The 55,709-nt window shown below is 72.5% G+C and carries 58 protein-coding genes and 3 tRNA genes (2 of these 61 running past the window's edge); 31 read left to right on the forward strand and 30 right to left on the reverse strand.

What is annotated here, in order from left to right; genetic code table 11:
- From SJY14_RS01925 to SJY14_RS01945, 5 genes are all read right to left on the reverse strand, one after another.
- Positions 1–32 carry the start of a hypothetical protein gene (locus SJY14_RS01925; RefSeq protein WP_396599626.1) on the reverse strand. It extends 487 nt beyond the left edge of the window, so 32 of the gene's 519 nt are visible here — the first part of the coding sequence; it begins with the start codon at positions 30–32; its stop codon lies beyond the left edge, outside the window.
- Positions 19–501 carry a hypothetical protein gene (locus SJY14_RS01930; RefSeq protein WP_396599627.1) on the reverse strand — a complete coding sequence of 161 codons (483 nt, stop codon included), beginning with the start codon at positions 499–501 and terminating at the stop codon, positions 19–21. Before SJY14_RS01930 ends, SJY14_RS01925 begins: the two co-directional genes overlap by 14 nt.
- Positions 498–776 carry a hypothetical protein gene (locus tag SJY14_RS01935; RefSeq protein ID WP_396599628.1) on the reverse strand — a complete coding sequence of 93 codons (279 nt, stop codon included), beginning with the start codon at positions 774–776 and terminating at the stop codon, positions 498–500. Before SJY14_RS01935 ends, SJY14_RS01930 begins: the two co-directional genes overlap by 4 nt.
- Positions 777–970: 194 nt before the next feature.
- A complete protein-coding gene (locus SJY14_RS01940) occupies positions 971–1,627 on the reverse strand; it encodes a T6SS immunity protein Tdi1 domain-containing protein (RefSeq protein WP_396599629.1) in 657 nt (218 codons plus the stop codon).
- Positions 1,628–1,685: 58 nt separating this feature from the next.
- Positions 1,686–1,826 carry a polymorphic toxin type 15 domain-containing protein gene (locus tag SJY14_RS01945; RefSeq protein WP_396599630.1) on the reverse strand — a complete coding sequence of 47 codons (141 nt, stop codon included), beginning with the start codon at positions 1,824–1,826 and terminating at the stop codon, positions 1,686–1,688.
- 140 nt (positions 1,827–1,966) lie between these two features.
- On the opposite strand from SJY14_RS01945, the gene SJY14_RS01950 reads away from it, so the two are divergent.
- Positions 1,967–2,332 carry a hypothetical protein gene (locus SJY14_RS01950; protein ID WP_396599631.1) on the forward strand — a complete coding sequence of 122 codons (366 nt, stop codon included), beginning with the start codon at positions 1,967–1,969 and terminating at the stop codon, positions 2,330–2,332.
- A 57-nt stretch (positions 2,333–2,389) separates the two neighbouring features.
- Here SJY14_RS01950 and SJY14_RS01955 read toward each other — a convergent pair whose 3' ends face one another.
- Entirely contained in the window at positions 2,390–3,073 is a 684-nt protein-coding gene (locus SJY14_RS01955) for an SOS response-associated peptidase (RefSeq protein ID WP_396599632.1), read from the reverse strand.
- Positions 3,074–3,167: 94 nt separating this feature from the next.
- Between SJY14_RS01955 and SJY14_RS01960 the strand changes: the two genes are divergently transcribed.
- The 3 genes from SJY14_RS01960 to crcB are packed head-to-tail and all read left to right on the forward strand — an operon-like array spanning position 3,168 to position 4,511.
- Entirely contained in the window at positions 3,168–3,686 is a 519-nt protein-coding gene (locus tag SJY14_RS01960; RefSeq protein WP_396599633.1) for a universal stress protein, read from the forward strand.
- A gap of 13 nt (positions 3,687–3,699) precedes the next feature.
- Complete coding sequence (locus SJY14_RS01965; protein ID WP_396599634.1) at positions 3,700–4,137, forward strand: fluoride efflux transporter FluC; 438 nt, start codon at positions 3,700–3,702, stop codon at positions 4,135–4,137.
- The gene (gene crcB / locus SJY14_RS01970; protein ID WP_396599635.1) at positions 4,134–4,511 is read left to right on the forward strand and encodes a fluoride efflux transporter CrcB; all 378 of its coding nucleotides are present in this window, start codon (positions 4,134–4,136) and stop codon (positions 4,509–4,511) included. The genes SJY14_RS01965 and crcB overlap by 4 nt, the downstream gene beginning before the upstream one ends.
- A 140-nt stretch (positions 4,512–4,651) precedes the next feature.
- On the opposite strand, the gene SJY14_RS01975 is transcribed toward crcB, so the two are convergent.
- Positions 4,652–5,566 carry a cation diffusion facilitator family transporter gene (locus SJY14_RS01975; RefSeq protein WP_396599636.1) on the reverse strand — a complete coding sequence of 305 codons (915 nt, stop codon included), beginning with the start codon at positions 5,564–5,566 and terminating at the stop codon, positions 4,652–4,654.
- A gap of 272 nt (positions 5,567–5,838) precedes the next feature.
- Between SJY14_RS01975 and SJY14_RS01980 the strand changes: the two genes are divergently transcribed.
- On the forward strand, positions 5,839–6,747 hold the full coding sequence (locus SJY14_RS01980) for an SDR family oxidoreductase (protein ID WP_396599637.1): 909 nt from the start codon (positions 5,839–5,841) through the stop codon (positions 6,745–6,747).
- A 52-nt stretch (positions 6,748–6,799) separates the two neighbouring features.
- On the opposite strand, the gene SJY14_RS01985 is transcribed toward SJY14_RS01980, so the two are convergent.
- The 4 genes from SJY14_RS01985 to nucS form a co-directional block, all read right to left on the reverse strand.
- A complete protein-coding gene (locus SJY14_RS01985) occupies positions 6,800–8,101 on the reverse strand; it encodes a CynX/NimT family MFS transporter (protein ID WP_396599638.1) in 1,302 nt (433 codons plus the stop codon).
- Entirely contained in the window at positions 8,098–8,775 is a 678-nt protein-coding gene (locus SJY14_RS01990) for an HAD hydrolase-like protein (RefSeq protein ID WP_071257414.1), read from the reverse strand. Before SJY14_RS01990 ends, SJY14_RS01985 begins: the two co-directional genes overlap by 4 nt.
- Before the next feature lie 23 nt (positions 8,776–8,798).
- The gene (locus SJY14_RS01995; RefSeq protein WP_177174837.1) at positions 8,799–8,975 is read right to left on the reverse strand and encodes a hypothetical protein; all 177 of its coding nucleotides are present in this window, start codon (positions 8,973–8,975) and stop codon (positions 8,799–8,801) included.
- Positions 8,976–9,056: 81 nt separating this feature from the next.
- A complete protein-coding gene (nucS, locus tag SJY14_RS02000; protein ID WP_043595239.1) occupies positions 9,057–9,752 on the reverse strand; it encodes an endonuclease NucS in 696 nt (231 codons plus the stop codon).
- A 123-nt stretch (positions 9,753–9,875) separates the two neighbouring features.
- Here nucS and SJY14_RS02005 point away from each other — a divergent pair, with 123 nt between their 5' ends.
- Both SJY14_RS02005 and SJY14_RS02010 read left to right on the forward strand, forming a co-directional pair.
- Positions 9,876–10,550, forward strand: a complete 675-nt coding sequence (locus SJY14_RS02005; protein WP_396599639.1) for a hypothetical protein — start codon at positions 9,876–9,878, stop codon at positions 10,548–10,550.
- 64 nt (positions 10,551–10,614) lie between these two features.
- Complete coding sequence (locus SJY14_RS02010; protein WP_396599640.1) at positions 10,615–11,694, forward strand: LacI family DNA-binding transcriptional regulator; 1,080 nt, start codon at positions 10,615–10,617, stop codon at positions 11,692–11,694.
- A gap of 36 nt (positions 11,695–11,730) precedes the next feature.
- Here the strand turns inward: SJY14_RS02010 and SJY14_RS02015 are convergent, their stop codons facing one another.
- Positions 11,731–13,062, reverse strand: a complete 1,332-nt coding sequence (locus tag SJY14_RS02015; protein ID WP_396600241.1) for an MATE family efflux transporter — start codon at positions 13,060–13,062, stop codon at positions 11,731–11,733.
- A complete protein-coding gene (locus tag SJY14_RS02020) occupies positions 13,059–14,324 on the reverse strand; it encodes a uracil-xanthine permease family protein (protein ID WP_071257409.1) in 1,266 nt (421 codons plus the stop codon). Before SJY14_RS02020 ends, SJY14_RS02015 begins: the two co-directional genes overlap by 4 nt.
- A gap of 119 nt (positions 14,325–14,443) precedes the next feature.
- On the opposite strand from SJY14_RS02020, the gene SJY14_RS02025 reads away from it, so the two are divergent.
- Together SJY14_RS02025 and SJY14_RS02030 are read left to right on the forward strand one after the other, a co-directional pair.
- Positions 14,444–16,408 carry a M13 family metallopeptidase gene (locus tag SJY14_RS02025; RefSeq protein ID WP_396599641.1) on the forward strand — a complete coding sequence of 655 codons (1,965 nt, stop codon included), beginning with the start codon at positions 14,444–14,446 and terminating at the stop codon, positions 16,406–16,408.
- The gene (locus SJY14_RS02030; protein WP_396599642.1) at positions 16,402–17,319 is read left to right on the forward strand and encodes a serine hydrolase; all 918 of its coding nucleotides are present in this window, start codon (positions 16,402–16,404) and stop codon (positions 17,317–17,319) included. Before SJY14_RS02025 ends, SJY14_RS02030 begins: the two co-directional genes overlap by 7 nt.
- Positions 17,320–17,410: 91 nt before the next feature.
- On the opposite strand, the gene SJY14_RS02035 is transcribed toward SJY14_RS02030, so the two are convergent.
- Together SJY14_RS02035 and SJY14_RS02040 are read right to left on the reverse strand one after the other, a co-directional pair.
- Positions 17,411–17,818 carry an NUDIX domain-containing protein gene (locus SJY14_RS02035; RefSeq protein WP_054147455.1) on the reverse strand — a complete coding sequence of 136 codons (408 nt, stop codon included), beginning with the start codon at positions 17,816–17,818 and terminating at the stop codon, positions 17,411–17,413.
- A gap of 48 nt (positions 17,819–17,866) precedes the next feature.
- Positions 17,867–19,153 (reverse strand): glutamyl-tRNA reductase, encoded by a 1,287-nt coding sequence (locus SJY14_RS02040; protein ID WP_071257405.1) that lies wholly within the window; start codon positions 19,151–19,153, stop codon positions 17,867–17,869.
- A gap of 153 nt (positions 19,154–19,306) precedes the next feature.
- On the opposite strand from SJY14_RS02040, the gene SJY14_RS02045 reads away from it, so the two are divergent.
- From SJY14_RS02045 to hemL, 12 genes are all read left to right on the forward strand, one after another.
- Positions 19,307–20,320 (forward strand): NADP-dependent oxidoreductase, encoded by a 1,014-nt coding sequence (locus tag SJY14_RS02045; RefSeq protein WP_396599643.1) that lies wholly within the window; start codon positions 19,307–19,309, stop codon positions 20,318–20,320.
- Positions 20,321–20,441: 121 nt separating this feature from the next.
- Entirely contained in the window at positions 20,442–21,509 is a 1,068-nt protein-coding gene (gene hemE / locus SJY14_RS02050) for a uroporphyrinogen decarboxylase (protein ID WP_396599644.1), read from the forward strand.
- Entirely contained in the window at positions 21,506–22,870 is a 1,365-nt protein-coding gene (locus SJY14_RS02055) for a protoporphyrinogen/coproporphyrinogen oxidase (RefSeq protein WP_396599645.1), read from the forward strand. Before hemE ends, SJY14_RS02055 begins: the two co-directional genes overlap by 4 nt.
- A 117-nt stretch (positions 22,871–22,987) precedes the next feature.
- Entirely contained in the window at positions 22,988–23,236 is a 249-nt protein-coding gene (locus SJY14_RS02060; RefSeq protein WP_071257584.1) for a hypothetical protein, read from the forward strand.
- Positions 23,233–23,682, forward strand: coding sequence for a phage holin family protein (locus SJY14_RS02065; protein WP_071257399.1), 450 nt, complete (start codon positions 23,233–23,235; stop codon positions 23,680–23,682). The genes SJY14_RS02060 and SJY14_RS02065 overlap by 4 nt, the downstream gene beginning before the upstream one ends.
- A gap of 45 nt (positions 23,683–23,727) precedes the next feature.
- Complete coding sequence (locus SJY14_RS02070) at positions 23,728–23,955, forward strand: DUF3618 domain-containing protein (RefSeq protein WP_071257396.1); 228 nt, start codon at positions 23,728–23,730, stop codon at positions 23,953–23,955.
- 111 nt (positions 23,956–24,066) lie between these two features.
- Positions 24,067–24,840, forward strand: a complete 774-nt coding sequence (hemQ, locus tag SJY14_RS02075; protein WP_143048739.1) for a hydrogen peroxide-dependent heme synthase — start codon at positions 24,067–24,069, stop codon at positions 24,838–24,840.
- Positions 24,837–26,060 (forward strand): ferrochelatase, encoded by a 1,224-nt coding sequence (locus SJY14_RS02080; RefSeq protein ID WP_396599646.1) that lies wholly within the window; start codon positions 24,837–24,839, stop codon positions 26,058–26,060. Before hemQ ends, SJY14_RS02080 begins: the two co-directional genes overlap by 4 nt.
- A gap of 4 nt (positions 26,061–26,064) precedes the next feature.
- Positions 26,065–27,051 carry a hydroxymethylbilane synthase gene (gene hemC, locus SJY14_RS02085; protein WP_071257393.1) on the forward strand — a complete coding sequence of 329 codons (987 nt, stop codon included), beginning with the start codon at positions 26,065–26,067 and terminating at the stop codon, positions 27,049–27,051.
- Positions 27,048–27,839 carry a uroporphyrinogen-III synthase gene (locus SJY14_RS02090; RefSeq protein ID WP_071257391.1) on the forward strand — a complete coding sequence of 264 codons (792 nt, stop codon included), beginning with the start codon at positions 27,048–27,050 and terminating at the stop codon, positions 27,837–27,839. The genes hemC and SJY14_RS02090 overlap by 4 nt, the downstream gene beginning before the upstream one ends.
- Complete coding sequence (gene hemB, locus SJY14_RS02095) at positions 27,839–28,828, forward strand: porphobilinogen synthase (protein WP_055975645.1); 990 nt, start codon at positions 27,839–27,841, stop codon at positions 28,826–28,828. The genes SJY14_RS02090 and hemB overlap by 1 nt, the downstream gene beginning before the upstream one ends.
- On the forward strand, positions 28,828–30,171 hold the full coding sequence (hemL, locus tag SJY14_RS02100; RefSeq protein ID WP_396599647.1) for a glutamate-1-semialdehyde 2,1-aminomutase: 1,344 nt from the start codon (positions 28,828–28,830) through the stop codon (positions 30,169–30,171). Before hemB ends, hemL begins: the two co-directional genes overlap by 1 nt.
- A 308-nt stretch (positions 30,172–30,479) precedes the next feature.
- On the opposite strand, the gene SJY14_RS02105 is transcribed toward hemL, so the two are convergent.
- The 6 genes from SJY14_RS02105 to SJY14_RS02130 all read right to left on the reverse strand — a co-directional run bounded on the left by SJY14_RS02105 (position 30,480) and on the right by SJY14_RS02130 (position 36,290).
- Positions 30,480–31,295, reverse strand: coding sequence for an ABC transporter ATP-binding protein (locus SJY14_RS02105; protein ID WP_396599648.1), 816 nt, complete (start codon positions 31,293–31,295; stop codon positions 30,480–30,482).
- Positions 31,292–31,981, reverse strand: a complete 690-nt coding sequence (locus SJY14_RS02110) for a GntR family transcriptional regulator (protein WP_396599649.1) — start codon at positions 31,979–31,981, stop codon at positions 31,292–31,294. The genes SJY14_RS02105 and SJY14_RS02110 overlap by 4 nt, the downstream gene beginning before the upstream one ends.
- A 150-nt stretch (positions 31,982–32,131) precedes the next feature.
- Positions 32,132–33,112 (reverse strand): MDR family oxidoreductase, encoded by a 981-nt coding sequence (locus SJY14_RS02115; RefSeq protein WP_071256008.1) that lies wholly within the window; start codon positions 33,110–33,112, stop codon positions 32,132–32,134.
- A 44-nt stretch (positions 33,113–33,156) separates the two neighbouring features.
- Positions 33,157–34,554: an SPFH domain-containing protein gene (locus SJY14_RS02120; protein WP_055975635.1), complete on the reverse strand. Its 1,398-nt coding sequence runs from the start codon at positions 34,552–34,554 to the stop codon at positions 33,157–33,159.
- A gap of 11 nt (positions 34,555–34,565) precedes the next feature.
- Complete coding sequence (locus tag SJY14_RS02125) at positions 34,566–35,075, reverse strand: NfeD family protein (protein ID WP_396599650.1); 510 nt, start codon at positions 35,073–35,075, stop codon at positions 34,566–34,568.
- Between the two features lie 189 nt (positions 35,076–35,264).
- A complete protein-coding gene (locus tag SJY14_RS02130) occupies positions 35,265–36,290 on the reverse strand; it encodes a 6-phosphofructokinase (protein WP_056260133.1) in 1,026 nt (341 codons plus the stop codon).
- 143 nt (positions 36,291–36,433) lie between these two features.
- On the opposite strand from SJY14_RS02130, the gene SJY14_RS02135 reads away from it, so the two are divergent.
- A complete protein-coding gene (locus SJY14_RS02135; protein WP_396599651.1) occupies positions 36,434–37,117 on the forward strand; it encodes a hypothetical protein in 684 nt (227 codons plus the stop codon).
- Between the two features lie 99 nt (positions 37,118–37,216).
- On the opposite strand, the gene SJY14_RS02140 is transcribed toward SJY14_RS02135, so the two are convergent.
- Positions 37,217–37,702, reverse strand: coding sequence for a pyridoxamine 5'-phosphate oxidase family protein (locus tag SJY14_RS02140; RefSeq protein WP_396599652.1), 486 nt, complete (start codon positions 37,700–37,702; stop codon positions 37,217–37,219).
- Positions 37,703–37,761: 59 nt separating this feature from the next.
- Positions 37,762–38,670 carry a rhodanese-related sulfurtransferase gene (locus SJY14_RS02145; RefSeq protein WP_396599653.1) on the reverse strand — a complete coding sequence of 303 codons (909 nt, stop codon included), beginning with the start codon at positions 38,668–38,670 and terminating at the stop codon, positions 37,762–37,764.
- Between the two features lie 96 nt (positions 38,671–38,766).
- Here SJY14_RS02145 and SJY14_RS02150 point away from each other — a divergent pair, with 96 nt between their 5' ends.
- A complete protein-coding gene (locus SJY14_RS02150) occupies positions 38,767–40,197 on the forward strand; it encodes a GntR family transcriptional regulator (protein WP_396599654.1) in 1,431 nt (476 codons plus the stop codon).
- Between the two features lie 9 nt (positions 40,198–40,206).
- A complete protein-coding gene (locus tag SJY14_RS02155; protein WP_396599655.1) occupies positions 40,207–41,205 on the forward strand; it encodes a DNA-3-methyladenine glycosylase family protein in 999 nt (332 codons plus the stop codon).
- Positions 41,206–41,262: 57 nt separating this feature from the next.
- On the opposite strand, the gene SJY14_RS02160 is transcribed toward SJY14_RS02155, so the two are convergent.
- A complete protein-coding gene (locus tag SJY14_RS02160) occupies positions 41,263–41,733 on the reverse strand; it encodes a MarR family winged helix-turn-helix transcriptional regulator (RefSeq protein WP_071256014.1) in 471 nt (156 codons plus the stop codon).
- A 41-nt stretch (positions 41,734–41,774) separates the two neighbouring features.
- Here SJY14_RS02160 and SJY14_RS02165 point away from each other — a divergent pair, with 41 nt between their 5' ends.
- Positions 41,775–45,395, forward strand: a complete 3,621-nt coding sequence (locus SJY14_RS02165; RefSeq protein WP_396599656.1) for a proline dehydrogenase family protein — start codon at positions 41,775–41,777, stop codon at positions 45,393–45,395.
- Between the two features lie 48 nt (positions 45,396–45,443).
- Here SJY14_RS02165 and SJY14_RS02170 read toward each other — a convergent pair whose 3' ends face one another.
- Positions 45,444–45,881, reverse strand: a complete 438-nt coding sequence (locus SJY14_RS02170; protein ID WP_043593232.1) for an Lrp/AsnC family transcriptional regulator — start codon at positions 45,879–45,881, stop codon at positions 45,444–45,446.
- Between the two features lie 102 nt (positions 45,882–45,983).
- On the opposite strand from SJY14_RS02170, the gene ddaH reads away from it, so the two are divergent.
- Positions 45,984–46,862, forward strand: a complete 879-nt coding sequence (ddaH, locus tag SJY14_RS02175; RefSeq protein ID WP_369825306.1) for a dimethylargininase — start codon at positions 45,984–45,986, stop codon at positions 46,860–46,862.
- Between the two features lie 3 nt (positions 46,863–46,865).
- On the opposite strand, the gene SJY14_RS02180 is transcribed toward ddaH, so the two are convergent.
- The 4 genes from SJY14_RS02180 to SJY14_RS02195 form a co-directional block, all read right to left on the reverse strand.
- The gene (locus SJY14_RS02180) at positions 46,866–48,383 is read right to left on the reverse strand and encodes a glycosyltransferase family 39 protein (RefSeq protein ID WP_396599657.1); all 1,518 of its coding nucleotides are present in this window, start codon (positions 48,381–48,383) and stop codon (positions 46,866–46,868) included.
- A 97-nt stretch (positions 48,384–48,480) separates the two neighbouring features.
- A tRNA-Phe gene (locus tag SJY14_RS02185) sits at positions 48,481–48,553 on the reverse strand.
- A gap of 36 nt (positions 48,554–48,589) precedes the next feature.
- Positions 48,590–48,666: transfer RNA gene (locus tag SJY14_RS02190), tRNA-Asp, on the reverse strand.
- A gap of 83 nt (positions 48,667–48,749) precedes the next feature.
- Positions 48,750–48,825 (reverse strand) — tRNA-Glu (locus SJY14_RS02195).
- A 333-nt stretch (positions 48,826–49,158) separates the two neighbouring features.
- Between SJY14_RS02195 and SJY14_RS02200 the strand changes: the two genes are divergently transcribed.
- On the forward strand, positions 49,159–50,445 hold the full coding sequence (locus SJY14_RS02200; protein WP_396599658.1) for a peptidoglycan DD-metalloendopeptidase family protein: 1,287 nt from the start codon (positions 49,159–49,161) through the stop codon (positions 50,443–50,445).
- Positions 50,446–50,526: 81 nt separating this feature from the next.
- Here SJY14_RS02200 and ppa read toward each other — a convergent pair whose 3' ends face one another.
- Complete coding sequence (ppa, locus tag SJY14_RS02205; protein ID WP_043593233.1) at positions 50,527–51,018, reverse strand: inorganic diphosphatase; 492 nt, start codon at positions 51,016–51,018, stop codon at positions 50,527–50,529.
- Positions 51,019–51,088: 70 nt separating this feature from the next.
- On the opposite strand from ppa, the gene tilS reads away from it, so the two are divergent.
- The 4 genes from tilS to folP form a co-directional block, all read left to right on the forward strand.
- Positions 51,089–52,081, forward strand: coding sequence for a tRNA lysidine(34) synthetase TilS (gene tilS / locus SJY14_RS02210; protein ID WP_071256017.1), 993 nt, complete (start codon positions 51,089–51,091; stop codon positions 52,079–52,081).
- 45 nt (positions 52,082–52,126) lie between these two features.
- Positions 52,127–52,678, forward strand: a complete 552-nt coding sequence (gene hpt / locus SJY14_RS02215; protein ID WP_056044086.1) for a hypoxanthine phosphoribosyltransferase — start codon at positions 52,127–52,129, stop codon at positions 52,676–52,678.
- A 125-nt stretch (positions 52,679–52,803) separates the two neighbouring features.
- Entirely contained in the window at positions 52,804–54,795 is a 1,992-nt protein-coding gene (gene ftsH / locus SJY14_RS02220; protein WP_054145023.1) for an ATP-dependent zinc metalloprotease FtsH, read from the forward strand.
- 745 nt (positions 54,796–55,540) lie between these two features.
- Positions 55,541–55,709, forward strand: partial view of a dihydropteroate synthase gene (gene folP, locus SJY14_RS02225; protein WP_396600242.1) — the beginning only. It continues 665 nt past the right edge of the window; only the first 169 of its 834 coding nucleotides appear in the window; its start codon is at positions 55,541–55,543; its stop codon lies beyond the right edge, outside the window.

Raw genomic sequence — 55,709 nt, forward strand, 5'->3', positions numbered from 1 at the left:
GAAGCAGAGCGGCTATCCTCAGCGCCGGTCATCGTGTCCGAGTCCTACGAGGTCGTGGTGGGTCGGGGCGCCGGCGAGGACGGCGGCCAGCCAATCCGGGGTGTTCTCCGGGGTGCGGGGGAACTCGTCGAAGTCGGCTCGATAGGCCTCGGCGGCGAAGTGGCCCAACTCGGGCTCGTGGTCGTAGTCGAATCGCGTGCGGACTTTTCCTTCGGCCGTGACCGTGAACCAGGCGGTGAACCACGTCCCTGCCCCCGGCCTGTACATGGCCTCTCTGAGTTCACGGGCACGGAGGGTGGAGTCCCTCGTGCCCATGACGGAGTCGCACGTTCCGTCCGGGCGGTAGAGGCGCTTCTTTCCGGAGGAGACACCACCGACGATGCTGATCTCGGCCTCGATGCGATCGAAGCCCGCGGCGATCTCGCCATGGAGGGCCAGACCGACCTCCTTCAGGGCGGAGCGCTCCTGCTCGAGCCCGGGCGGGTTCTCTTGCTGTGTCATGACTCGGGTGCTCCCTTCGACTCATGCTTCGACTCATGTGTGCCACCCCTGCCGACGAGGTCGTGGCGGGTCGGGGCACCGGCGAGGATGGCGGCCAGCCAGTCGGGGGTGTTCTCGGGGGTGCGGGGGAACTCGTCGAAGTCGGCGCGGTACGCCTCGGCGGCGAAAGACCCGAGCTCGGGCTCGTGGTCGTAGTCGTACCTCGCACTGAGCTTCCCCCCGGCGGTGACGGTGAACACGCCCGTGAACCAGGTCCCGGCTTCGGGTTCGTTCATGACCCTCCGGAGATCGCGGGCTGCCCGGAAGACGCCACGACCGGACGAGAGAGAGGTCGAGCTGCCGTCGGCAGCATGCAACTCGATCGTGCCGGCTGTCACTCCGCCGACCACGCTGATCCGGGCGATCACTCGATCGTGGTCGCGCGGGATGAGGGCATGTAGTGCTTTGCCGAGGATTCGAAGTGCGTCCCTCATGACGGGGGGCCGGCCAGCCAACCCTGTGCTTTACGCAACCTCGGGGTTCCGTCACGCACCGTCGGGGCCGGGTCGGGTGGAGAAGGCACCGAGACGGCCGTCCGCACCCACGACAGGGGACCAGCAACTGAGGATATGAGGAGGAGATGTTCCCTCATGCCTACGAGCTGGAGAGAATCGGCTGTCGGCCGTCCCCCCAGGGCGAGGATGGGCGTGAAGCCGAAGCATTCCTCCGGGCCGGGAACGCCGAGACGAGCTCGAGCCTCCGGCCATGGAGCCCAGTCGAAATAGTCGGGGTCGTTCAGGAAGGACTCGTACGCGGCGATGACCTTCAAGGTCGCCATCGATTTCGTGAGGATGCGAGACGTGCCCTTGCGGAATTCGAGGAGGTGCAGTCGCCCGTCCAGCCAGACGAAGAGGTCACCGAGCGCCGAAGAGAACAACGGAACGCCTTGCGTGAACCTGGGGGCGACCTCTGCGAGCACATCCAGCCACGGGGCCGGGTCGACGATCCGCAAGTAACCGTCTGCGGTGTCACCCAGGCCGTGGTCCCGCCAGAGCGCCGTCATCTCAGGAGGTACTCGTTCGGCGAACGTCTCGAGACTCGACGGCGGAATCTGCGGTCCTGAGACGAAGACGGCTTCTTTGGCCATGGGGTCATCCTCCTGTGGTCGAGGTGAGTCGGACGTCGAGTCGTGTGCCGTACCACTCCTACACCGGGATCGAGCCAGCCACGGAGTGGACGTAGTCATCCAATGCCGCCACCCGTGTCCGCCATCGACTGCCCAGCGACTCGTTCACGCCTGCGTGCCCGAGTCCGGTCACGTCGTCGGGCCGTCCGCCGGAGATCATACGGGGGAGTGCAGCGCGTTCTGGCCCCTGAGCCACGTGCCGACATCGAGACGAGCCTGTTCCGAGTCGACCCCGTCCGAGATCAGCTCGGTCAGACGATCTGACGCTGCGTCCTCACGCGCCGCCTGTTGCACAGGCGAATGCGGGCGAGACGTCGACTCGTAGGCAGCGCGGTTGTCGAGGTATTCGCCGACGGTCAGGTCGTCGGTGCCCCGGCTGGTCGACCACTCGGGCGGGGACCTCGGTCCCGGCTGACCGGGGGCGACGACGCGCCACGGGTCGACCACGAGCTGACCCTGCACGACCTCGGCGCCCACGCCGACGGCGCCCTCCTCGACCTGCTCGACGACGCGAGCGTGTTCGGGGTCGTCGTCCCCCGCGACCCCGCCCTGGCGGCCGGCGGTCGCGTGCCGCTCAACCGACTGACCCGGGAGTCCCGACGGGCCCAGGGCGAGCTGGTGTCCTACCTGCGCGAACGCCTGGCGAGTCACCGCGACGCGCGCTGAGGCACCGAGCCGCGCCTCCGGCGGGGACGCGAGCCGCGCCTCCTCGTCGGACGAGCGTCAGCGCAGGGGGTCGATCAGGTGCGGGCCGTTGTTGCGGACGTTGTTCGCGTCGCGGCTCACCTCGTGCTGCACGAGGTCGTGGGCGACCCGGAACGAGTCCCGGTCGAGCAGTGCCAGCAGCTCGTCGGCGTCGAGTCCGTCGCCCAGCCAGTCGTCGTACGAGTCGGGCGTCAGGCAGGCCGGCATCCGGTCGTGCACCTCGCCCGGCGCCACGTGGGCGTCCCGCGTGATGATCGTCGTCGAGAGCACCCAGCGGTCGGGATCGTCCTCGGCCCTGGTGGGGTCGGGCCACGCCGTGACGAGGCCGGCCATGGCGAGGCCGGCGTCCGGCTGGTGCACGTAGTGCGGCTGCTTGCCGGTCTCGGTCACGACCCACTCGTAGTACCCCTGCGCGGGCACGATGCACCGGCTGGTGGCGAACGCCCGGCGGAACATGCCGCTCGTCGCCACGGTCTCGATGCGCGCGTTGATCGGCTGCGGCCGCTTCTTCAGGTCGGGGTACCACGACGGCACGAAGCCCCAGCGGGCACCGGGCAGCTGTCGCTCGCCGTGTCGCTCGCGGACGACCGGCACGACCGTCGTCGGCGCGACGTTGAAGTCGTCGGGCAGGGGCCCCAGGCCGTCGAGCAGGCTCGGCAGCAGATCGGACGTGGCCCGGGCAACGACGTAGCGACCGCACATGCCGACAGTCTGCTCTTCCGCGGAGGGGCGTGACGGTGGTTCACTGTCGCCGTGGCGCCGCACGGGTCGGCGACGCGGTGAGAGGGTGGTGACCATGTCCGACGAGCAGAACCCCGCCCGCGGCTTCGTCGTCGTGGGCGTCGTGCCGAACTCGGGCGAGTCCGTGGTGGCGACCGCGGCCGACCTGGCGGCACGCTTCGGCACCGGCCTGCTGTGCGTCTCGGTCGAGCCCGACCGGCTCGCCTTCGCCGAGGGCATCGACGGCACCGTCCTGTCGTACCCCCTCGACCCCGACGACTACACCGAGACGCTCTCCTTCGACGCCGACCTGGAGGCGCGGCTGCGGCAGATCTCCTCGGCTCGCGGCGTCGAGCTGCGCACCTCGGTCGTCGCCGGCGACCCCGCCCAGTGCCTGTCGCACCTGGCCGAACAGCTCGACGCCCCCCTGATCGTCGTCGGCAGTCGCGAGGCCGGCCTGCGGGGCAGCGTCCGCGAGTTCTTCGCCGGTTCGGTCGCCCTGCACCTCAGCCACCGTCAGCACCGCCCGGTCGTCGTCGTTCCGCTCGCCCCCGTCCCCCGCAGCCAGACGCTGCCGTGGGAGGACGAACTGTGACGCGAGGCCGCCGGTGACGGGGGCTGCGCGCCCTCGTGCCCCGCACCTCCGTCCGTCCCTGATCGCGCTCGTCGCGCTGGGCGGCGCCCTCGGGACGGCCGCGCGGGTCGGGGTCACGCTCGTGGTGCCGTCGTGGGGTGCGTTCGACACGGCGATCTTCGCGATCAACGTGGTCGGGGCGTTCGTGCTCGGCGTCCTGCTCGAGCGGCTGCTGCGCTCCGGGCCCGACGAGGGCGGGCGCCGCCGGGCCCGACTCTTCGTGGGGACGGGCGTCCTCGGCGGGTTCACGACCTACAGCTCGCTCGCGACCGAGACCGCGCAGCTCGCCGGGGCAGGTGGAGGCGACCTCGCCGTCGCCGCGCTCTACGGGCTGCTGAGCCTGGTGCTCGGGGTGCTCGCCGCGGCGGCCGGCATCCGGGTCGGCGCACGTCTCGCCGGGCGCGCCTCGTGAGCCCGCTGCTCGTCGTCGCCGTCGCGGCGGCCGGTGGGATCGGCGCGGCGGCGCGTTTCGTCGTCGACGGCCTCGTCAAGGATCGCCTGGGCGCGGCCTACCCGTGGGGCACGACCGTCATCAACGTGTCGGGCTCGTTCGCGCTGGGGCTGCTGACCGGCCTCGCCCTGCAGGCGGTCGTCGCGCCCGAGTGGAAGGCCGTCCTCGGCACCGGCCTGCTCGGCGGGTACACGACGTTCAGCACCGCCAGCGTCGAGACGGTGCGACTGCTGGCCGCCGGGCGACGCGGGGCCGCGGTCGCGAACGGCCTGGGCATGCTCGTCGCGTGCGTCGGCGTCGCGTCCCTCGGCCTGTGGCTCGGCTCGCTGGCCTGACGGGCTCGTCGGCCTGACGGGTTCGCCGGCCTGACGGGTTGGCACGCCGAGTGGGCAGAAACTGTCCTTCGGTCGGTGGGGAAGGACCATTCCTGCCCACTCGACCCGCGCCTCCGGGGAAAGGGACGACGAATGCCGGGTCAGGCGTGCGTCTCGCGCTCGTGCCCCGCGTGGTCGGCCGGCTCGAGCTGGAACGTCGCGTGCTCGACCGAGAAGTGGGCGGCGAGGCACCGGTCGAGGGCGTCCAGGGTCTCGTCGACCTTCATGTCGCAGAACACCTCGCGTTCGACGACGACGTGCGCCGAGAAGACGGTCGCGCCGCTGGTGATCTGCCAGGCGTGCACGTCGTGCGCCGAGACGACGCCGGGGGTGTCGCCGATGTGCGTCCGGACCGATTCGAGGTCGATGTCGCCCGGTGCCGACCCGAACAGCACCCGGATCGCCTCGCGCAGCAGCGACCAGGCCCGCGGCACGATCATCGCCGCGATGATCAGCGACCCGACCGAGTCGGCCTGCGTGAACCCCGTGGTCAGCACGACGACGGCGGCCACGACGACGGCCGCCGAGCCGAGCAGGTCGCCGAGCACCTCGAGGTAGGCCCCGCGCATGTTGATGGAGTGCGTCGCCCCGCCCCGCAGCACGAGCAGGGCCGCGACGTTCGTGGCCCCGCCGACCAGGCCGACGACCAGCATCGGCAGGCCGAGCACCTCGTGCTCACCGACCGCCACGAGGCGGGACACGGCGGCGACGGCGACCGAGAGCGACACGGCGAGCAGCACGAGGCCGTTGACGAACGCGGCGAACACCTCGGCCCGTCGGTAGCCGTAGGTCTGCCGGCCGCTCGCGGGGCGGGCGGCGACGATCGTGGCCACGAGCGCGACGACCAGCCCGGCGAGGTCGGAGAGCATGTGCCCCGAGTCGGCGAGCAGCGCGAGCGAGCCCGAGAGCCAGGCGCCCACCAGCTGGGCGACGAGGCCGAGGGCGATGATCGCGATCGCGAGGCGCAGCCGTCGTCCGTCGGCGGCGACGTGTCCGTGTCCGTGGTCGTGGCCCATGGGCGCCTCTCGTCGGGGTGGAGGTCGGGGGGAGGTCGGGGGGAGGTCGGGGGTGGCGGATCGGGGTGGCGATCGGCCCGCCGGATCGGCCCGCCGGGGTGTCGGGCCGGCGTCGAATCTACCGGCGCCCGTCGGCGACGGCCACCGATCCCGGCAGTCGATAACGAGTCTCGATCCCCGCAACGACGCCGATCGGGGCACGCCGGGCGGACGAGGAGGCGCGGGTCGGCCCCGCCTGGGAGCCGCCCCCACCGCGCATGGTTCAGTGAGGCATGACCGACTCGCCCGAGACCCCGTCCGCCTCCGTGGGGAAGCCCGCCCGCGCCTCCTCGCCGCTCGTCGCCGTGACGGGCGCGACGGGTGCCGTCGGGGGCATCGTGGCGCTCCACCTGTCGGAGCGGGGCGTGCCGTTGCGGCTCGTCGTGCGTGACGCCGCCCGCGCGCCCCGGCTCGACGGCGCCGAGGCCGAGCTCGCCGTCGCGACCTACGGCGACCGGGTCGCCTCCGTCGAGGCGCTGCGCGGGGTCGAGACGCTGTTCATGGTGTCGGCGGCCGAGGCTCCCGACCGCGTCGACCAGCACCGCACGTTCGTCGACGCCGCCGTCGAGGCGGGCGTGCGGCACGTGGTCTACACGTCGTTCGCCGGGGCGTCGGCCGACTCGGTGTTCACACTCGGGCGGGACCACTTCGCGACCGAGCAGTACATCCGCGAGTCGGGTCTGGCCTTCACGTTCTTGCGCGACAACTTCTACCTGGACTTCATCCCGCTGTTCGCGGACGAGCAGGGCGTCATCCGCGGCCCGGCCGGCGACGGGCGCGTGGCCGCGGTGGCCCGGGCCGACGTCGCGGCGGTCGCGGCCGTCGTGCTGCTGGACCACGAGTCGCACGCCGGGGCGACCTACGACCTCACCGGGTCGGAGGCGTTCACCCTGACGGAGGCAGCCGCACGTCTCACCGCCCTCGGCGGGCGGTCGTTCACGTTTGTGGACGAGACGGTCGACGAGGCCTACGAGTCCCGTCGTGTCTTCGAGCCCGAGCCCTTCCAGGCGGACGCCTGGGTCAGCACCTACACGTCGATGGCCTCGGGCGAGGTGGCGCAGGTCACGTCGTCCGTGCGCGACCTGACCGGACGCGATCCGCTGACGCTCGAGGTGCTCTTCGCCGGAGGCGTGCAGGACTGACCCGGCCCGACGGGCCGGCGCGACAGGCCCTAGGGCCGTCCACCCGGTCGGCTCAGGGCACGCGCCGCGACGACAGCACGCCGCTGACGCCGAGCACGACGACCGCCGCGGCGACGCCGATCATCGGGATCTGCCAGTTGCCGCTGACGTCGTGCAGCCCGCCGATCGCCAGTGGCCCGAGCGCGGCGATCGCGTAGCCGCCACCCTGCACGAGGGCGGACAGTCGCCGTGCCTCGACGTCGGTCGACGCCATGCGCACGATGACGATGAAGATGATCGTGATGCCGCCGCCCTGCGCGGCCCCACCGAAGATCGACCAGAGCAGCCAGTGCTCGGGGGCGAAGAGCAGGCCCAGCGGCATGGCCGACCAGAACACGGCGATCAGACCGATGACGATCGCGGGTCGCACCCGCAGGGCGAGGAACGGCACGCCCAGCGCACCCACCACGGCGAGGATTTGGAAGACCGACGAACTCGCACCGGCCGCCTCGCGGGTCAGCCCGACCTCGTCGCGCAGCAGCGTCGGCATCCAGGCCGTGAGCCCGTAGTAGCCGAACGCCTGGCCCGAGAAGGCCAGCGTCAGACCCCAGGTGGTCCACCGACGCAGCAGCGGGGTGGCACTGCGTCGGCGTTCGCGCGCATCGGCCTCGGCCTCGCCGGGCTCGACGACGTCGATGCCGCCGGTGAAGACGTCGGTCGCCGAGGAGGCGCGGTGTCGGTCGTCGACGTCGGCCTGCGACCCCGGCACCGCGGCCACGCTGCCGCCCCGCACCGCCACGCGGGGGCCCACGGCGATCGACCAGACGACGGCGGCCAGGACGGCGAGCAGCCCCCAGGTGACGAGGGCGAGGGGCCAGCCGACGACCGAGGCGATCGGGGCCGTGGCCAACGAGGTGATCATCGACCCGACGTTGAGGGCCGAGGTGTAGATGCCGGTGACGAAGCCCGCTCGCTCGGGGCTGAAGTCGCGGCGGATGACGACGGGCAGCACGACGTTGCCGATCGTGATCGCGACGCCGATCACGATCGTGCCGGCGTAGAGCCAGACCGTGCCGCCTGCCGTGCGCAGCAGGGTGCCGAGAAGGACGCCCGCGAGCCCGAGGGTGACGGCGCGCTCGGCGCCGATCCGGCCGATCAGGGCCGAGGCGAACGGGCTCGCCACCGCGAAGCAGAGCACGGGGATGCTGGTGAGCAGCCCGGCGACGACCGCCGTGAGGCCGAGGTCGGCGCTCATCTGGTCGAGCACGGGGGCCGGGGCCACGATCGGCCCACGCATGTTGAGGGCGATCAGCACGATCGCGAGGGTGAGCAGCCAGGCGGCGGGCGACCGCACGGCGGCCGCGGCGCGGGTCATGCGGCGCCGCGCAGCAGGGAGACGCCCAGCAGGTCGGCCACCTCGTCGACGTCCGCCGCGACGGCGACCGCGCCGACGTGCTCGTCGGGCTCGCCGTAGCCCCAGCCGACCAGGATCGTGGGCACGCCGTGCACGGCCGCGCCCTCGACGTCGTGGCGACGGTCGCCGAGCAGGACGGGCCGCGAGAGGTCGGCGCCGCGCGCCCGCAGGCGCTTGAGGGCCTCTTCGACGACGTCGGCCTTGGTGTTGCGCACCTCGTCGTCGGAGGCGCCGGTGATGACGTCGAGGTAGCGGTCGAGTCCGTGCGCCCGCAGGATCGCCGTGGCCGGGGTCTCGGGCTTCGAGGTCGCGGTCGAGGTGGGGATGCCGGCTGCGTGCACGGCCGCCATGAGGTCGGGCACGCCCGGGAAGACCTCGCCCTCGAGGGCCCCGTGGGCGAGGTAGTGCGCGCGGTAGAGCCGCATGGCGTCGACGAGGCGCTCGCCGTCGAGGCCGAGGCGCACCTCGAAGCTCTGCGGCAGGGGTGGGCCGACCCAGGCCATCAGGTCGGCGGCGGAGGGCACCGGCAGGCCGAGTTCGCCGATCGTGTGGGCGAGGCTGGCGGTGATCGCGGGCGCCGAGTCGGCGATGGTGCCGTCGAGGTCGTAGAGGACGGCCGTGTAGGGGAGAGTCATCGCCCCCAGCTTACGGATCGGGGTCAGCGCGGGGCCGACCGGAGAGGCCAGGTCGCCACGGCCGGCACGGCACCCCTGGCCGACGGCGGCGTCACGGTCTCGAACGACCACATCGGGTCGTCGAGGCCTCGGGAGAGGGACTCGAAGAGAGGCGTCGCCTCGCGTTCGGCGGTGAGGGTGTCGAAGATCGGTGAGGTCACGGGTTGCTCCTGCGGTCGATGGGGTCGTCGCAGAAATATAACCCTGAGATGTGAGTATCACAAGGTCTCGAGGGGACTCGGTCAGAAGAGGCGGGAGTGCGAGTCGTCCAGGCCGCGCATCGCGTCGTAGTCGAGCAGCAGCGTGCGGATGCCTCGGTCGTGGGCCAGCGTGCGGGCCTGCGGCTTGATCTCTTGTGCCGCGAACACCCCGGTCACGGGGGCGAGGTGCGGGTCGCGGTTCATCAGTTCGAGGTACCTCGTGAGCTGTTCGACACCGTCGATGTCGCCCCGACGCTTGAGTTCGACGGCCACGGCGGCCCCCTTCGCGTCGCGGGCCAGGATGTCGACCGGCCCGATGGCGGTCATGTACTCGCGGCGGACGAGCGTGTGGCCCTCGCCGAGCAGGTCGATCTGTTCGGCCAGCAGCTTCTGCAGGTCGGCCTCGACGCCGTCCTTGGTCAGTCCGGGGTCGACGCCCATCTCGTGGGACGAGTCGTGCAGGACCTCGTGGATCGAGACCACCAGGATGTCGGCCGTCTTCGCCTGCGTGACCTTCCACAGCTCGACGACGCCGGCCTCGCGTTGGTCGTCGTCGGGTTCGACCGTGCGGATGGTGCAGGGCGGGCTCATCCAGTTCAGCGGCTTGTAGCTGCCGCCGTCGGAGTGGACGAGCAGGCTGCCGTCGCTCTTGACCATCAGGAGGCGCGTGGCCAGGGGCAGGTGGGCGGACAGTCGACCGGCGTAGTCGACCGAACAGCGAGCAATGACGAGACGCACCCGACGATCCTACGGGCGACGAGAACGGTCCTCGGCCGCCCCTGTTGACAGGTATTCATATGTGAAATACATTCATGACAGATGGTCGGCAGGACGACCACCCAGACGCCTCCAGGAGGAACGATGCCCAACCCGACGCCCGTCACGACCCGTCCGCTGCGGCCGACGACCCACGACACGACCGAGCTGCTGCTCGTCGACCTGGCCACGGCGCGGTACGCCCCGGGCGACTCCCTCGACGTGGACACCATCGTTCGGGAGCACCGGGTCACCCCCGGCGAGGCGCACCTCGCCCTCTTCGAGCTGAGGCGCATGAAGGTCGTGGTGCGCGCTCCGTTCAGCGGGGCCCACGTCGTCGTCTGGCACCGGCGGTTCAACGAGGTGCTGCTGCGCGACCTCGTCCGCATGATCTCCGTGGCGTCGACGAAGGCGACCTCGCTCGAGGACGTCCCCGAGCCCGGCGTGCGCCGACCGGCCTGCACGGCCCACGGGCTGGCCCTGCCCGCGGACGTCGCACACTTCCTCGACCTCGCCCGGGCGATCGTGCAGGTGCTCTCGCCGGCCGCCCGTCAGCACGTGCTGGACGACCTGCTGCTGCCGCTCGAGATCCTCTGCAGCGCGAGGGCCGTCGCGGTGCACGACATGCGTCCCGCCCTGGGCGAGACCGTCCGTGCCACGATCGTCGACCTCATGGAGGCCGCCGCGCACTACGGCGAATGGGCACAGCTGCCTGGCCTCGCGTCCGACTACGTCACCGCCCTGGGCGTCGACGAACCGCCCGTGCGGCCCGTCGACTGACACCGCACCGGTCGTCACCGGCCATCCGGAGGCCGTCCGGCCCCGTCGGCTAGGCTGCGGCAGCATGAGCCGGGCAGAGGGCGACGTCGCCGCCAAGCCGACCCTCGCGTCGGTGGCGCGGGCCGCCGGGGTCAGCGCGAGCACCGCCTCCTTGGCCTTCAGCGGCACCGGCCCCGTGTCGGACGAGACCCGAACGCGGGTGCTCGCCGCCGCCGACGAACTCGGCTACGCCGGGCCGGACCCGCGGGCGAGGTCGTTGCGCCGCGGGCGCTCCGGCATCGTCGGTGCCGTCCTCGAGTCCACCCTCAGCACGGCCTTCCGCGACCCGATCAACGTGGCGATGCTCGACGGCATCGCCGACGTGACGGGGCCGGCCGACAACTCGCTGCTGCTGCTCACCGAGAGCGAGGGCGAGCGTTCCCGCCTGCTCGACGCCCCGGTCGACGCGGTCGTGTTGTTCGGCTGCAGCACCCGCCTCGACGAGTCCGTGTCGATCATGCGGCGGCGCGGCATCCCCGTCGTCTCGATCGAGGCCCCGCCGACCGAGGGCGTGCTCGACATCGCCGAGGACAACGTCGGCTCGTCCCGACTGCTGGCGCGGCACCTGCACGACCTGGGCCACCGACGGGTCGCCGTCGTCGCCCTCGAACTCGGCCCCGGGCGCTCGACCGGTGGGCAGGACGACGAACTGACCGACGAGCGGGTGGCCCGCGGAACCTCGTGGCCGACGCTCGAGCGACTGCGCGGCACCCGCGAGGTCTTCCCCGGCGTGGGCGGCCTGGCCACGCGCGGCAGCTGGACGAGCGAGGGGCACCGCGCCGGCCTCCGGCTGCTCGACGTGCCCGAGGCCGAGCGGCCGACGGCCGTCATCGCGCAGAGCGACCTGCTCGCGTCGGGCGTCATCGCGGCGGCGGACGACCTGGGCCTCTCGGTGCCGGGCGACCTGAGTGTCGTCGGCTACGACGGGGTGCGGCTCGACGACCCGCGAGCCGCCGACCTCACGACGGTCGTCCAGCCCGCGGTCGAGAAGGGCCGCGCGGCCGGTCGCGCGGTGCTCGCGCTGCTCGCCGGTGAGCCGGTCGAGGGCACGACCTTCACGAGCGTGTTCCGACCCGGCTCGACGACGGGTCCGCCCGCGCGCTGACGCCGCGCCGGGGGCCGGCGCGGGGCGGCGCGACGCTCAGCGCGCGCCGACCACCATCCACCGGTCGGTGCGGGCCCGGAGGCCGAGCGTGACCGCCCGGGCACCGACGTAGCCGAGGCCGAACGCGAGCCAGAGCGCGACCGCACCCGACGTCGTGGTGCCGGCCCGCGCCTCCACCGGGAGCAGCACCGCGAGGTAGGCGAACACGCTGACGACCGACGCGATCGCGAGGTAGCGGGCGTCGCCCGCGCCGAGCAGCACGCCGTCCAGCACGAACACGAAGCCGGCGAGCGGGATGCCGACCGCCATCGCGGCGACCACCGACGGCAGCAGCGCCTGCACGCCCGGGTCCGGGCTGAAGACGGGCGCGAGCACCGGCGCGAGCAGGGCCAGGACGGCGCCCAGCACCACGCCGCCGCCCACGCCGAGGCGCATCAATCGTCGCGTGATCGCCCGCACCCGCTCGCGGTCGCCCTGCCCGAGGGCGTGACCGACCATCGCCTGCCCCGCGATCGCGAGGGCGTCGAGGGCGAAGGCCAGCGTGCTGAAGAGCGTCAGCGCGACCTGGATGGTGGCCAGGCCGGTGACCCCCGAGGAGGCGGCGGCCGCGACGGTCGCGAGGAGCGCGGCCCGCAGACCCGCGTTCCGCACGAGCAGCCAGCCGCCCGCCTGCGCGGTGCGACCGACCCCGGCGAGCCCCGGACGGAGGTCGGCGCCGACGGCTCGGGCCGCCCGTACCGCGATCACCACGTAGACGGCGGCCATGCCCCACTGCGCGACGACCGTGCCGGCGGCCGAGCCGGCGATTCCCCAGCCGAAGCCGTAGAGGAACAGCGCGTTGAGGCCGGCGTTCGCGGCGAAGCCGACGGTGGCGACGACGAGGGGCGTCCGGGTGTCCTGCAGGCCGCGCAGCAGGCCCGTCGCGGCGATCACGAGCAGCATGCCGGGCAGGCCGAGCAGCGAGACGGAGAGGTACGTCGTGGCGGCCGCGGCGACCTCGTCGGCCACGCCGAAGAGGCCCACGAGCGGTTCGGCGACCATCGCGCCGACCCCCGCGACGACGATGCCGACGAGCAGCGCGAACCACATGCCGTCGACCCCGGCCCGGATCGCGCCCCGCTGGTCACCGGCCCCCAGTCGCCGTGCGACCGTCGGGGTGGTCGCGTAGGCGAGGAAGATCAGCAGCCCGAGGGCCGTCTGCAGGATGACGCTCGCCACGCCGAGCCCCGCGAGCGGCACCGAGCCGAGGTGGCCGACGAGCGCGGTATCGGTGAGCAGGAAGAGCGGCTCGGCCACGAGCGCCCCCAGCGCCGGCACGGCCAGGCGGAGGATCTCGCGGTCGAGGGGCGAGCGGAGGCGCACGCTCAGTCGGTGCCCCGGAGCCGACCCAGCCCGTTCATCACGTGGAACACCACGATGGCCGCGACCGTGCCGAGGATGATGCCGCCGAAGCTCGCGCCTCCGAGGGCCAGGGTGAAGTCGGCGATGCCCATGATCAGTGCGACGCCGGCGGTCAGCTGGTTCTTGGGCCGGCTGAAGTCGACCTTGTTCTCGACCCAGATGCGGATGCCGATGACGCCGATCAGGCCGTAGAGCGCCGTCGTCACGCCGCCGAGCACCCCCGGTGGGATGGTGAAGATGACGGCGCCGATCTTCGGCGAGAGGCCGAGCAGGACCGCGACGACGCCGGCGACCCAGTAGGCCGCGGTGGAGAAGACCCGGGTGGCACTCATCACGCCGATGTTCTCGCCGTAGGTGGTGGTCGCCGATCCACCGCCGAGGCCGGCGATGACGGTGCTGAGGCCGTCGGCGAAGAGGGCGCGGCCGGTCAGCGGGTCGAGGTTGCGCTTCGTGAGCTGGCCGACGCCCTTGACGTGGCCGACGTTCTCGGCGATCAGGGCGAGCACGACGGGCAGGAAGCCGAGGTAGATCGGCAGCTGCCCGAGGTCGAAGGCCGGAGCGGTGAAGGTCGGCAGGCCCACCCACGGCGCGGCCGCGACGGCGCTGTAGTCGACGGCGCCCGCGATCACGGCGGCGACGTAGCCGACGACGACGCCGACGAAGATCGACAGGCGGCCGAGCAGGCCCTTGAAGAGGACGGCGCTCAGCACGACCGCGGCGAGCGTGATCAGGGCGATGCCCGGCGAGAGCGCGAAGTTGTCACGGGCGGCCGGGGCCAGGTTGAAGCCGATGAGGGCGACGATCGAGCCGCTGACCACCGGAGGCAGCAGGGCGTCGATCCAGCGGGTGCCCGCGAGGTTCACGACCACGCCGATCACCGCGAGCAGGGCGCCGACGACGATGATGCCGCTGAGCGCGAGGGGGATGCCGCCCACGTCGGTGGCGGCCGCGATCGGGGCGAGGAAGGCGAACGACGAGCCCAGGTAGCTGGGCAGCCGGTTCTTCGTGATGATCAGGAAGAGCAGGGTGCCGATGCCCGAGAAGAACAGCGTCGTGCTCGGCGGGAACCCGGTGATGATCGGCACGAGGAAGGTCGCGCCGAACATCGCGACGACGTGTTGGCCGCCGAGGCCGATGGTGCGCGGCCAGCTGAGCCGCTCCTCCGGGGCCACGATCTCGGTCGGGTCGACCGTCTTGCCGTCGCCGTGCAGTGCCCAGGGGAGTGCCATGCCGAGAACTGTACTGGGGGTGCCGTTTCCTCCGTGTTTCCTGAGACGACCTCGTCAGCCAGGGCCGGAGCCCGGCCCGGCCCGGCCCGCCGTCGGGGGCCTCACCTAGGCTGACGAGCATGACCAGCGACGCACTGAGCAGCGGAATCCAGACCGACGAACTCGACCCGGCGGTCCACCCGCAGGACGACCTCTTTCGGCACGTCAACGGTGCCTGGATCGACCGCACCGAGATCCCCGACGACAAGGCGCGCTACGGCTCCTTCTACCTGCTCGCCGAAGAGGCCGAGAAGGCCGTCCGCGAGATCGTGATCGAGTCGCAGTCCGCCGAACCCGGCACCGAGGCCCGCAAGGTCGGCGACCTCTTCACCAGCTTCACGGACGAGGAGCGCATCGAGGCGCTCGGCGCCGCACCCCTCGAACCGCTCCTGGCCGAGGTCGAGAAGGTGACCGACGTGACCTCGTTCACGCGCCTCCTGGGCTCGCTCGAGAAGCAGGGCATGCCGAGCGTCGTGCAGCTCTTCGTCGACAACGACCCGGGCGACCCCGAGCGCTACGTCGTCTTCGTCGAACAGGGCGGCCTCGGCCTGCCCGACGAGTCGTACTACCGCGACGAGAAGTTCGAGTCCGTGCGGACCGCCTACCGGGCGTTCGTCGAGCAGATGCTCGGGCTCGCCGGCCTCGACGACGCCTCGGCCCGCGCCGACCGCGTGATGGAGCTCGAGACCGCCCTCGCCTCGCACCACTGGAGCAACGTCGCCACCCGCGACAGCGACAAGACCTACAACCTGCTGCCCTGGGCCGAGTTCGACGCGCTCGCCGAAGGGGTCGACCTGACGGCCTGGCGTGACGCGGTCGGCGGGCCGGCCGGCGTCTTCGACGAGCTCGTCGTGCGCGAGCCGTCGTTCGTGACCGGGCTGGCCACGTTGCTGACGGACGACCGCGTCGACGCCTGGCGCGACTGGCTGCGCTGGCAGATCGTCCGCTCGACGGCCGCCTACCTGTCGACGCCCTTCGTCGAGGCGAACTTCGGCTTCTACGGTCGCACCCTCACCGGCACCCCTGTGCAGCGCGCCCGGTGGAAGCGCGGCGTCTCGCTCGTCGAGGGTGCCCTCGGCGAGGCGGTCGGCCGCATCTACGTCGAGCGGCACTTCGCACCCGAGGCCAAGACGGCGATGGACGTCCTCGTGGCCCACCTCGTCGAGGCCTACCGTCAGAGCATCACGGGCCTCGAGTGGATGACCGACGAGACCCGTGCCCGGGCCCTCGAGAAACTCGAGAAGTTCACGCCTAAGATCGGCTTCCCCTCGACCTGGCGCGACTACTCCGCCCTGTCGATCGACCCCGCCGACCTGGTCGGCAACGTGCGCGCCACCGCGGCCTTCGGCTTCGACCGCGAGCTGGGCAAGATCGGCAAGCCGCTCGACCGCGACGAGTGGTTCATGACGCCGCAGACCATCAACGCGTACTACAACCCGGGCATGAACGAGATCGTCTTCCCCGCGGCGATCCTGCAGTTCCCGTTCTTCGACGAGAACCGCGACGCCGCCGCCAACTACGGGGCCATCGGCGCCGTCATCGGCCACGAGATCGGCCACGGCTTCGACGACCAGGGTTCGAAGTACGACGGCGACGGCAAGCTGACCGACTGGTGGACCCCCGCCGACCGTGAGGCCTTCGAGAAGCTCACCTCGTCGCTCATCGCGCAGTACGACGCCCTCGCCCCGAAGCAGGTGCCCGACCACCACGTCAACGGTGCCCTGACGATCGGCGAGAACATCGGCGACCTCGGCGGGCTCTCGATCGCCTGGAAGGCCTACCTCATCTCGCTCGACGGCGACGAGCCGCCCGTGGTCGACGGCCTGACCGGCGCCGAGCGGTTCTTCCTCAGCTGGGCCCAGGCCTGGCAGATCAAGCTGCGCGACGAAGAGGCGATCCGCCTCATCTCGATCGACCCGCACTCGCCGAACGAGTTCCGCTGCAACCAGATCGTGCGCAACATTGACGAGTTCTACGAGACGTTCGGCGTCACCGAGAGCGACGCGCTGTGGCTGCCGGCCGAGGAGCGCGTCACGATTTGGTAGGTCCGGGACCCGGGCGCCGCGCCCGACGGGAGAACGCCGACGGCGCCGACCACGAGCCGCGTCACGGCGGCGGTCGCGCGCTCGAGTCGTTCTCGTCGTCGTTCGCGGCCCTGGGCGACCTGGCCCTCGCGGGCGGTCGGGTCTCGGCCTCGGTCGGCGACCTCGACTCGGGCGCCGACCTGCTGAGCGTCGACGAGCACCTGGCTCTGCCGGTCGGGCAGCTCGGTGCCGTCCTGCTGCTGATCGAGGTGTCGGCTCGCATCGAGGACGGCACGCTGCGTCCGCTCGACGAACTCGACCGACCGGGCGACCCCGGCGACCAGGGGCCCGGCGGTCTCTGGCCCTACCTCCGCCGGACGAGCCTCCCGGTGACCGACGCGGCGACGCTCGTCGGAGCATTCCGCGACGCGGCGGCGATCGACGCGCTCATCGGGCGGGTCGGCCTGGCCGCGGTGCGGGCACGGGGCGAGTCACTGGGACTCACGAAGACGGCCCTCCTCGACGTGACGCGGTCGTCGCGCGGCCCCGACGACGCGCCCGCGCTCGCCGTCGGCTCGGCCCACGAGCTGGCCGGTCTGATGGTGTCCCTGGCCCGCGGCGAGGTCGTCGACCGGGCCGTGTCGAACCGGGTGCTCGGCTGGCTGTCGCTGGGTGCCGACACGTCGCTCGTCGCCGCACCGTTCGGTCTCGATCCGCTCGGGCACCGACGTCTCGACCACGATCTCCAGATCGTCCACACGACGGGCGGCGACCCGGGGGTGCGCTCCGAGCTCGGAGTGCTGCGCGGACCGCACCGCAGCGTGGCGTACTGCGTGATCGTCACGTTCGACGACCTGACGCTCGCCCACCGCCTCCGCGCACTCGACGCCCTGCGGGCCGTGGGCACCGACGCGCTCGAGTACGTGCACTGAGCGGTTCCGGGTGGCCTGTCGTGTCGCGCCGGGCCGCGCGCGCCGCCGGGCCGCGCGTGCCGCCGTGCGCGCAGCCGCGCTGCGCGGCGGCTCAGTCGACGAGGTCGAGCCCTCGCAGGCGTTCGAGCGTCGCGACCCCGGCCGGCGGGCACCGGTCGGCGTCGGCCGAGGTCACCCAGTGCACCGCGCCGACCTCGGCGGCAGGGGCCGGCTCGGGGCTCGTCGCCGCGAGCTCGGCGGCGAAGACCGTCATGGCGACCTGTCGGCCCTCGGGCTCGCCGTGTGCCTGCGTCACGACCGTGAACAGCTCGGCCACGGTCGCCGGGTCGAGTTCGACGCCGACCTCTTCGCGTGATTCTCGGACCAGCGCCTCGGCCGCGGTCTCGCCGGCCTCGAGCTTGCCGCCCGGCAGGTAGAGGACGTCACGACCCCGAGCCGTGACCATCAGCATCCGCCGGTCACGGACGAGGGCGAGCGCGCTGACGACGATGGTGTCCATCAGGCCATCTTCGGGCACGAGCGCGGGGGAGCGGCGCCGCGACGGCGGTCAGCCCGCCGAGGCCTGACGCTCGTCGTCGACCGCGCGCAACGGCGAGGACGAGGAGGCGCGGCGCGCGTCGGTCACGCCGAACAGCGCCTCGAGACCGTCGCGGAACTCGTCGCCGCGACCCTCGCGGGCCAGCTCGCGCGCCCGGACGGAGGGGGTGTGCAGCAGGACGCCGGCAAGGTGTCGCAGGGCCGACTCGGTGCGCTCGGACGAGTCGCCGCGCGACCGCGCGCGCTCGATCTCGGCGTCGAGCAGGCCGAAGACGTGCTTGCGCAGGGCGACGACCGACGGGGTGAGCGACTGCTCGGCGGCGACGGCCTGGAACTCGGCGGCCGCCGACGTGACGAGGGCGCGGGCGTCCTCGGCCGCACTGAGCTGGGGCAGTGGGGCGTGGAGGCTGATGGTCTCGAGGTCGAGCAACTCGACACCCTCGACGCTCGAGACGAGCGGGTCCACGTTGCGGGGCAGGCCGAGGTCGATCACGAGGCGGCGACCCCCGGGGCGGACGACGTCGCGGGTCACGACCGGCTCGGTGGTCGAGGTGCAGGTGATCAGCACGTCGCTCCAGGCGACGGCGGTGGTGAGGTCGTCGTAGGGCGTCGCGGCGTGCTTGAGGCCGAACCACTCGGCGCGACCCGAACCCGAGTAGACGGCGAGCTGGTCGGCACCGCGGTCACGGAGCGCCGCGACCGTGGTGGCCGCGTACTGGCCGGTGCCCACGATGAGGACGCGCGCCTCGGACCAGTCGGTCACTCGTGAGGACGCCAACTCGAGGGCGAGGCGCACGAGTGAACGACCCGCGCCTCCGACGTTCGTCTGGTTCTTGATGCCGCGCGAGGTCTGCGACGCCTTCTGGAAGAGGCGTTCGAGGTCGCGCGAGGTGGTGCCGTCGTGGCGGGCGCGCTCGAGCGACCGGCGCACCTGGCCCGAGATCTCGTCCTCGCCGACGACGACCGACTCGAGGCCCGAGCTGACGGCGAACAGGTGCTCGACGACCTCGTCGCCGGTGATGACCCGCACGCTGTCACGCAGGTCGTCGGGCTCGACGCCGCTGGCCGTGCTCATGGTCTCGATCGTGGCCTCGACGGCCAGGGCGCTGCCCGCGGTGAGGGGCTCGTCGACGTCGAGGTAGGCCTCGAACCGGTTGCAGGTCGCGAGCACGACCGCGCCGCTGACGAAGTCGCTGCCGTCGACCAGGGTGCCCGCCGCCGAGGGTGCGCCGATGCTCAGCCTCTCGAGGAGGTCGAAGCTGGCGTTCTGGTGGGACGCCGTGAGGCAGATGAGCACTGAGTGATCCTAACTCTGATCGGCGTTTTCGGCTGGGCGTTGACTCGACGTCGAGTGGCCGGGAATGCATCCTGGCAGTTGCAACTTGCAACACGGGAGTCGGCGTCCGCATTCCGGACGGCGGCGCGTACCGCATCGACGAAGGAGAACACCATGACCTCGACCACCAGCATCCAGTGGCAGCTCGTCGCCCGCCCGCACGGCGAGCCCACCCCCGACGACGTCGCCCGGGTCGAGGTGACCCTGCCCGAGCTCGCCGACGGCGAGGTGCGCGTGCAGAACGAGTTCCTCTCGGTCGACCCCTACATGCGCGGTCGCATGAACGACGTGAAGTCGTACATCCCGCCCTTCGCGCTCGGCGAGACCATGACCGGCGGTGCCGTCGGCCGCGTCGTCGAGTCCCGCTCGGACGACCTGCCGGTCGGCACCGTCGTGCTGCACGACCAGGGCTGGCGCGACGTGGCCCAGGGAGGCGCGGCCGCCTTCCGCGCCGTGCAGCCCGTCGACGGCGTGCCGCTGTCGGCGTACCTGGGCGTGCTCGGCCTCACCGGCCTCACGGCGTACGTCGGCCTCACCGAGATCGCCGGCATCCGCGAGGGCGACGTCGTCTTCGTCTCGGGTGCCGCCGGGGCCGTCGGGACCATGGTCGGCCAGATCGCCCGCCTCAAGGGAGCCTCGCGGGTCGTCGGCAGCGCCGGCTCGGCCGAGAAGGTCGAGTTGCTGACCTCGAAGTACGGCTTCGACGCCGCCTTCAACTACCGCGACGGCGACGTCTCCGAGCTGCTCGCCGAGGCCGCGCCCGACGGCATCGACGTCTACTTCGACAACGTCGGCGGCGACCACCTGTCGGCCGCCCTCGCCTCGTTCCGCACCGGCGGCCGTGCGGCGCTCTGCGGCTCGATCGCGAACTACAACTCGACCGGCGCCCCGGTCGGCATCACCGGGATGACGAACATGGTCACCCGCGGCCTCACGATGAAGGGCTTCACCCTCGGCGACTACCGCCACCTCGCACCCGCCTTCCAGGCCGAGATGGGCCCCTGGCTCTCCGCCGGCGACGTGGTCTACGACGAGACCGTCGTCGAGGGCATCGACAACGCGTTCGACGCCTTCACCGGGCTGATGCGCGGTGCCAACGTCGGGAAGATGGTCGTCGCGGTCTCCTGACCCGCGCCTCCTCGGCCGCTCCAGCGTTCGAGGCGACCCGACCGTGAGGGTCTCGCCGGGGCGGGGCCGGCGGCGGGTCCCCTCGACGCGACGTCCAGCGGGCGATGGGACAATCGACCACGTGACCCAGACCTCCGCCCTGCCCGAGCAGCACCCGTTGGCCGCCGGCCTCACGACGCGTTCGCCGCTGGTCCGCGCGTTGCGTGGCGACCGGCCCGAGACGCTGCCGGTGTGGTTCATGCGCCAGGCGGGGCGCTCGCTGCCCGAGTACCGCGAGCTGCGCGTCGGCACCAAGATGCTCGACGCCTGCCTCACGCCCGACCTGGCGAGCGAGATCACGCTGCAGCCGGTCCGCCGTCACGGCGTCGACGCGGGCATCTTCTTCAGCGACATCGTCGTGCCGATCAAGCTGGCCGGCGTGGCGGTCGACATCGTCCCGGGTCGCGGGCCGGTGCTCGAGACGCCGATCCGCACGGCGGCCGACGTCGCGGCCCTGCGGCCCGTCGATCCGGAGGCGCTGGCCCCGATCGCCGAGGGCGTCGCCCAGACCGTCGCGCAGCTCGGCAGCACGCCGCTGATCGGGTTCGCCGGTGCGCCCTTCACCCTCGCCGCCTACCTCGTCGAGGGCGGGCCGTCGAAGGACCACATCCGTGCCCGCGCCCTCATGCACAGCGACCCCGAGACCTGGGACGCCCTGCTCACCTGGGCCGCCGACGTGACCGGCGCCTTCCTGCGGGCCCAGGTGCTCGCGGGTGCGAGCGCCGCCCAGTTGTTCGACTCGTGGGTCGGGTCGCTGTCGCTGGCCGACTACACCGCGCACGTCGCCCGCCACTCGGCGCGAGCCCTGTCGCACGTCGCCGACCTCCACGTGCCCCGCATCCACTTCGGCGTGGGCAGCGGCGAGGTGCTAACCGCCATGCGCGACGTCGGCACCGACGCCGTGGGAGTCGACTGGCGCATCCCGCTCGACGAGGCCTCGCGTCGCCTCGGCGGCTCGACCCCGGTGCAGGGCAACATCGACCCCGCCATGCTCCAGGCGCCCTGGGCGGTGCTCGAGGCGCACGTCCGCGACGTGGTCGAGCGTGGCCGGGCGGCCCCTGCCCACGTGCTCAACCTCGGCCACGGCGTCAGCCCCGACACCGACCCCGACGTGCTCACCCGCATCGTCGAGCTCGCCCACACGCTGTGACCCCGCCCGTCGTCACCCCGGGCGCCGTCGTCGACGTCGCCGTGGTGGGCGGCGGCATGGGCGGCATCGTGCTCGCCCGCGACCTGGCCGCCGCCGGGCTGAGCGTCGTCCTGTTCGAGGCGTCCGACCGTCTCGGCGGCGAGGTCTCGCGCCACGTGGTCGCCGGCATCGCGCTCGACGCCGGAGCCGAGAGCTTCGCCACCCGTGGCGGCACGGTCGCCGGCTTCGCCACCGAACTCGGCCTGGGCGACGACATCGTCCTGCCCGATCCCCGTGGCGCCTGGCTGCACGAAGCCGACGGCGAGTCGTTCCCGATCCCGCGCACGGGGTTGCTCGGCATCCCGGGCGACCCGTCCGCCGCCGACGTCCGCGCCGTCGTCGGCGAGGCCGGGGTGAGGCGCGCGCTCGGGGACGCCGAGCTGCCCGCCGAGGTCGGGGGCGAAGAAACCACCCTGGGGGGTCTCGTCAGGGCCCGCATGGGTGACGCGGTCGTCGACCGGCTCGTCAGCCCCATCGTCTCGGGCGTCCACTCGCTCCACCCCGACCTCCTCGCCGTCGACCGCGTCGCCCCCGGACTGCGCTCGGCCCTGCAGCGCGAGGGCAGCCTCGCCGCCGCCGTGCTCGGGCTGCGCGCCCTGGCCCCGGCCGGTTCGGCGGTGGCGGGCATCCGCGGCGGCCTCGCCCGCCTGGTCGACCCGATCGTCGCCGACCTCGAGCGGGACGGCGTCGACGTCCGGCTCGGCACCCGCGTCCGGTCGATCGACGAGACGAGCGTCGAGACCGCCGGTGGTGAGCACGTCCGGGCGAGACAGGTCGTGCTGGCCGTGGGGGACCACGACGCGGTGGCCCTGACGACCCGCGCCTCCTCGGTGCCGCCCGGGGCGATCACCCTCGCGACCCTCGTCGTCGACCGGCCCGAGCTCGACGCGGCGCCCCGGGGCACGGGCGTGCTCGTCGCCCCCGGCTCGACCGGACTGCGCGCCAAGGCCCTCACCCACGCGACCGTCAAGTGGAGCTGGCTGGCCAACCTGGCCGGGGGACGCCACGTGCTGCGGCTCAGCTTCGACTCGCCCGTCGTCGACCGCGGCACGCCCGACACCGAGGTGCGCGACGCGGCGCTCGCCGACGCCTCGACCCTGCTCGGCGTCGACCTCGCCGAGCATCACCTGGTCGGCTTCGGCCGGGCCACCTGGGACGCCCCGCGCCGGGCCGAGGCGGCGGCCGTCACCGAGCCCGTGGTCGAGGTCGTGCAGGCCGGAGGCGCGGTGGCGGGCCGCGGGCTGGCCGCGATCGTCGCCCACTCGCGTCGTCAGGCCGCCACCCTGGTGGCGGCGCTCTCGTCGCCCCCGTCCCGCGACTGAGGCCTCGGGGTCGGTCGGCTTCGGTCCGGCGCGGGCGTCGGGCAGCCGCCTCGGGCTACATTGGACGGACGTGTGCGGCACATGCCGTCGCGCGTACGACCACGAATGGAGTCCCCCGTGCGAGGCAAACTGATCTTCGTCGCCGGAGCCGCTGTCGGATTCGTGCTCGGCGCCCGCGCCGGCCACGACCGGTACGAGCAGATCACCGAGAGGGCGTCCAAGGTCTGGAACAGCCGGGCCGTGCAGCGCCAGGTCGCCAAGGGCCAGGACTTCGCCGGTGCCAAGACGGCCGACGGCGTCGACGCCGTCGTCACGGGCATCACCCGCGGCATCTCCAAGCTCTTCGGCGGCGGCCGCAAGAAATGACCGACTCGACGCGCAGCGACAAGGTCCGACACAAGACCAGGCCGCGGTCGCTCTTCGCCCTCGTGCAGGACGTCCCCACGCTGGTCACCGACCTCGTCAAGGGCGAGCTTGCCCTGCTCAAGTACGAGGTCATCGGCACGCTCAAGGCGTTCGGCATCGGTGCGGGGTTCCTGGTCGGTGCGCTGATCTTCGTCTTCGCCATGCTCGGCGTCCTGCTGACCGGCATCGTCCTGCTGCTCGCCATCTGGCTTCCCGGCTGGGCCTCGGCCCTCATCGTCGCCGGCGTGCTGCTGCTCGTCGCCGCCCTGCTGGCGTTCCTCGGGTACAAGTCGATCAAGAAGGGGCTCCCCGCGGTCCCCGAGAAGACCATCGCGAGCCTGAAGGCCGACCTCAAGGCCGTCAAGGGCGTGGGCTCGATCCCCGGCGCCCGCCTCGACGAGCGCTGACGCGCCTCCTCGACCCCCATCCTTCCCGTTCCCGACAGGAGCACCGTGAGCGACAGCACCGACATCCAGGCCCACATCGACCGCACGCGCGCCGAGCTCGCCGCGACGCTCAACGAGCTCGAGGACAAGCTGAACGTGCCCAAGCAGCTGGGCATCGCCGGGCACCGCGCCAAGGCGTCGTTCGACCGCGACAAGACCCCGTGGCTCGCCGCCGCGGGGGCGGGCGCACTGGCCGTCGCGGGCGTGGTCGTCGCGGTCGTCAAGCGCCGCTGAACGGTCGCCGGGCTCGCCCGACGTCTCGTCCCCGACGAGCACCCGGGCCCGTTCGCTCGACCGGGAGCAACCTGGTTGGGCTCCCAGCGTGCCGAGAGGGAGAATGACTGCATGAGTTCCAGCGCCGACGCGGCAGCGCCCGTACTGCCGACGTCCGATTCACCCGCAGCACCCGTCCAGACCGAGCCCGGTGACGACGCGGCGAGCACGCCGCCGCCCGTCGAACGCCTCGGCTACACGCTCTGGGCCGTGCTGCGTCGCGACCCGCAGAACCCCTACGCCCCCGAGCTCGACGACGTCCCGCAGCTCGACGCGGTCGTCGACGCCCTCGCCGGGCTCGGCGTCACCGTGCGCGGCTTCTACGACGTCAGCGCCCTGCGGGCCGACGCCGACATCATGATCTGGCTGCACGGCGAGGTCCCCGAGGCCGTTCAGTCCGCCTACCGGCAACTGTTGCGCACCGACGTGCTCGGCGGCCTGTTGCCCACCTGGAACGCCATGGGCATGCACCGCGAGGCCGAGTTCTCGCGCAACCACAGCCCGGCCTTCATGCGCGGCAAGGCGCCCGAGACCTGGCTCACGGTGTACCCGTTCGTGCGCAGCTACGAGTGGTACCTGCTGCCCGAGGCCGAGCGCCGTCAGATGCTCGCCGAACACGGCAAACAGGGTTCCGAGCACCGCGCGGTGCTGACCAACACGGTCGCCAGCTTCTCGCTCGGCGACTACGAGTGGATCCTCGCCCTCGAGGCGCCCGAGCTCGTCCAACTCGTCGACCTCATGCGCGACCTGCGCTACACCGAGGCCCGACGCCACGTCCGCGAAGAGATCCCGTTCTTCACGGGCCGCCGCATCCCCACCACCGACATCATCGAGGTCTTGTCGTGACCGACACCAGCCACATCACCAACGGGCGTCTCGTCCGCAACGCCACCCCCGCCGCCGCCTCGGGGCCCGAGCACGTCTCCGAGCCGACCGACTACGACGCCATCCTGCTGGCCGGCTTCGGTGGGCCCGAGGGGCAGGACGACGTCATCCCGTTCCTGCGCAACGTCACCCGGGGTCGGGGCATCCCCGAAGAACGGCTCGAAGAGGTCGCGACCCACTACCGCCACTTCGGCGGCGTCAGCCCGATCAACCAGCACAACCGCGAGCTAAAGGCGGCCCTCGAGGCCGAGCTCGAGCGACGCGGCATCGACCTGCCGGTCATCTGGGGCAACCGCAACTGGCAGCCGTACATGGCCGACGCCGTGCGTGAGGCCGACGATCGCGGGTTCCGCAAGTTGATCGCGGTCGCGACCAGCGCCTACTCGTCCTACAGCTCGTGCCGCCAGTACCGCGAGGACTTCGCGATGGCGCTCGACGCCACCGGGCTCGAGGCCACCATGCAGATCGACAAGGTGCGCCAGTTCTTCGACCACCCCGGGTTCGTGCAACCGTTCATCGACGGTGTGCGCGACGCGCTCGTCAAGGCTCGCGACGAGAACGAGGGCCTCGACCTCTCGACCGAGGTGCAGGTGCTGTTCGCCACGCACTCGATCCCGTCGACCGACGCGGCGAAGAGCGGCCCCGAGGCGCGCGGTTTCGACGCCGACGGCGCCTACGCCGCCCAGCACAAGGCCGTCGCCGAAGTCGTCATGGCCGCGGCCGAGGCCGCACTCGACCTCGACCTGCCCGAGGGTGGCGGCACGACCGTCCCCTGGCAGCTCGTCTACCAGTCGCGCAGCGGCCCGCCCTCGATGCCGTGGCTCGAGCCCGACATCAACGACGCCATCGACGACCTGGCCGGGGGCCCGACCCGCGCCGTGATCATCGTGCCGCTCGGGTTCGTCAGCGACCACATGGAGGTCATGTGGGACCTCGACAACGAGGCGATGGAGACCAGCGAGAAGAACGGTTTCTGGGCGACGCGCACCCCGACGCCGGGCATCGACCCGAACTACGTCACCGGACTGGTCGACCTCGTGCTCGAGCGTCGTGACGGCGTACCGGCAGAAGACCGTCCGCACGTGACCGACCTCGGGCCCTGGTACGACGTGTGTCGTCCCGGCTGCTGCGAGAACGTGCGACTCGGCTTCAAGCCCGCCGTGTCCGGGCTGGTCCCCTGACCCCGTGGCGACCATCCGCATCGGAACCCGGGGCAGCGCGCTGGCCGTCGCGCAGTCGACCACCGTCGCCGACCGCATCGCGGCTGCGACCGGCAACGACGTCGAACTCGTCCGCATCAAGACCGAGGGTGATCGGTCGCAGGGCACCGGTGAGTCGCTGGCGTCCCTCGGGGGCACCGGCGTGTTCGCCAGTGCCCTGCGCGAGGCGCTCCTCGCAGACGAGTGCGACGCGCTCGTGCACTCCCTCAAAGACCTGCCGACCGCAACGCACCCCGGTCTCGTCATCGGGGCGACTCCCGGTCGCGCGGACGCTCGCGACGCCCTCTGCGCCCGTGACGGGCTGACCCTCGAGGGACTGCCCGAGGGTGCTCGCGTCGGCACGGGGTCGCCGCGCCGTGCCGCCCAGCTGCTCTCGCGACGCCCCGACCTCGAGGTCGTCGACATCCGCGGCAACGTCGACACGCGGCTCGGCCGCGTCGGCGTCGACCTCGACGCGGTCCTGCTCAGCGCGGCCGGGCTCGGCCGGCTGGGACGCCTCGACGCCGCGACCGAACTGCTGGGGCTCGGCTTCTGGCCCAGCGCGCCGGGCCAGGGCTCGTTGGCCGTCGAGGTCCGCGAAGGCGACCCCGACGAGGCGCTCGCTCGCGGTCTGGCCGCCATCGAAGACGAAGAGACCCGTCTCGTGGTGACGGCCGAGCGGGCCGTGCTGGCCGGCCTCGAGGCCGGGTGCGCGGCACCCGTCGGTGCCAGCGCCGTCGTCGACGCCGGGTTGCTGTTGCTCAGCGCGACCGTGTACAGCCCCGACGGCAGCCGGCGCCTCAGCTCGTCGCACGCCGTCTCCCTCGACGACGGCCCGCTCGTCGCGCGCCTCGCCGACGTCCACGAGGTCGCCGGCCGTGTGGTCGACGAACTGCTCGACTCCGGCGCGGCCGAGTTCGCCCCGTTGGGCGGCGGACCGTCCGGCGGTGACCCCCTGGGCAGCGCCTCGTGACCGTCGACAAGCCGCTCAAGGGCGTCCGCGTCCTGGTGCCGCGCGGCGGCAAGTGGGGCGACGGGGTCGCGGCCTCCCTCCGGTCGCGCGGTGCCGCGCCGGTCATCGCCCCCCTCATCAACTTCGCCCCGGCCGAGACGCCCGAGCTGCTCGCCGCCGCCCTTGCCCGCCTCGAGTCCGGCGTCTACGAGTGGCTCGTCGTCACGAGTGCCACGACGGTCGACGTCCTGGTCGGCAACGGCATCCGGCCCCCGGCGTCGACCCGGGTCGCCGCGGTCGGCGAGACCACCGCGGCCGCTCTGAGCCTGGCGGGCATCCGCGTCGACTTCGTCCCCGAGGGCGACAACTCGGCCCGCGGGCTCGTGAAGGAGTGGCCGGCCGACGAGGTCACCGGTCGCGTGCTCGTGCCGCAGTCCGACCTGGCCGAGCCGACGCTCGTCGCCGGGCTGTCGGCCCGCGGGTTCGACGCCGAGTTCGTCTCGGCTTACCGCACGGTCGGCGTGCCCGTCTCGACCGAGGTGCGCGACGGCGTCGCCGACGGCTCGATCGGCGTGCTGCTCGTGACCTCGGGCAGCGTGGCCCGTCAGATCGCCGCCCAGCTGGCGCCCCTGCCGCCGGCGACCCTCGTCGCGTGCATCGGCCCGCGCACCGCCTTCGACGCCCGTGCCGCGGGACTGCCCGTGCACCTGATCGCCGAGACCCGATCGGCGGCCGCCCTCGTCGAGGCCGTGGTGGACCACGCCCTCGACGGCCCGTCCGCCGGAACGACCCCCACCGAGAAGGACTGATGTCTGACTTTCCCCGCGTGCGGCCCCGCCGCCTGCGCGCCACCCCTGCCCTGCGTCGTCTGACGGCCGAGACCCGCCTGCACCCCGCCGATCTCGTCCTGCCGATGTTCGTCCGCGAGGGCATCGACGAGCCGTCCCCGATCTCGTCCATGCCGGGCGTCGTCCACCACAGCCTGTCGAGCCTTCCCCGGGCGATCGAGCAGGCCGCCGAGGCCGGCGTCGGCGGAGTCATGCTCTTCGGCGTGCCCCTCGAGAAGGACGCCGTCGGATCGGGCGCGACCGACCCCGAGGGCATCCTCAACGTGGCCACCCGCGTGGCGGTCGACGCCGCCCAGGGTGCGCTGGTCGTCCAGACCGACCTCTGCCTCGACGAGTTCACCGACCACGGTCACTGCGGCGTGCTCGCCGCCGACGGTTCGGTCGACAACGACGCCACCCTCGTCCGCTACGACGAGATGGCGGTCGTCCAGGCCGAAGCCGGCTCGCAGTTGATCGGCATGAGCGGCATGATGGACGGCCAGATCGGTTCGGCCCGGGACGCGCTCGATGAGGCCGGCTTCGGTGGGACGGCGCTGCTCGCCTACGCCGCCAAGTACGCGTCGGCCTTCTACGGCCCCTTCCGCGAGGCCGTTCAGTCGACCCTCGTCGGCGACCGCCGTACCTACCAGATGGACGCCGCGAACGGGCGCGAGGGCCTCCGCGAGGTCGACCTCGACATCGCCGAGGGTGCCGACGTCGTCATGGTCAAGCCGGCCATGAGCTACCTCGACGTCCTCGCCGAGACCGCCGCGACCAGCACGGTGCCGGTCTGGGCGTACCAGATCAGCGGTGAGTACGCGATGATCCACGCGGCCGCCGCGAACGGCTGGATCGACCTCGACGCCGCGTCCTACGAGAGCGTCCTCTCGATCAAGCGGGCGGGGGCGGACGCGATCCTGACGTACTGGGCCACCGAACTGGCCACGCGCCTCCAGAAAGAGCGATTCTGATGACCGAGCAGAGCAACGACACCTACTTCACCCGGGCCAAGCGGTCCATCCCGGGCGGCGTCAACTCGCCCGTCCGCGCGTACGGCTCCGTCGGCGGGACGCCACGGTTCCTCGTGGGTGCCAAGGGTGCGTACGTCACCGACGCCGAGGGGCGCGACTACGTCGACCTCGTCGCCTCGTGGGGCCCCGCGATCCTCGGGCACACGCACCCCGAGGTGCTCGAGGCCGTTCAGCAGGCGGCCGCGCGCGGCCTGTCGTTCGGGGCGTCGACCCCGGCCGAGACCGAACTCGCCGAGCTGGTCCGTGAACGCGTCGCCGTCGGCGACCAGCGTCCGATCGGCAAGCTGCGCATGGTGTCCACCGGCACCGAGGCGACCATGACGGCCATCCGTCTCGCCCGCGGCTACACCGGTCGTGACCTGCTCGTGAAGTTCGCCGGGCATTACCACGGTCACTCCGACTCGCTGCTGGCCGAGGCCGGCTCGGGCGTCGCCACGCTGTCGATGCCCGGCTCGGCCGGCATCACGGCCGAGACCGCGGCCCAGACGCTCGTCCTGCCCTACAACGACCTCGACGCCGTGCGCGCGGCCTTCGACGAGCACGGCCCGCGCATCGCGGCCGTCATCGTCGAGGCGGCCGCCGCGAACATGGGTGTGCTCGCGCCGCAGCGCGGCTTCAACCGCAGCCTGTCCGAGATCACGCGACGCCACGGCTCGCTGCTGATCGTCGACGAGGTGCTCACCGGCTTCCGGGTCGGTCGGGCCGGCTGGTGGGGCCTCGAGGCGTCGCAGGTCGTGCCCGACGGTGCCGGGTGGGAGCCCGACCTCATCACCTTCGGCAAGGTCATCGGCGGGGGCATGCCGCTGGCGGCCCTGGGCGGACGCGCCGAGGTGATGGACTTCCTCGCTCCGCTGGGGCCGGTCTACCAGGCGGGCACGCTCAGCGGCAACCCCGTGGCCGTCGCCGCCGGCATCGCCACGCTGAGGCTCGCGACTCCCGAGGTCTACGCCCGGCTCGACACCGTCGCCGACCAGCTGTCCGCCGGCGTCTCGGCCGCCTTGTCCGCCGAGGGGGTCGGGCACAGCGTCCAGCGCGCCGGGTCGCTCTTCTCGTTCGCCTTCACGCCGACGGCCCCGAACGACTACGACGACGTCCGGGCCCAGCAGACCTGGCGCTATCCGCCGTTCTTCCACGCCATGCTCGACGCCGGGGTCAACCTGCCGCCGTCGGTGTTCGAGGCGTGGTTCGTCACGGCGGCCCACGACGACGACGTGGTGTCGCGCATCCTCGACGCCGTACCCGCAGCGGCCAAGGCCGCAGCGGCCGCCCAGGCGCCCCACTAGTCCGCGCGAGCGCGCGTCGCGCCTCCGTTCCGGCTCGCCGGGGGCTCGGCCTGCTCTGCGTGCCGAGTTCGCCCTGCCCGTCACTCTGGGCTTGGCCTGCTCCGCCGCACCCCGCCACGATGTAAACAACCCGCCACATCATTTCTTGGCGGGTTGTTTACATCGTGGCGGGGTGGCGGGGTGGCGGGGTGGCGGGGTGGCCGGCTGGCCGGGTGGGCCGGCGGCGGGCGCTCCGGCAGCGGCTACGCGTGGCGCCGTGATGCACCGGGCGGCTCAGCGGCGGCGCACTAGTCCTCGTCCACCCGGGGTCAGCGGCGGCGGGCGCGGGCCGACCAGCGACCGTCGGCCCGACCGATGACGAGCGGGTGGTCGAACGCGCCCGACACGAGGTCGGACGTCAGCACCTCGTCGGCCGGGCCGGTGGCGAAGACCTCGCCGTCGCGCAGCAGCAGGGCGTGCGACGTGCTGCTCGGCAGGTCTTCGAGGTGGTGCGTCACGGTGACCGAGGCCATCCCGGGGTGGGCCGTGCGCAGCTCGTCGACGGTGTCCAGCAGGTGTTCCCGCGCCGCGACGTCGAGCCCCGTCGCCGGTTCGTCGAGCAGCAGCAGGGCCGGCTCCGAGACCAGGGCGCGAGCGATCAGTGCCCGACCGCGTTCGCCCTGGGACAGCACGCTCCACCGTGCCGCGAGGCGGGACGAGAGGCCGACGCTCGCGACGAGGTCGACGACCCGCGCCTCCTGATCGTCGGTGGGCGCCCAGCGGGGCACCGGGTCGCTGCTGCCCGTGACGCCGGTCAGCACGACCTCGCGCACGGTGTTGTCGCCCACCATGCGGTGGCGGGGATCGACGTGGCCGATGTGGCGGCGCAGCTCGCTCAGCTCGACGCGTCCGAGGCGGCGGCCGAGGACGTCGACCGTGCCCGCCGTCGGATGGCCGAGCGCACCGCACAACGTCATCAGCGTGGTCTTGCCGGCTCCGTTGGGGCCGATCAGCGCCCAGTGCTGGCCGGCGTCGACGCGCAACGACACGTCGTGCAGCAGATCACGACCGCCCCGGGTCACCCGCGCGTCGACGACGTCGAGGACGGGCGGCACCGGGGCGGCCGCGAGGGGAGCTGAGGTCACGCGCGGTAGACGCCCGCCTCGCGCACCTGGTCGAACAGGCCCTGCAGGCGCGCGGGCTGCTCGCGCACGGCGGCGGCCGCCGCCTCGGCGTCGTCCGCCTTGACGGCGTCACGGAAGGCCACGGTGAAGGCGTGAGCCTGGGGGTAGTCGAAGATGCCGTTGGCCGACGGGCGACGCAGCAACAGCAGGAGGCGCGGGCCGGTGTTCGACCACAGTCGCGTCAGCGATTCGCTGTCGGCCGCGGCCAGCAGGATCTCGTTGGCCCGCACGAGGCCCGCGATGTCTTCTTCTTTCTTCGCCTTGAAGGCCTTGGCCCGGGTGTCGAGCAGACCGACGACCTCGGCACGCTGGGCCTTGTCGAGCTTGGGTACGGCGCGCTCGACGAACAGCGACCAGACGGCGTAACCCACGTCGACGGTGTCGACGAACTCGTCGTACGAGGGGTCGACGATGCGCGTGTAGCGGTTGGCCTCGATGTCGACCAGGGCCTGGTCGGCGAGCTTGGCGATGGCCTCGCGGACGGGTGTGCGGGAGACGCCGAGCCAGGCGACCAGCTGGTCGTCGTTCAGACGTTCGCCGAACTCGAGGGTGCCGTCGATGATCGCGGCGAACATCTTGTCGTAGACGACGTCGCGCAGCAGGCGGCGGGGAGCGGGAGTCTGGTCGTCGTTCTGGGGGATCGGCATCGGGGGCCTCCGTCGTGTGTGCGGATGGGTGGCGACGGTCGACGGTGCGGGACACCGCGGTCGGTCGGGTTCGTCGACCCGGCCCTGAACCGGTCGCCGACATGTCGAGCATAAACCCGTGGGCTGAGTACGTATGGGTGATCCGGAGTTCTAGATTCGCGATCCGCCGACGCGCACGACCGTCCGGCCCCGGGTCCGACCCGCCAGGATCGCCTCGCCGGCGTCCACCACGTCGGCGAGGGCGACCTCGTCGGTCATCGAGTCGAGCAGGTCGAGGTCGAGGTCTCGCGCCAGTCTGTCCCAGGCGCGCTGCCGCAGCTCGAGGGGCGCCTCCACCGAGTTCACGCCGGCCAGGGTCACGCCCCGCAGGATGAAGGGCAGCACCGTCGTCGGCAGGTCGGCCCCCTGGGCGAGCCCGCACGCCGTCACGGTGCCGCCCCACCGGGTCTGGGCCAGGACGGTGGCGAGGGTGTGGCTGCCGACCGAGTCGACGCCGCCGGCCCAGCGGGCCCGCTGCATCGGCTTGCCCGCGCCGGACAGCTCGTCGCGGTCGATCAGGGTGGAGGCCCCGAGCGAGCGGAGGTAGTCGCCCTGCTCGGCGACGCGACCCGAGGAGGCGCTGACCGAGTACCCGAGGCGGCTCAGCACCGCGATCGCCACCGACCCGACGCCTCCGGCCGCCCCGGTCACCACGACGTCGCCGTCGTCGGGGCCGACGTCGCGCTCGAGCCGGAGGACGCTGAGCATCGCCGTGAAACCCGCCGTGCCGATGGCGGCGGCGCGCCGGCCGTCGATGCCGCGGGGGAGCAGCACGGCGCTGTCGGGGTCGATCACGACCCGTTCGGCGAAGCCGCCGGGCTTCGTCTCGCCGTGGCCGGCACCGTTGACGAGCACCTCGTCGCCCGGTGCGAAGCGCGACGAGCCCGAGGAGGCCACGACGCCGACCAGGTCGATGCCGGGCACCAGTGGGTCGACGCGGGCCACCCCGGGGTCGCCGCGCAGGGCGAGCCCGTCCTTGTAGTTGACGCCGGACCAGGTGACGTCGACGACGACGTCACCCGGCCCGGCGACCGGTTCGTCGAGCTCTCTCAGCTCGGCGGTCCTGCCCTTCTCGACCACGATCGCACGCATGCGACCGAGGCTACGCGGGCGCGATCAGGCGAGGCCAGGGGCGGTCAGGCGCGATCGACGGGGCCGGACGCCCCGGCCTTGCCCCCGAGGAAGCCGCCCAGCGCGCTGACGAGGTCGAGCCCCGTCGTGGCCTTCACGACGTCCTGCAGCTGCGTCATGTTGTTGGCAACGGACTTGGTCAGCTCGTTGGCGCCGTCGGTCGACACCACCGTCAGGGCGTCGATGTTGCCCATCGGGGCCGCCATCTCGCGGGCGATCTCGGGCAGGCGCGAGATGACCTGCGACGCGAGCGCCGCCTGGCCGAACTTGCCCTGCGCCTCGGCCAGGGCGTCGACCGCCTCGGCCTCGGCGAGACCCTTGGCCTTGATGGCCGCGGCCTCGGCCCGACCGGCGGCCTCGACCGCCGCGGCCTCGTTCTCGGCCGCGTTGCGGGCGGCGTCGGCGAGCTGGGTGCGGCGGAACGCCTCGGCCTCGACGGCGGCGTTGGCCGCGTCGCGCTCGGCCTCGGCGTTCTGCACGGACGCGTAGGCCGCGGCCTCGGCGGGCTGACGGACCTCGATGTTGAGTCGCTCCTGGTTGACCTTGGCCTGCTCGGCGACGGCGATGCTCTCTTGTTCGGCGACCAGCTTGTCTTGCATGGCGCGGGCGAGCTCACCGGCGGCGGCGGCCTCGGCCTGTGCCCGGTCGGTCTCGGCCTTGATCTGGGCCTGGCGCACGTCGAGCTGCAGCTGGCGCTCGGCCGTCTGCTGGGTGTTGCCGATGCGGGCCAGGGCCGCGATGCGCTCGGCCTCGGCCTCGGCGACATCGGCGTTCTGCTTGGCGACGGCGGCCTCGGCACGCCCGCGGTCGGCCAGGTACGTGCTGCCCGGCGTCTCGATCTCGCGGATGTTCATCGTCTCGATCTGGAGGCCCAGCTCGGCGAGCTCGCCCTTCGTCTCGTTCACGGCGTCGGCCGCGAGGCGCGAGAAGTTCTTGACCAGGTCGTCGACCGGCTGGCCGCCGATGAGACCGCGGATCGAACCCTCGAGCGACTGCTGCACGATGACGGGCAGCTGCTGCTGCTGCAGCAGGTAGCGCTGAGCGGCGCGACGCACCCCGTCTTCGGTGCCGGTCACCTTGAAGTTGACCGTCGCCTTGACCGCGGTGCGGATGTAGTTGGCGTCGATCGCCTGCACCTCGACCGGGGTCTGGTACTGCTCGAGCGACAGCTTGAAGCCCTCTTGGAAGATCGGCCACACGAAGGTGCGGCCACCGATGATGACCTTCTGCGGGCTGGAGATGCCCCCGCCCTCGGAGCGTTCGGCACCACGGCCGACCACGATCAGCGCCTCGTTCGGCGGGACGCGCCGGACGCGGCTGGCGACGAACGACAGCAGGGCGAGCACGATGACGACGGCGACGACGATGGCGACGACGCTGACGTTGGAGGAGATGAAGTCCACAGGGCTTCCTTTCAGTTGGTCCGGGGATCACGTGACGCGGAGGCCTCGTCGGCGTCGAGCGCCTCGACCTGCACGCGCGGGCCGTTCTCGGCCACGACGCGGACGCGGACGCCGCGCTCGATGCGTGCGTCACTGGTCGCGAGCCGACGCTCGAGCTCGCGGACGTCGTCGAGCCGCACCTCGCCGCCGGCCGGGCCGGTGGCCTCGGTCGTGACGCCGACGAACCCGACGGGCGACCAGTGGCCGCCGCTCTCGCGGCGCGTCACGCGGCGGACGACGAGCTGGATCAGCACGAGGGCGACGAGCGCCATGCCGACGGCGACCGCGTACGTCCACCCCGCCGCGAGGTCGGTCTGCGACGTGACGACCCCGGCGAGCCCGAAGATGGCCAAGGCCGCGCCCAGGGCGACGCCCGACACGAGCCCGTCACCGACGTCGAAGACGTCGAGCAGGTCGCCCACGACGATGCTGACGAGCAGGAGCAGGAGTCCGATCGCCCCCACCACGATGAACGTGATCATGTGCCGAGCCTGTCAGAGTCCGGCCGGTCGCACATCGCCTGTGCGACGGACCCGGGGTGACGACGAGGCGGTCGGCCCTGGGGACGAGCCGACGAAGGGCCCACGGGGACCCCGCCCGCGACCTGCGCGCCCGTGCCCACGACCTGCCCGCCCGTGCCCACGACCTGGCCGCCCCCGCTCGCGCTTCCGTCAACCGAAGAGGATCGCGGCCTCGTCGTAGCGGTTCTGCGGGACGACCTTGAGGCTGTCGAGGGCCTCCTCGAACGAGACGTGGACGATCTCGGTGCCTCGCAGGGCGACCATGCGACCCCAGCGTCCCTCGACCACCGCGTCGCTCGCCGCCATGCCGAGTCGCGTGGCGAGCACTCGGTCGTAGGACGTGGGCGTTCCGCCGCGTTGGATGTGCCCCAGCGTCGTGGCGCGGGTCTCGATGCCCGTGCGCTCCTCGATGACGGGGGCGAGGCGCTCGCCGATGCCACCGAGGCGCGGGCGGCCGAAGGCGTCCAGGCCACGCTCGGAGTGCACGTCGCTCTCGTGGTCGGGCACGAAGCCCTCGGCGACGACCACCAGCGGTGCGCGCCCCCGGTCGTAGGCCGACTGCACCCACTCGACGATCTGGTCCATGCTCGTCGCCTGCTCGGGGATGAGGATCGCGTGGGCCCCCGCGGCCATGCCCGAGTGCAGGGCGATCCACCCCACGTGCCGGCCCATCACCTCGGCGACCATGCACCGGCTGTGCGAGTCGCCCGTGGTGCGCAGGCGGTCCATGGCGTCGGTGGCGATCTGGACCGCGGTGTCGAAGCCGAAGGTGTAGTCGGTCGCCCCCAGGTCGTTGTCGACGGTCTTGGGCACGCCGACGATCTTGAGCCCGGCGTCCGTCAGGCGCTTGGCCGCGGCCAGGGTGCCCTCTCCGCCGATGGCGACCATGGCGTCGATGCCGAAGCGCTCCATGTTCTCGGCGATGCGGTCGACGCCGCCGTCGCCCTCGAACGGGTTCGTGCGACTCGTCCCGAGGATCGTGCCGCCCTGCTTGGCGATGCCCTGGATCTCTTTGCGGGTGAGGGGCATCACGTCGCCGTCGACGACGCCGCGCCAGCCGTCGCGGAAACCGACGAATTCTTGTCCGTGGATCTGCGTGCCCTTGAGCACGGCGCCGCGGATGACCGCGTTGAGACCGGGGCAGTCGCCACCGCTGGTGAGGATTCCGATTCGCATCGAGGGGCTCCATCGCATCGAAGGGCCCGATCGACGGGCCGAGGTCGAGACCCATCATGGACCACGAGGAGGCGCGACACCTGTCCACGGGGCCGGTCGCCGCCCGGCCCGGTCGCGCAGGCGGCCGTACTACCCTCGCCTGCATGAGCAACGAGCAGCCGGGGCGTCCTCCGTCGCCGTGGGCACGCTTCGCCCGGCCTGCGCCGACCGAGCCCGACCGGGGCGAGTTCCCGTTCGGCCCCCCTCGGCCGGTGCACCCCGAGACGGCCGCGGCCGACCACGGCTGGCCGCTCGACCACTCCGGTGCCCCGCAGCAGCCCGTCGCTCAGCAGCCGTTCTTCCCCCAGCCGGTCGGGCAGCAGCCCGCCGTCCAGCAGACGGCCGCGCTCACGTGGGACTCCGACGGTCGTCAGGTCTGGTCGCCGGCGCCCGGGGCCGCACCCGCCGCCGGGTCCGCGATCGACGCCCGGCCCGAGAACGCCGGCCTCGGCTCGTACTTCTTCCCCGCCGACGACGACTGGTCGTCGGCGCCGCCCCGCACCGACGACGAGGGCCGTGGTCTCGCGATCGCTTCGATCGTCTTCGGAGTCTTCTTCGCGCCCCTCGGCCTGGTCTTCGGCATCGTGGCCGCGCGACGCGCCCGGGCCGCCGGCCGACCGGCCACCCTCGCCCTGACCGGCATGGTGATCGCCTCGATCGTCATCGTCCTGAGCCTCGCGTACGCCATCGCGGCGCTCGACTACTTCTCGCAACTCGCGACGGCCTGCGCCCAGCTCGGCCCGGGCGACTACGTGAACGGTGACGGCCAGACCGTCACCTGCGGCTGACCCGGCCGGCCACCGTTCGGCATCGGCCACCGCCGGGCACCGGGCGCGGGCTGTCGGGGGCGCAGGCCGTCCCGCACGACCCGCGCCGCGCCTCCTCGGCTAGAGCGAGACGGTGCCGGTGTCGGCGACGTTCTTCGGGTGCCCACCGGTGACGGCCGCTTTGGCGTACTTGAAGAGGGTGACGGCCTTCGGCTCGTTGCTGATCCAGTACTCGGCGGTGTCGACGTCGACCTCGAGCAGGGCGACGCTCGGGTCGTCGCGGCCCTGGTCGAACCAGGCCTCGGCGCCGGTCGTCCACAGCTCGTCGACGAGCGCGGAGTCCTTGACGATCGACGCCCTGCCCGCCAGCGACAGGTAGCCCTTGCCGGTCTCGACGGCGACGTTCACCTGGGGGTGCGCCTTGACGTCGTCGACCTTCGGAGAGGGGTCGCGGGTGAAGAAGTACACCTTGCCGTCGAAGTCGCGGTCGACGATCGCGAGGGGTCGGCTCACGAGGTGACCGTGGCTGCTCTGTGTGGTGAGGATGCCGATGCGGCCCGCGTCGAGGACCTCGCCGATCTTCTTGGTGTCGTTGGTCTCAGTCATGCCGGGGACCCTACGCCGGAGGCTCGTCGGCGGTCACAGCGCCGGAGGCTCGTCGGCGGTCACCGCACCGGAGATCCGCCGGCGGTCACCACCGAGGAGGCGCGGTGCCGGTCGCAGGTCACGTCGCCTCGTGCACCGCACCCCTCGCAGGCGACCAGTTGCTCCCGGCACTGCACGTCGACGCAGTTCTGCATGCGGCTGGTCGCGGTGCCGCAGACCTCGCAGCGACCGATCACGGCCGCGTGGTCGCTGAACTCGACCGAGCCGCGACCGTCGAAGACGTAGAGCGAACCGTCCCACAGGCCGTCGTCGCCGAAGCGCTCGCCGTACCGCACGACACCGCCGTCGAGCTGGTACACCCGCGAGAAGCCGCGGGCCGTCATCAGCGACGAGAGCACCTCGCAGCGCACCCCGCCCGTGCAGTACGTGACGACGGGCTCGTCCTTGAGATGGTCGTACCGCCCGCTGTCGAGTTCGGCCACGAAGTCGCGGGTGGTGGCCACGTCGGGCACCACGGCCCCTCGGAACCGGCCGATGCGCGACTCGTACTCGTTGCGTCCGTCGAAGAAGGTGACCTGCTCGCGGTCGACGAGGTCGTGCAGCTCGTCGGGGGAGAGGCGCTCGCCCGTCCCCACCACGCCGGACCCGTCGACCTCGAGCTCGCCGGGAGCGCCGAACGTCACGATCTCGTCGCGCACCTTGACCGACAGGCGGGGGAAGTCGTCGCCGGTGCCCTCGCTCCACTTGACGTCGAGCTGGGCGAAGGCGGGATGCTGTCGGGTCTTCTTGAGCCACCGTTTGACGTCGGGCAGGTCGCCGCCGAGCGTGCCGTTGACCCCGTGACGAGAGACGAGCACGCGTCCGCGGAGGTCGAGGGACTCTGCGAGGTCGCGCTGCCAGAGACGGACGGCCTCGGGGTCGGCCAGCGGGGTGAACGCGTAGAACAGCACGATTTTCGGGGTGGCCATCCCGGCAGTCTAGTTTTCGGCCCCACTGCTCGACGCACAGGGCATGAATGCCTTATTGTCTTCACTGGCATATCTGACACCAGCAGAGAGGCGCCGATGCCCGTCCCCACCCCCGCCCGTCCGGTCATCCCCCGTCGCCTGCACAAGGACGCCGTCTACGACCATCTCGTCGAGGCCGTCCTCGACGGCACCCTCCGGCCCGGTGAACGACTCCGCGACGCCGACTGCGAGGACTGGCTGGGGGTCTCGCGCACGCCGATCCGCATCGCCATCGCGAAGCTCGAGCACGTCCAGCTGGTCGAATCGATCGGTGGCCGGTCGAGCTTCGTCGTGGTCCCCCGGCGCGAGACCTCCCTCGACCTCCTCTCGAGCGGGTGCGCCCTGCTCGCTGCCGCCCACGACTCACTCCCGGGCGGCCCGCGAGATCACGAACGGGTCGAGATCGCCGAGGGTCTGCGGGCCGTGGCGGACGCCTGCGTCACGGGTCCGACGAGCCCTGCGGCGACCGCCGCCGGCGCCGTCGCCGACTCGTGGGACGACCTGTGGTCCGTGGTCGCCGGGCTGCGGGCGAGCGGACTCGCCGCCCGTCACGCGCGTCGCCTCGGTCTGCCGCTCCGCCATCATCTGCGAGAGCTCTCGTCGTCCGACCTCGTCCGGGTGGCGGATCTCGCCTCCGACGCGGCCCGCCACCTCGAGGAGGGCGACCCCCTCGACTTCACCCCCGGCCTCGTGCGGTCGGTCGCGTCCCTGTGCGGGCTCGTCGACCGAGCCGACGTGGTCCCCGGCGGCCGGGATGCCTCGAGGCCGGTCGGTGGGTCCCGTCCCCGAGCGGCACCCCTCGCCGACGGCGATCAGCGCCTGCACGACCTGCCGGTGCGCCGTCGCCTCAGTGACGACGTCCACGACCTCGTCCTCAGGGCCGTCCTCGACGGCACCTTGGCTCCCGACGAGAGACTCGTCGACGCCGAGCTCATCGCCTGGCTCGGCGTCTCGAGGACGCCGATCCGCCACGCCCTCGAACGGCTCGACGAGACGGGTCTCGTCGAGCTCGCCCCGAACCGGTACACCCGCATCGCCCGGCCCGACGCGGCGGAGGTCGTGGCGGCCCGCGAGCTGTACGCGGGCCTGGTGTCGTGGTCGGCCGATCTCGCGTCGGCTGCCGGGGGCGGTGACGCCGACGCCCTCGCGGCCGTACGGCGACTCGACGCCGTCGTCGGGCGAGCAGAGGGTCGCGCGATGACGCTGTCGACCCTGTCGATCCTGGCCCCGGTGATCAGGCGGGCGGTCTCGGCCGGCCGGTCCCGGGCTCTCTCGCACGAGCTCGACGTCCTCGAGCCGCGCCTCGCCCACGGTGCTGTGTCGTGCCGGTTCGAGCTGCCGCCGGGTTCGTGGCGGTCGTTCTCCCGTGCCGTCGCGGGCGCCGCCCCGGGCGCCGACGGCGGGGTCGGCCCGGCCGTCGCCGCGTTCGTGCGCTCACTGCGCCCACCGGCCGACCGAGCGCTCCGCGCTGTCGGGGGCAGCGTCTAGCATCGCGACATGGACCAGGTCGAGATCGCCGTGACCGACTCCGACGCCGGCCCCGACGGCGGTGTGCCCTCAGCCGCCGGGTCGCCGGCCGTCCGGCTGGGCACGGTGTACTCGTCGGCCCGGCCGGTCGACGTCCGAGCGACGCTCCGACCTCTCAGCCGTGGCTCGGGCGACCCGGCCTTCCGGGTCGTCGGCGACTCCACGTGGCTCGCACTGCGCACGCCGACCGGTGAGGCGACGCTGTGCGTGTCGGCGAGTCGCGCCTCCTCGTCCGTCCGCGCCGACGCGTGGGGGCCGGGTGCGGCCTGGGCGGTCGAACACGTGCCCGAACTGCTCGGCCGGGGTGACGACTGGTCGGGGCTCGACGTCACGACCAACGCGTTCCTCGCCGACGCTCGTCGGCGGCAGCCGGGGCTTCGCCTCACCCGCACCGAGCTCGTGCTGCAGGCCCTCGTCCCGGCGATCCTCGAGCAGAAGGTGACGAGCGTCGAGGCCTGGCGCGCGTGGCGACAGCTCGTGCGTCGCCACGGCACGCCGGCCCCCGGTCCGGCGCCCGAGGGGCTCGTCGTCCCGCCGGACGCCCAGGGCTGGCGTCGCATCCCGAGCTGGGAGTGGCACCGGGCCGGTGTCGGTCCCCAGCGGTCGGCGACCGTCATGAGGGTCTGCGCGGTGGCACCCGCACTCGAGCGCACGCTCGCCGTCGGTCGGGGTGGCGACGAGGTCGCGACGCGCCTCCGGTCGATCCCCGGCGTGGGCGTCTGGACCGCCGCCGAGACGACCCAGCGTGCCCACGGCGACCCCGACAGCCCCAGCGTGGGCGACTACCACCTCCCCGCCGTGGTCGGGTGGGCGCTCATCGGTCGTCCCGTCGACGACGACGGCATGCTCGAGCTGCTCGAGCCGTGGCGTGGCCACCGTGAACGCGTCATGCGGCTGATCACGGGCAGCGGGTTCTCGAAGCCGAGGTTCGGCCCGCGCATGACCATCCAGGACCACCGCTCCCACTGACGCGGTCGCCGGCCGAGGTCACCGCGCCTCCGCGACCGGACGCCGAGGAGGCGCGGGTCAGCCCTGCGGGTCGGGCGACGCGTCCGTGCCGATCGCCTCGAGCACGCGCCCCGAGAACGCCTGGACGACCTCGGCGTCCGCCCCGAGCACGTCCGCGAAGTACCTCTTGATCGCGGCCGTGTGGCCCCGGGTCGCGGCGAGCATGGCCCGGCGGCCGTCAGGCGTCAGCTCGACCCAGGTGCCGCGCGCATCGGACGCGCACTCGGTGCGGCGCACCAGCCCACGGCGCTCCATGCGGGTGACCTGGTGGCTGACCCGGCTCTTCTCCCAGCCGATCTGCTCGGCGATGTCGCGCACGCGCGAGCGTCGGTCGCTGCTCCGGCCCAGGCCGACGAGGATCTCGTACTCGGGGGCGGAGACGCCCGAATCGCTCTGCAGGCGGACTTCGAGGGCACGGTCGAGCCGTCGTCTCATGACGTAGAAGGAGTCCCAGACGACCCACTCCTCGTCGGTGAGTTCGTCGGCCATTCGCCCAGTGTAGGGACGGTGGCGCGGCATATCCTCGACCCATGTCCGATGTGCACGCCGACGAAGTCACGCAGCAGACCGTCGAGACGGCCCGCCGCTGGTGGGACGCCGCGCGTGCCGTCCCCGTGCAGGGCCCGGCCGCCCGTCTGACCGAGGTGTTGCGCGACCCCCGCGGGCTCGACTTCGCCCGCGAATTCGCCGACCGCGTCGTCCGACCCGAAGACGACCGGGCGGCCGCGTCCGCACTCGACTCGCTCAGCCGACGCACGCCGGCCCTGCTGCCCTGGCACCTGCGGGCGGCGATCTCGTTCGGCGGGGGCTTCGGCCCGCTCGCACCCAAACCGATCATGCCGGTCGCGCGGCGGACGCTGCGCCACATGGTGGGGCACCTGCTCGTCGACGCGCCACCCGAGAAGCTCACGCAGGCCCTCGCCGGCCTGCGGGGCGACGGCGTCAGGCTCGACCTGACCGCCTGGGGGCCCGTGGTGTCGGGCCCGACACAGGCCGAGCGGCGCGTCGCCGCGGTCCGAGCCCTGATCGAGCGGCCCGACGTCGAGCGCGTCACGACGACCGTCCGCGAGCTCGTCGGCCCGACCTCGCCCTGGTCCTTCGACGAGACGAGCGACCTGGCCGAGTCGAGGCTCGGGCCCCTGCTCGAGCTCGCGGCGTCGACGGGCACCCTCCTCACCCTCGGCGTCGACCGGCACGCCGACGTCGACCTGACGATCGACGTCTTCACGCGATTGCTCGACCGACCCGGGTTCGAGTCCGTCACGGCGGGCATCGTCGTCCAGTCGTACGTCCCCGAGGCACTCGACTCGCTGCGGCTGCTCACCGACTGGGCCCGGGACCGTGTCGACCGGGGCGGCGTCCCGATCTCGGTCCGGCTGGTCAAGGGCGGGTCACGTCGTGACGAGATCGTCGACGCCCGCCTGCACGACTGGCCCGTCGTCACCTTCGAGGCCAAGCACGAGACCGACGCCAGCCACCTCCGGCTGGTCGAGTTCGCCCTGAGGCCCGAGAACGCCGCGGTCGCCCGGGTCGGACTCGCCGGGCACGACGTCTTCGACCTGGCCCATGCCGTCACGGTCGCCCGTCGCCACGGCACCGACCACCTGCTCGACGTCGAGATGTGGCTGGGGTCCGCGCCCGGTCTCGCCGAGGTCGTCCGCTCCGAGCTCGGTTCGCTCGTCCTCCAGGCGCCGGTGATCGTCTCCGGCGAGTTCGACTCCGCCGTGCGACACCTGGTGGGCCGGCTGGACGCGCTCGCCGACCCCGAGGGATTCCTCTCGAGCACCCTCGACGTCGACCACGAGGCCGCGTTCGCCCGCGAGGCGCGTCGGCACGACCGCGCCGTCGCGACCGCGGCCGAGCTGCCCACCGTGCCCCGGCGGCGACGAGACCGGTCCGGGCCGCTCGACGAAGGCCCCGACCACGTCGTCGACTTCGTGGCCGAGGCCGACACCGATCCCTCGCTCGACGGCAACCGCCGGTGGGCCCGGGGCGTGCTCGGGCGCGCCCGTCGGTCGACCGCCGGCGTCGAGACCGCCGACGCGGCCCCCTCCCTCGGGCTCGCGTCCTCGGGGGGCGCAGCCCTCGACGACGCGACCCTCGAGGCGCTGGTGACCCGCGCCTCCTCGGCCGGGGCGGCCTGGGGCGGCCAAGAGCCCGAGACCCGCGCCGAACTGCTCGACCTCGCGGGCCGCGAGCTCGCCCTGCGGCGCTCGCGCCTCGTCGAGGTGTCCGTCAGCGAGTCCGGCTCGACCCTGTCCGAGGCCGACCACGAGGTCGGCGCGGCCGTCGACTCGGCCCACCGGCTGGCTGTCCTGACCCGCGACCTCGCGACCGTCGACACGGCCGAGCACCGGCCCCCGCGGCTGACGGTCGTCGTGCCCGACCTCGTCACACCCGTCGCCAGCACGGTCGAGGGGGTGCTCGCGGCGTTCGGCGCCGGCAGTGCGGTCGTCGTCCACCTGCCCCCCGGTCGGCGGCGGGCGGTCGCCGTCGTCGCGGAAGCGCTCTGGGCGGTCGGCGTCCCCGACTCGCTCCTGGCCCTGGTCGTCGCCGACGACCCCGACCACGAACGGGCCCTGCTGACGCACCCCGTGGTCGACCGGGTGGTCGCCCACGCGCCGATCGAGACGGCCGTCGGCCTCCGCGACGTGCGCCCGGACCTCGACCTCGCCGTGCGGACCCGGGGGGTCACCTCGCTCGTCGTCACCCCCTCGGCCGACCTCGAGCTCGCCGCCGCCGACGTCGTCGCGAGCGTCGTGGACCACGCCGGCCGCGGCCACGGCGCGCTCGACCTCGTGCTCGCCGTCGGTTCCGTGGGTCACGGCGAGACGTTCCGTCGCCTGCTGCGCGAGGCCTTCGAGGCGGTCGTCGTCGGTCCCGCCGACGACGTCGCCACCGTGATGGGGCCGCTCGCCTCCGCCCCGACCGGGTCCGAGCTCGACGTCCTGACCGTGCTCGGCCCCGGCGAGTCGTGGCTGCTCGAGCCGCGTCCCCTCGACGCGACCGGGGCCCTCTGCTCGCCGGGCGTGCGCAACGGCGTCGACCCCCGGGGTGCCTTCGCCTCGAGCACGCACGGGGTCCCCGTCGTCGGCCTCGTCACCGTCGAGACCCTCGCCGAGGCGGTCGCGGTGCAGAACGCCGAGAACGGCGGCGACGTGGCGGGTCTGCACTCCCTCGACGTCGACGAGATCGACGAGTGGCTGCACACCGTGCGGGCGGGTGACCTCGTCGTCGGCGGTCCGACGACGGGTGCGCGCGTGCGCCGCAGGCCCACCGGCGGGTGGGGTCGACGGTCGATCGGTCGGGGCCTCAAGCCCGGTGGCCCGAACGCCCTGATCGGCCAGGGGGCCTGGCGCCACCGTCCCCACGACCCGCGCCCCTCGTTGCGCCTGCACGACGTGTCCGAGGGGGTCACACGCCTGGTCGACGCGGCCCGACCCACCTTGTCGTTCGAGCAGTTCGACTCGCTCCGCACGGCCGTCGAGAGCGACCAGCGCGCCTGGCAGTCCGAGTTCGGGCTGGCCCGCGACGTCACCGGCCTCGTGGTCGAGCGCAACGTGCTGCGCTACCGACCGCACCCCGTGACGGTCCGACTCTCCTCCGGGGCCGATCCGTCGGCGCTCGTCCGGCTCGTCGCCGCCGGTGCGCGGGCAGGGTCGACCCTGGCCGTCAGCTCGGCCGTGCCGTTGCCGGCGGGTCTCGTGCACCTGTGGCGCGCCTCCTCGTCCCCGGTGCGCGTGCGCGACGTCGTGGTCGAGAGCGACGAGGCGTTCGTCGCGCGGGCCGCGGCGGGGGCCTTGCAGGGCGCCGCGGCCGAGACGGCGGGTCCGGACGTGCTCGACCTGCTGGCCGAGGCCGCCGGGGGCGAGCGGGCCTCCACCGACGGGGGGAGGGTCGACGACTCGAGACCGGCCCCGTCACCCGAGGCGGTCGCCGCCTACCGCGGCCTGCGCATCCGGATGATCGGCGGAGACCCCGCCGCGCTTGCCCGGGCGCTGCAGGGCAGCCCCGACGTGACGATCTTCTCGGGCGAGGTGACCGAAGAGGGGCGGATCGAGTTGCTGACGTTCGTGCGTGAGCAGTCCGTCTCGCTGACGGCGCACCGGTACGGCCGCCTCGACCCCGCGCTGGCCGACCTGCGGCTCTGACCGCGACCGGCCGCTCACGGCCCGCCGTCGGCCCGCCACCGGGCGCTGTCAGGCCGAGCGGCGGCTGATGAGTTTCGACAGCACGATCGCGCTGCGCGTGTGGTCGACGTTCGGGGCGTTGCGCACGCGTTCGAGGGCTTCCTCGAGCGACGGGATGTCGCGGCTGCGCATGTGGACGATGGCGTCGGCGCTGCCGGTCACCGTGCCGGCGTCGACGACCTCGGGCACCGTGCCGAGGATGCGTTGCAGTTCTTGGGGCGAGACGGTGCCGCGGCAGAACAGCTCGACGTAGGCCTCGGTGCCGAGCCCGTCGACGGCGGGGTCGACCTGCACGGTGAACCCCTTGATCACCCCGTCGGCGACGAGGCGGTCGACGCGGCGTTTGACCGCTGAGGCACTGAGGCCGACCGAGGCGCCGATGTCGCCGTACCCGGCACGGGCGTTCTGGCGCAGGAGGTCGATGATGCCGTAGTCGAGATTGTCCACGAGGGCATGGTACGCGGGAAAACTGCACCGAAGCTGACAAATACGCAAGAATATTGCGTGAGAGCCCGGCCTCGTGCGCGCCTGCGATGTGACACTGATCCGGTGAGCCTGACGATCGAACCCTCCGACCTGCCCGACGCGACCGCCCGACGGGACGCCGCCCGTGTGGCGAGCCACCGGACCATCTTGATGTGCCGACCGGAGCACTTCACCGTCAGCTACAAGATCAACCCGTGGATGGACCCCACCCAGCCGACCGACACCTCGTTGGCGCTGGCCCAGTGGCAGACCCTCTACGACACCTATGTCGGCCTCGGATTCGACGTCGAGCTTATCGACCCCGAAGAGGGCCTGCCGGACATGGTCTACGCGGCCAACGGCGGCTTCGTCCTCGACGGCGTCGCGTACGGGGCGCGCTTCACCTACCCCGAGCGTCAGGCCGAGGGCCCGGCCTACATGCGGTGGTTCGCCGCGGCCGGCTTCGAGGTGGCCGAACCCGCCGAGACCAACGAGGGCGAGGGGGACTTCCTGTTGGTCGGCGACGTCATCCTGGCCGGCACGGGCTTCCGCAGCGACTCGAGTTCGCACGACGAGATCGGTCGCGTCTTCGGGCGCGAGGTCGTCAGCCTCACCCTGGTGAACCCGAGCTTCTACCACCTGGACACCGCCATCGCCGTGCTCGACCCCGAGCCGGTGGACGGCCGTCACACCATCGCGTACCTCGAGAGTGCCTTCGACGACGCCTCGCTCGCGATCCTGCGGCAGCGCTTCCCCGACGCGATCCTCGTCAGCGAGGAGGACGCGGCCATCCTCGGGCTCAACTCGTACTCCGACGGTCACAACGTCGTGATCGCCGCCCGGGCGACCGGCTTCGAGCGTCAGCTGCGCGAGCGCGGCTACAACCCGATCGGCGTCGACCTCTCCGAGCTGCTGCTCGGCGGCGGCGGCGTCAAGTGCTGCACCCTCGAGCTGCGTCGCTGAGCGTCAGGCCGGCGGTCGCGCGAAGAGGTAGACGACGCTGCGTCCGGTGCGGTGCTCCTGCCGGATCTCGTACCCCTCGTCGCGCAGCTGGCGCAGGTCGTCCTCGCTGAGGACGTCGACCGAGAGCCGGGCGATCCACAGGCGGTCGACCGACGACAGTCGGTCGGCCAGATCGACGGCGTCGTCCTCGTCGTCGAGGCGCAGGGTGACGTCCGAGTACGAGCCCGACGGCAGCCCCGACCGGACGAAGGCGACGTCGTCGAGCCCGGCGAAGCGCTCCGGGTAGGCGTAGATCGCCTGGCGGGGTCGCGTCGACACGGTGCCGGTCGCGTCGAGCAGGAACGCGTCGCCCGGGCGGGCCTGGCTCTCGATGTAGCTCGAGAGCTGGGAGAGGTCGCTGCCGCCCCCCTTGCCGGTCGGCAGCCGCTGCAGAACGTAGGTCGGGACCGAGGCCGCCACCAACAGGGCGACGAGGGCGATGCTGATCCAGCGCCGCCGGAAGCCGGTGACGGCGACCGCCAGCAGCAGGCACATGCCCGGTGCCGAGAAGGTCACCAGTCTCGACGTGTACACGGGCGACAGGACGAGCCCCAGCGCGAGCAGCAGCCCGGCGGGCAGCGCGACCCAGAGCGCGCCGAGCAACACGACGCTGCCCGGCGTCCGTGAGCGGTCGCGGAGGCGGGTGCCGAGCAGGATGAGCAGGACCGCCGACACGACGGCGAACGCCAGGCCCGTGACGAACCACGGTTCGACCAGGACCGTCCACCAGGTGACGTCGGCACCCGTCGACGGGTCGGCCACCCCCAGGAGGCGCGAGCGCTCGGCGAGGACCGTCCCGATGACCGGCGAGGTCACGAACAGGGCCGCCCCGGTCGAGACGGACCAGCCGAGGAGGCGGTGGCGGGCTCCCCGACGTCGGCGCTGTGCCGGCGCCAACAGCAGGAAGACGCCGTGCACCACGATGATCAGGCCGAGGGGGACGAAGGTCGCGATCGACCCGGCGAGGACCGCGCCGTACCCAATCCACCAGCGTCGGCGGTGACGCCGGGAGGCCACGAGCAGCAGCACGGTCACCCAGACGGCCAGGGCGGCCGTGAGCGCGTAGGGGCGCGCCTCGGCGGCCTCGAGCGTGAAGCGGGGCAGAACCGCGAAGACCGCGGCGGCCAGCAGGGCGGTGCGCCGGGTCGTCAGCATGCGCGTCAGGACGAGCACCCCGGCGGCCCCGGCCCCGACGAAGACGGCCGACGGGAACCGCGTGGCCACCTCGGCCTCGCCGAAGGCGCCGACCCAGAAGTGCATGAGGAGGTAGTAGACGGTGTGCACCGCGTCACGCTGGTGGACGAAGGCCAGCAACTCGCCGAGGGGAAGGCGTGCCACCTGCAGCGTCGTCGCCTCGTCGCTCCAGTACGAGGGCACCCAGCTGAAGGCGGCTCCGAGCAGGAGGGCCGCGAGGCCGGCGACGAGCGGGTCGAGCCAGCGGCTACGGAGGGAGACGACCGCGGGGTCGTGCCCGATGCTCACGCGGCCGTCCCGCAGTGCCGACTCACGGCTGCGCCGCAACGCCGACTCACGGCTGCGCCGTTAAACGAGTCAGGCCCCGCCTGAGCGGGGCCTTCTGTGGCTGGACACGGCATCGATCCGTGGACCTTTCGATTTTCAGTCGAACGCTCTACCAACTGAGCTACCCAGCCGTGAGGGCCCGAAGCCCCCAGGCGATGAACTCGCCTTGGCGACCCTGACCGGACTTGAACCGGCGACCTCCGCCGTGACAGGGCGGCGCGCTAACCAACTGCGCTACAGGGCCAAACTTGCTGCTGTGACACAGCGTACTCGATGTTCTGTTGTGATTGGTGCAGGTGGTGCCTCGGTACGGTCTTGCGGTGGTGCTGGTGACCCCAACGGGATTCGAACCCGTGCTGCCGCCGTGAAAGGGCGGTGTCCTAGGCCACTAAACGATGGGGCCGTGTCCGAGGACGTCATAGCAACCGATCACAGAGCATACGGATGATCGCGGGCAAATGCAAAACGAGGGCGACGCGGATCGACGCGCGCGCCTCCTCGTCCCCCGTCCTGGTCACGCGACTCGCCCGCCACTCCGTCGCGATTGCCCGGCGATCGCGCGAGCGGAGGCTAGTTTCAAGTCGTTCTTGAGAGTTCGGGCCCACCCCCGGGTCGGCCCGCCCGTCGTCACCGCCCCGCGGTGCTGTACGGGACCGCCCGCCGGGGTTACCGTGTCCAGCACGGCGACCACCGGCCCCACGGACTCGACGCCGTCACGACGAATCGGACCCACTCGATGACCACCACCCGCCGACCCGGTCGAGCCCGCCTGGCGAGCCTCACGTCGGGTCCCCTCGCGCCGTCGTCGCGACTCGCCCGCGTCGTCGTCTCGATCGCCGCCGCGTCCCTGTTGCTCACCGCAGGCGTCGTCGGACTGCCCACGTCGTCGGCCCACGCCGCCTCCTACCCCTCGTGGGAAGACGTCCAGAAGGCCCGGGGCGACGAGACCGCGAAACAGGCCGAGATCACCAATCTCGAGGGCATCCTCACCCAGATGCAGGCGGACCTCGACGCCAAGAACGCCGAGGCCGAGAAGCGCGGCGACGAGCTGCAGAAGGCCCAGTCCGCGTACGACGACGCCCAGTACAAGACCACGCAGCTGCAGTCGCAAGCCGACGCCGCCGACAAGGTGGCCGCTGCCAGCGAAGAGCGTGCGGGTCAGCTGGCCGCCCAGCTCGGTCGCTCCGGTGGCACGAACGGCGTGAGCGGCAGCCTGATCGCCGACCCGGGCGAGGCCGGGCAGTTGCTCTACAAGCTCGGCGCGATGAGCAAGCTCACCGAGCAGGCCGACGGCATCTACTCGCAGGCCACCCAGGACCGCAACACCGCGCAGGGGCTGAGCGACCAGGCCGCCGTCGCCGAGGCCGCCCTCGCCGTGCTGGCCGACACGGCGCAGAAGGCCCTGGCCGACGCGAACGACGCCGCCCAGGCCGCGAGCGACGCCCTCGCCGCGCAGCAGGAGAACCAGGCGCGGCTCCAGGCCCAGCTCGAGACCCTCAAGACCAACGTCGACCACACCGAAGCCGAGTACCAGAAGGGCGTCGAGGAGTCCCGCGCCGCCGCGGCCGCCGCAGCGGCGGCGACCAACGGCACGGCGCTCGGGGTCGTCTCGCCCCAGGGCTGGACGCGCCCCGCCGGCGGCAACATCTCGAGCGGCTTCGGCATGCGCGTCAACCCGGTGACGCACGCGTACATCCTGCACGCGGGCACCGACCTCGCCGCGGGCTGCAACTCGCCGATCTACGCGGCGACCGCGGGCGTCGTCACCTACGCCGGCTGGTACGGCGGCTACGGCAACTTCGTGCTGATCGACCACGGCAACGGCGTCACGACCGGCTACGGCCACCAGCCGAACGGCGGCATCATGGTCAGCGTCGGCCAGGCGGTCGGCACCGGCCAGCAGATCGGTCACGTCGGCTCGACCGGCAACTCGACCGGGTGCCACCTGCACTTCGAGACCCGGGTCGGCGGCGTCGCGCAGAACCCGCAGCCGTTCATGGCCGACCGCGGCATCCGCCTGTAGGCGCCGTCCGCGCCCGGCGGGACGACGAAGGGCCCGACACCATGCGGTGTCGGGCCCTTCGTCGTGCCGGGGTGCGGGAGGTCAGTGCCCCTCGTCGGCCAGCTTCGTGATGCCGGCCTCGACGATGGCCTCGGCCTCGGCGGCGTCGCCCCAGCCCTCGGTCTTGACCCACTTGCCGGGCTCGAGATCCTTGTAGTGCTCGAAGAAGTGCTCGATCTCTTTGCGGAGGTACTCGGGCACGTCGGTGACGTCCTGGATGTGCTCCCAGCGCGGGTCCTTCGCGGGGACGGCGATGACCTTGGCGTCGCTGCCGCCGTCGTCGGTCATGTTGAAGACGCCGACCGGACGCACCTTGACGCCCACGCCCGGGAAGAGCGGGTAGTCGAGCAGCACGAGCACGTCGACGGGGTCGCCGTCGAGGCCCAGCGTGTTCTCGAAGAAGCCGTAGTCGGTCGGGTAGACGAACCCGGTGAACAGGACGCGGTCGAGGTAGACGCGACCGGTCTCGTGGTCGACCTCGTACTTGTTGCGGCTGCCTTTGGGGATCTCGATCACGGCGTCGTACGCGGCCATGGGTGTGCTCCTTGCGATGCGTCGTTGGGGGTCCGACCCGACGGGTCGGCGGTGTCGCTAACGTTACAAGATGCCCGACAGACCCCGCCTGACCCCCGCGACGGCCGACGTCCGACGTGCCGTGCGCGCCTCCTTGTCCGGTCACGACGAGGGCGACCTGGTGCTGGTCGCCCTGAGCGGCGGACCCGACTCGCTCGCGCTCGCGGCGGGTCTCGCCTTCGAGGCGCCGCGTGCGCGGTTGCGCGCCGGGGCGGTCGTCGTCGACCACGACCTGCAGGGTGACTCACGCACCGTCGCCGCGCGCGCGGCCGATCAAGCGCGCGGCCTCGGGCTCGATCCCGTCGTCGTGGTGCGGGTCTCGGTGGGCACCGAGGGCGGCCCCGAGGCGGCGGCCCGCACGGCTCGTTACGAGGCGCTCTCGTCCGTCGCCGCCGAGCAGGGCGCCCGCACCGTGCTGCTCGGCCACACCCGAGACGACCAGGCCGAGACGGTGCTGCTCGGCCTCACCCGCGGCAGCGGTGCGACGAGCCTGAGCGGGATGGAGGCGCGCTCGGGCCTCTACGCCCGTCCCCTGTTGGCCGTCGGTCGCTCGACCACCGCGGCGGCGTGCACCGACGCCGGCCTCGAAGCCTGGGCCGATCCGCACAACGACGACCCCACGTTCACGCGGGTGCGACTGCGGCAGACCGTCCTGCCGATGCTCGAGCGCGAGCTGGGCCCGGGCATCACCGAGGCGCTCGCGCGCACGGCGGACGCCTTGCGCGAGGACTCCTCCGCCCTCGACCACTTCGCCGACGAACTGGCCGAAGAGCTCGCCGACCACGCCGAGGCGGGCATCTCGCTCGACGTCCGCGGGCTCGCCGCGAACCCGGCGGCCTTGCGTCAGCGGCTGATCCGGCTCGCGGTGCAGAGCGAGTTCGGCGTCTCGCTCAGCCGCGTCCAGACCCTCGAGGTCGCCCGGCTGGTGACCGACTGGCACGGGCAGGGGGCGGTGTCGCTGCCGGGCATTACAGTGGAACGCACCGGAGGCGCGCTGCACTTCTCGGCGACCGGCGCCTCCTGAGATCCCCCCCTCGGCACCCCACGACCCCAGGAGCACGACACCACCATGGAACTCAGCGACATCGAGGCCGACCTGACCAGCGTGCTCTACACCGAAGAGCAGATCCACGCCAAGATCGCCGAGGTCGCGCGGCAGGTCGAGGCCGACTACGCCGGCCGCGAGCCGCTGCTGGTGGGCGTGCTCAAGGGCGCCGTCATGGTCATGGCCGATTTCTCGCGCGAGCTCAAGCTGGCCTCGGCGATGGACTGGATGGCCGTCTCGTCGTACGGCTCGGGCACCAAGTCGTCGGGCGTCGTGCGCATCCTCAAAGACCTCGACAGCGACCTGCACGGCCGCGACGTCATCATCGTCGAGGACATCATCGACTCGGGCCTGACGCTGTCGTGGCTGCTCGAGAACCTGCAGAAGCGCGGGGCCGCGTCGGTCGAGATCTTCGCGCTCTTCCGCAAGCCGGCCGCCGCCAAGGTCGCGGTCGACGTCAAGTACGTCGGCTTCGAGATCCCCAACGACTTCGTCATCGGCTATGGCCTCGACTACGACGAGAAGTACCGCAACCTGCGCGGTGTCGGGGTGCTCGCCCCGCACGTCTACAGCTAGCGGTCCGTGCGCCGACCGGGCGGATCAAGCCCTCGGCGAACACCCATCCAGGGCATAGCAGCCCCGATGTACCCTTTTGCTCACGTTCTTCCTGCAGAAAGGTGTCGGGCGTCGCCCGTACTGACATGGACTTCAAGAAACTCTTCCGCGGTCCGATCATCTACATCGTGATCGCGGTCATCGGCATCGGCATCGGGTGGAGCCTCATCAGCGGGGCGGGCACGACCCAGATCTCGACCCAGAAGGGCCTCGAGGCGATCCAGACCGACAAGGTCAAGTCGGCGACGATCTTCAGCAACGAGCAGCGGGTCGACCTCGTCCTCAAAGACGGCGACAAGGCCGAGCAGTTCTACTACGCGACGCCGCGTGGCTCCGAGGTCGTCGACGCCGTCAACGACGCGAACCTCGAGAACTTCGACGACACCGTCACGCAGACCAGCTGGTTCATGTCGCTGCTCAGCATCCTGCTGCCGTTCCTGATCATCGGCGTCATCTTCTGGTTCCTGCTCTCGTCCATGCAGGGCGGCGGCAGCAAGGTCATGCAGTTCGGCAAGTCCAAGGCCAAGCTGGCGTCCAAAGAGACGCCGCAGGTCATGTTCACCGACGTCGCCGGGGCCGACGAGGCGATCGAAGAGCTCGAAGAGATCAAAGAGTTCCTCAAAGAGCCGGCCAAGTTCCAGGCCGTCGGCGCCCGCATCCCCAAGGGCGTGCTGCTCTACGGCCCTCCCGGCACCGGCAAGACCCTGCTCGCCCGCGCCGTCGCCGGCGAGGCCGGCGTCCCCTTCTTCTCGATCTCGGGGTCGGACTTCGTCGAGATGTTCGTCGGCGTGGGCGCCAGCCGCGTCCGCGACCTCTTCGAGCAGGCCAAGCAGAACAGCCCGGCGATCATCTTCGTCGACGAGATCGACGCCGTCGGTCGTCACCGCGGCGCCGGCATCGGCGGCGGCAACGACGAGCGCGAGCAGACCCTCAACCAGCTGCTGGTCGAGATGGACGGCTTCGACGTCAAGACCAACGTCATCCTGATCGCCGCGACCAACCGTCCCGACGTGCTCGACCCGGCCCTGCTGCGCCCCGGCCGTTTCGACCGCCAGATCGGCGTCGACGCTCCCGGCCTCGACGGTCGCAAGCAGATCCTCGAGGTGCACGGCAAGGGCAAGCCCCTCGCCGCCTCGGTCAACCTCGAGGTGCTGGCTCGCAAGACGCCCGGCTTCACCGGTGCCGACCTGGCCAACGTCCTCAACGAGGCCGCCCTGCTGACGGCGCGCTCGAACGCGCAGCTGATCGACAACCGCGCCCTGGACGAGGCGGTCGACCGCGTCATGGCCGGCCCGCAGCGCCGCAGCCGCATCATGAACGACCACGAGAAGCTCATCACCGCGTACCACGAGGGTGGACACGCCCTCGCCGCCGCGGCGATGCGCCACACCGACCCCGTGACCAAGATCACGATCCTGCCCCGCGGTCGCGCCCTGGGCTACACGATGGTCCTCCCTCTCGAAGACAAGTACTCGGTCACCCGCAACGAGCTGCTCGACCAGCTCACGTACGCCATGGGCGGCCGTGTCGCCGAAGAGCTCGTCTTCCACGACCCGACCACCGGGGCCTCGAACGACATCGAGAAGGCCACGGCGACCGCCCGCAAGATGGTCACCGAGTACGGCATGAGCAACAAGGTCGGTTCGGTCAAGCTCGGCCAGGCGTCGGGCGAGATGATGATGGGCCGCGACGGCAGCTCGCGCGACTACTCCGAGAACATCGCCGAGACGGTCGACGCCGAGGTGCGTGTCCTGCTCGAGCAGGCGCACGACGAGGCGTGGGAGGTCATCAACGACAACCGCGACGTGCTCGACTTCCTCGCCCGTGAGCTGCTCGAGAAAGAGACCCTCGACCACGACGAGCTCGCCGAGATCTTCAAGGACGTCCGCAAGCTCCCCGAGCGTCCCCAGTGGCTCTCGAGCGACAAGCGTCCGGTGTCGGACCGTCCGGCCATCCCCATGCCGACGAAGTCGCCCGTCGATGCCGAAGCCGTCGACGGGGGCGTCGACTCCGAGCCGACGACCAAGCCGGCCCGCACGCGCCCGCCCCGCACGACGCCCGGCATCGCCACGGCCTGACGCACGATCGGCCCGACCGGCTGCGCCGAGGCGCAGCCGGTCGCTAGCCTGAGGGCTCGTCCCGAGCACCGAACGGAGGTACCGCTTCGTGACCGACCCGTCCAGCGGCACCCCCGCCGCATCCGGTGACGACGTCCGCCCGACTGCGGCGGCCCGAGAGGGCCGTGGCGCACCCTCGAAGCGGCCTCGCGGTCGTGAACGCTACCCGGCCGACGTCGTGGTCGACGCGCCACCCGCCTCGGCCCGGGCGGCCGCCGGCGGGCTCGCCGCGGGCCCGATCACGCAGGGACGACTCGTCCTCGCGCAGAACGAGACCGCGGCCGTTCGACCCCCGGCCCAGTTGCCGCCCGTCACGCACACCCCGGCGACGACCCCCGCGACCAGCCTCCCCTCCGAGGCATCGGCTGCCGCGCAGCCGCCCGCCGTGGCTGCCGCCGGCCGCTCGACCACGGGCGACCTCGCCCCCGCCGAGACCGCCGAGACCGCGGCTCCCGCTCCCCGCTCGGGTCGTCGGCTGGTGGCCGGTGGCCGGTTCGAGGGGCCGCTGCACGAGCGGTCGTTCGACGACGCCGACCCCGTGCTCAAGGCCCGGCCACGACCCGAGCGGCAGCGCAGCGGTTCGCACGCGGCACCCGCGGTGCGTGATCGGGTCGCGACCGGCCCGGGGTCGCACGCCGCGCCTCCTGAACCGGTCCTCCGACGGTCGCGCGACCGGTCCAGCGCCCGGCGGCCGGGCCCGGCCGTCATGGGCGTGCTCAACGTCACGCCCGACTCGTTCAGCGACGGCGGTCGTCATCTCGACCTCGACGCCGCTCTGGCCCACGCTCGCGCCCTCGTCTCGCGGGGGGCCGACATCGTCGACGTCGGCGGGGAGTCGACCCGGCCCGGTGCCGTCCGCGTCGAGCCCGCCGACG

The organism is Frigoribacterium sp. R86507 (assembly GCF_044597695.1).
Lineage (GTDB): Bacteria > Actinomycetota > Actinomycetes > Actinomycetales > Microbacteriaceae > Frigoribacterium.

Coding starts and splice junctions, on each gene's coding strand:
- hpt (WP_056044086.1), top strand. CDS start 52,127: ATGGAACTCAGCGACATCGAGGCCGACCTGACCAGCGTGCTCTACACC.
- SJY14_RS01940 (WP_396599629.1), bottom strand. CDS start 1,627: ATGGCCAAAGAAGCCGTCTTCGTCTCAGGACCGCAGATTCCGCCGTCG.
- SJY14_RS02020 (WP_071257409.1), bottom strand. CDS start 14,324: ATGGCACTCCCCTGGGCACTGCACGGCGACGGCAAGACGGTCGACCCG.
- SJY14_RS02005 (WP_396599639.1), top strand. CDS start 9,876: ATGCCCAACCCGACGCCCGTCACGACCCGTCCGCTGCGGCCGACGACC.
- SJY14_RS02065 (WP_071257399.1), top strand. CDS start 23,233: ATGACCGACTCGACGCGCAGCGACAAGGTCCGACACAAGACCAGGCCG.
- SJY14_RS02140 (WP_396599652.1), bottom strand. CDS start 37,702: ATGACTGAGACCAACGACACCAAGAAGATCGGCGAGGTCCTCGACGCG.
- SJY14_RS02145 (WP_396599653.1), bottom strand. CDS start 38,670: ATGGCCACCCCGAAAATCGTGCTGTTCTACGCGTTCACCCCGCTGGCC.
- SJY14_RS02110 (WP_396599649.1), bottom strand. CDS start 31,981: ATGCCGATCCCCCAGAACGACGACCAGACTCCCGCTCCCCGCCGCCTG.
- SJY14_RS02130 (WP_056260133.1), bottom strand. CDS start 36,290: ATGCGAATCGGAATCCTCACCAGCGGTGGCGACTGCCCCGGTCTCAAC.
- SJY14_RS01945 (WP_396599630.1), bottom strand. CDS start 1,826: ATGATCTCCGGCGGACGGCCCGACGACGTGACCGGACTCGGGCACGCA.
- SJY14_RS02150 (WP_396599654.1), top strand. CDS start 38,767: ATGCCCGTCCCCACCCCCGCCCGTCCGGTCATCCCCCGTCGCCTGCAC.
- SJY14_RS01980 (WP_396599637.1), top strand. CDS start 5,839: ATGACCGACTCGCCCGAGACCCCGTCCGCCTCCGTGGGGAAGCCCGCC.
- SJY14_RS01950 (WP_396599631.1), top strand. CDS start 1,967: ATGCGGGCGAGACGTCGACTCGTAGGCAGCGCGGTTGTCGAGGTATTC.
- tilS (WP_071256017.1), top strand. CDS start 51,089: ATGCCCGACAGACCCCGCCTGACCCCCGCGACGGCCGACGTCCGACGT.
- SJY14_RS02165 (WP_396599656.1), top strand. CDS start 41,775: ATGTCCGATGTGCACGCCGACGAAGTCACGCAGCAGACCGTCGAGACG.
- SJY14_RS02010 (WP_396599640.1), top strand. CDS start 10,615: ATGAGCCGGGCAGAGGGCGACGTCGCCGCCAAGCCGACCCTCGCGTCG.
- SJY14_RS01960 (WP_396599633.1), top strand. CDS start 3,168: ATGTCCGACGAGCAGAACCCCGCCCGCGGCTTCGTCGTCGTGGGCGTC.
- SJY14_RS02135 (WP_396599651.1), top strand. CDS start 36,434: ATGAGCAACGAGCAGCCGGGGCGTCCTCCGTCGCCGTGGGCACGCTTC.
- SJY14_RS02200 (WP_396599658.1), top strand. CDS start 49,159: ATGACCACCACCCGCCGACCCGGTCGAGCCCGCCTGGCGAGCCTCACG.
- SJY14_RS01955 (WP_396599632.1), bottom strand. CDS start 3,073: ATGTGCGGTCGCTACGTCGTTGCCCGGGCCACGTCCGATCTGCTGCCG.
- hemB (WP_055975645.1), top strand. CDS start 27,839: ATGTCTGACTTTCCCCGCGTGCGGCCCCGCCGCCTGCGCGCCACCCCT.
- SJY14_RS02045 (WP_396599643.1), top strand. CDS start 19,307: ATGACCTCGACCACCAGCATCCAGTGGCAGCTCGTCGCCCGCCCGCAC.
- SJY14_RS02125 (WP_396599650.1), bottom strand. CDS start 35,075: ATGATCACGTTCATCGTGGTGGGGGCGATCGGACTCCTGCTCCTGCTC.
- SJY14_RS02160 (WP_071256014.1), bottom strand. CDS start 41,733: ATGGCCGACGAACTCACCGACGAGGAGTGGGTCGTCTGGGACTCCTTC.
- hemL (WP_396599647.1), top strand. CDS start 28,828: ATGACCGAGCAGAGCAACGACACCTACTTCACCCGGGCCAAGCGGTCC.
- ppa (WP_043593233.1), bottom strand. CDS start 51,018: ATGGCCGCGTACGACGCCGTGATCGAGATCCCCAAAGGCAGCCGCAAC.
- SJY14_RS01985 (WP_396599638.1), bottom strand. CDS start 8,101: ATGACCCGCGCCGCGGCCGCCGTGCGGTCGCCCGCCGCCTGGCTGCTC.
- SJY14_RS02155 (WP_396599655.1), top strand. CDS start 40,207: ATGGACCAGGTCGAGATCGCCGTGACCGACTCCGACGCCGGCCCCGAC.
- SJY14_RS01975 (WP_396599636.1), bottom strand. CDS start 5,566: ATGGGCCACGACCACGGACACGGACACGTCGCCGCCGACGGACGACGG.
- SJY14_RS02115 (WP_071256008.1), bottom strand. CDS start 33,112: ATGCGTGCGATCGTGGTCGAGAAGGGCAGGACCGCCGAGCTGAGAGAG.
- SJY14_RS02025 (WP_396599641.1), top strand. CDS start 14,444: ATGACCAGCGACGCACTGAGCAGCGGAATCCAGACCGACGAACTCGAC.
- SJY14_RS02035 (WP_054147455.1), bottom strand. CDS start 17,818: ATGGACACCATCGTCGTCAGCGCGCTCGCCCTCGTCCGTGACCGGCGG.
- SJY14_RS01935 (WP_396599628.1), bottom strand. CDS start 776: ATGAACGAACCCGAAGCCGGGACCTGGTTCACGGGCGTGTTCACCGTC.
- SJY14_RS01990 (WP_071257414.1), bottom strand. CDS start 8,775: ATGACTCTCCCCTACACGGCCGTCCTCTACGACCTCGACGGCACCATC.
- SJY14_RS01930 (WP_396599627.1), bottom strand. CDS start 501: ATGACACAGCAAGAGAACCCGCCCGGGCTCGAGCAGGAGCGCTCCGCC.
- hemQ (WP_143048739.1), top strand. CDS start 24,067: ATGAGTTCCAGCGCCGACGCGGCAGCGCCCGTACTGCCGACGTCCGAT.
- ftsH (WP_054145023.1), top strand. CDS start 52,804: ATGGACTTCAAGAAACTCTTCCGCGGTCCGATCATCTACATCGTGATC.